At 63.6% G+C, this 56,679-nt stretch carries 55 protein-coding genes and 1 pseudogene (1 of these 56 only partly in view); 29 read left to right on the forward strand and 27 right to left on the reverse strand.

The window, feature by feature from the left end:
- Positions 1-390 (reverse strand): transposase (locus tag ACUVYZ_RS09070; RefSeq protein WP_446033055.1); only part of this gene is annotated, 390 nt, incomplete at its 3' end.
- 53 nt (positions 391-443) lie between these two features.
- Between ACUVYZ_RS09070 and ACUVYZ_RS09075 the strand changes: the two are divergent.
- Positions 444-953, forward strand: a pseudogene (locus ACUVYZ_RS09075) (IS630 family transposase); the annotation flags it as partial.
- Between the two features lie 145 nt (positions 954-1,098).
- On the opposite strand, the gene ACUVYZ_RS09080 reads toward ACUVYZ_RS09075, so the two are convergent.
- Both ACUVYZ_RS09080 and ACUVYZ_RS09085 read right to left on the reverse strand, forming a co-directional pair.
- Entirely contained in the window at positions 1,099-1,758 is a 660-nt protein-coding gene (locus ACUVYZ_RS09080; protein WP_439933968.1) for a flagellar brake protein, read from the reverse strand.
- Positions 1,759-2,024: 266 nt separating this feature from the next.
- Positions 2,025-3,272 carry an EAL and HDOD domain-containing protein gene (locus ACUVYZ_RS09085; RefSeq protein WP_439933969.1) on the reverse strand — a complete coding sequence of 416 codons (1,248 nt, stop codon included), beginning with the start codon at positions 3,270-3,272 and terminating at the stop codon, positions 2,025-2,027.
- Positions 3,273-3,644: 372 nt separating this feature from the next.
- Here ACUVYZ_RS09085 and ACUVYZ_RS09090 point away from each other — a divergent pair, with 372 nt between their 5' ends.
- The 11 genes from ACUVYZ_RS09090 to ACUVYZ_RS09140 all read left to right on the forward strand — a co-directional run bounded on the left by ACUVYZ_RS09090 (position 3,645) and on the right by ACUVYZ_RS09140 (position 16,968).
- A complete protein-coding gene (locus ACUVYZ_RS09090; protein WP_439933970.1) occupies positions 3,645-5,012 on the forward strand; it encodes a PAS domain-containing sensor histidine kinase in 1,368 nt (455 codons plus the stop codon).
- The gene (locus ACUVYZ_RS09095; RefSeq protein ID WP_439933971.1) at positions 5,009-5,647 is read left to right on the forward strand and encodes a response regulator; all 639 of its coding nucleotides are present in this window, start codon (positions 5,009-5,011) and stop codon (positions 5,645-5,647) included. Before ACUVYZ_RS09090 ends, ACUVYZ_RS09095 begins: the two co-directional genes overlap by 4 nt.
- A gap of 121 nt (positions 5,648-5,768) precedes the next feature.
- Positions 5,769-7,511, forward strand: a complete 1,743-nt coding sequence (locus ACUVYZ_RS09100; protein ID WP_446033056.1) for a diguanylate cyclase — start codon at positions 5,769-5,771, stop codon at positions 7,509-7,511.
- Entirely contained in the window at positions 7,508-8,098 is a 591-nt protein-coding gene (locus ACUVYZ_RS09105) for an acyltransferase (RefSeq protein WP_439933973.1), read from the forward strand. The genes ACUVYZ_RS09100 and ACUVYZ_RS09105 overlap by 4 nt, the downstream gene beginning before the upstream one ends.
- Entirely contained in the window at positions 8,095-9,252 is a 1,158-nt protein-coding gene (locus ACUVYZ_RS09110; protein WP_439933974.1) for a DegT/DnrJ/EryC1/StrS family aminotransferase, read from the forward strand. Before ACUVYZ_RS09105 ends, ACUVYZ_RS09110 begins: the two co-directional genes overlap by 4 nt.
- Entirely contained in the window at positions 9,218-12,787 is a 3,570-nt protein-coding gene (locus ACUVYZ_RS09115; RefSeq protein WP_439933975.1) for a glycosyltransferase, read from the forward strand. Before ACUVYZ_RS09110 ends, ACUVYZ_RS09115 begins: the two co-directional genes overlap by 35 nt.
- 102 nt (positions 12,788-12,889) lie before the next feature.
- Entirely contained in the window at positions 12,890-13,744 is an 855-nt protein-coding gene (locus tag ACUVYZ_RS09120) for a flagellin N-terminal helical domain-containing protein (RefSeq protein ID WP_439933976.1), read from the forward strand.
- 59 nt (positions 13,745-13,803) lie between these two features.
- Positions 13,804-14,142, forward strand: coding sequence for a flagellar protein FlaG (locus ACUVYZ_RS09125; RefSeq protein WP_439933977.1), 339 nt, complete (start codon positions 13,804-13,806; stop codon positions 14,140-14,142).
- A gap of 18 nt (positions 14,143-14,160) precedes the next feature.
- Positions 14,161-16,155, forward strand: a complete 1,995-nt coding sequence (fliD, locus tag ACUVYZ_RS09130) for a flagellar filament capping protein FliD (protein WP_439933978.1) — start codon at positions 14,161-14,163, stop codon at positions 16,153-16,155.
- A gap of 10 nt (positions 16,156-16,165) precedes the next feature.
- A complete protein-coding gene (gene fliS, locus ACUVYZ_RS09135; protein WP_439933979.1) occupies positions 16,166-16,612 on the forward strand; it encodes a flagellar export chaperone FliS in 447 nt (148 codons plus the stop codon).
- Between the two features lie 2 nt (positions 16,613-16,614).
- Positions 16,615-16,968 (forward strand): flagellar protein FliT, encoded by a 354-nt coding sequence (locus ACUVYZ_RS09140; RefSeq protein WP_439933980.1) that lies wholly within the window; start codon positions 16,615-16,617, stop codon positions 16,966-16,968.
- A 23-nt stretch (positions 16,969-16,991) separates the two neighbouring features.
- Here ACUVYZ_RS09140 and ACUVYZ_RS09145 read toward each other — a convergent pair whose 3' ends face one another.
- Both ACUVYZ_RS09145 and fliE read right to left on the reverse strand, forming a co-directional pair.
- Positions 16,992-17,717 (reverse strand): flagellar brake protein, encoded by a 726-nt coding sequence (locus ACUVYZ_RS09145; RefSeq protein ID WP_446033057.1) that lies wholly within the window; start codon positions 17,715-17,717, stop codon positions 16,992-16,994.
- A 39-nt stretch (positions 17,718-17,756) separates the two neighbouring features.
- The gene (fliE, locus tag ACUVYZ_RS09150; protein WP_439934117.1) at positions 17,757-18,071 is read right to left on the reverse strand and encodes a flagellar hook-basal body complex protein FliE; all 315 of its coding nucleotides are present in this window, start codon (positions 18,069-18,071) and stop codon (positions 17,757-17,759) included.
- A gap of 227 nt (positions 18,072-18,298) precedes the next feature.
- On the opposite strand from fliE, the gene fliF reads away from it, so the two are divergent.
- From fliF to fliR, 14 genes are all read left to right on the forward strand, one after another.
- Positions 18,299-19,897, forward strand: coding sequence for a flagellar basal-body MS-ring/collar protein FliF (gene fliF, locus ACUVYZ_RS09155; RefSeq protein WP_439933982.1), 1,599 nt, complete (start codon positions 18,299-18,301; stop codon positions 19,895-19,897).
- On the forward strand, positions 19,887-20,882 hold the full coding sequence (gene fliG, locus ACUVYZ_RS09160) for a flagellar motor switch protein FliG (protein ID WP_439933983.1): 996 nt from the start codon (positions 19,887-19,889) through the stop codon (positions 20,880-20,882). The genes fliF and fliG overlap by 11 nt, the downstream gene beginning before the upstream one ends.
- Positions 20,875-21,483, forward strand: coding sequence for a flagellar assembly protein FliH (locus ACUVYZ_RS09165; protein ID WP_439933984.1), 609 nt, complete (start codon positions 20,875-20,877; stop codon positions 21,481-21,483). The genes fliG and ACUVYZ_RS09165 overlap by 8 nt, the downstream gene beginning before the upstream one ends.
- Positions 21,480-22,901, forward strand: coding sequence for a flagellar protein export ATPase FliI (gene fliI, locus ACUVYZ_RS09170; protein WP_439934118.1), 1,422 nt, complete (start codon positions 21,480-21,482; stop codon positions 22,899-22,901). Before ACUVYZ_RS09165 ends, fliI begins: the two co-directional genes overlap by 4 nt.
- Positions 22,898-23,350 (forward strand): flagellar export protein FliJ, encoded by a 453-nt coding sequence (gene fliJ / locus ACUVYZ_RS09175; protein WP_439933985.1) that lies wholly within the window; start codon positions 22,898-22,900, stop codon positions 23,348-23,350. The genes fliI and fliJ overlap by 4 nt, the downstream gene beginning before the upstream one ends.
- 595 nt (positions 23,351-23,945) lie before the next feature.
- On the forward strand, positions 23,946-24,314 hold the full coding sequence (locus tag ACUVYZ_RS09180) for a flagellar hook-length control protein FliK (RefSeq protein WP_439933986.1): 369 nt from the start codon (positions 23,946-23,948) through the stop codon (positions 24,312-24,314).
- Positions 24,315-24,506: 192 nt separating this feature from the next.
- A complete protein-coding gene (locus ACUVYZ_RS09185) occupies positions 24,507-27,497 on the forward strand; it encodes an EAL domain-containing protein (protein ID WP_439933987.1) in 2,991 nt (996 codons plus the stop codon).
- A gap of 626 nt (positions 27,498-28,123) precedes the next feature.
- Positions 28,124-28,618: a flagellar basal body-associated protein FliL gene (fliL, locus tag ACUVYZ_RS09190; protein WP_439933988.1), complete on the forward strand. Its 495-nt coding sequence runs from the start codon at positions 28,124-28,126 to the stop codon at positions 28,616-28,618.
- A 4-nt stretch (positions 28,619-28,622) separates the two neighbouring features.
- Positions 28,623-29,600 carry a flagellar motor switch protein FliM gene (fliM, locus tag ACUVYZ_RS09195; protein WP_439933989.1) on the forward strand — a complete coding sequence of 326 codons (978 nt, stop codon included), beginning with the start codon at positions 28,623-28,625 and terminating at the stop codon, positions 29,598-29,600.
- Complete coding sequence (fliN, locus tag ACUVYZ_RS09200; protein ID WP_439933990.1) at positions 29,525-30,025, forward strand: flagellar motor switch protein FliN; 501 nt, start codon at positions 29,525-29,527, stop codon at positions 30,023-30,025. Before fliM ends, fliN begins: the two co-directional genes overlap by 76 nt.
- A 5-nt stretch (positions 30,026-30,030) precedes the next feature.
- Positions 30,031-30,438, forward strand: coding sequence for a flagellar biosynthetic protein FliO (fliO, locus tag ACUVYZ_RS09205; protein WP_439933991.1), 408 nt, complete (start codon positions 30,031-30,033; stop codon positions 30,436-30,438).
- 43 nt (positions 30,439-30,481) lie between these two features.
- Positions 30,482-31,210, forward strand: a complete 729-nt coding sequence (gene fliP / locus ACUVYZ_RS09210; protein WP_439934119.1) for a flagellar type III secretion system pore protein FliP — start codon at positions 30,482-30,484, stop codon at positions 31,208-31,210.
- A 19-nt stretch (positions 31,211-31,229) separates the two neighbouring features.
- Positions 31,230-31,499, forward strand: a complete 270-nt coding sequence (gene fliQ, locus ACUVYZ_RS09215) for a flagellar biosynthesis protein FliQ (protein WP_439933992.1) — start codon at positions 31,230-31,232, stop codon at positions 31,497-31,499.
- Positions 31,500-31,503: 4 nt separating this feature from the next.
- The gene (fliR, locus tag ACUVYZ_RS09220) at positions 31,504-32,283 is read left to right on the forward strand and encodes a flagellar biosynthetic protein FliR (RefSeq protein WP_439933993.1); all 780 of its coding nucleotides are present in this window, start codon (positions 31,504-31,506) and stop codon (positions 32,281-32,283) included.
- Positions 32,284-32,294: 11 nt separating this feature from the next.
- Here fliR and flgL read toward each other — a convergent pair whose 3' ends face one another.
- From flgL to ACUVYZ_RS09285, 13 genes are all read right to left on the reverse strand, one after another.
- Positions 32,295-33,503 carry a flagellar hook-associated protein FlgL gene (gene flgL, locus ACUVYZ_RS09225; RefSeq protein WP_439933994.1) on the reverse strand — a complete coding sequence of 403 codons (1,209 nt, stop codon included), beginning with the start codon at positions 33,501-33,503 and terminating at the stop codon, positions 32,295-32,297.
- A gap of 16 nt (positions 33,504-33,519) precedes the next feature.
- Positions 33,520-35,424, reverse strand: coding sequence for a flagellar hook-associated protein FlgK (gene flgK / locus ACUVYZ_RS09230; RefSeq protein ID WP_439933995.1), 1,905 nt, complete (start codon positions 35,422-35,424; stop codon positions 33,520-33,522).
- A gap of 39 nt (positions 35,425-35,463) precedes the next feature.
- Positions 35,464-36,327: a flagellar assembly peptidoglycan hydrolase FlgJ gene (gene flgJ, locus ACUVYZ_RS09235; protein WP_439934120.1), complete on the reverse strand. Its 864-nt coding sequence runs from the start codon at positions 36,325-36,327 to the stop codon at positions 35,464-35,466.
- A gap of 19 nt (positions 36,328-36,346) precedes the next feature.
- The gene (locus ACUVYZ_RS09240; protein ID WP_439933996.1) at positions 36,347-37,432 is read right to left on the reverse strand and encodes a flagellar basal body P-ring protein FlgI; all 1,086 of its coding nucleotides are present in this window, start codon (positions 37,430-37,432) and stop codon (positions 36,347-36,349) included.
- Between the two features lie 97 nt (positions 37,433-37,529).
- Entirely contained in the window at positions 37,530-38,210 is a 681-nt protein-coding gene (locus tag ACUVYZ_RS09245) for a flagellar basal body L-ring protein FlgH (protein ID WP_439933997.1), read from the reverse strand.
- Positions 38,211-38,271: 61 nt separating this feature from the next.
- Positions 38,272-39,054: a flagellar basal-body rod protein FlgG gene (gene flgG, locus ACUVYZ_RS09250; protein WP_439933998.1), complete on the reverse strand. Its 783-nt coding sequence runs from the start codon at positions 39,052-39,054 to the stop codon at positions 38,272-38,274.
- A 33-nt stretch (positions 39,055-39,087) separates the two neighbouring features.
- Complete coding sequence (locus tag ACUVYZ_RS09255; protein ID WP_439933999.1) at positions 39,088-39,831, reverse strand: flagellar basal body rod protein FlgF; 744 nt, start codon at positions 39,829-39,831, stop codon at positions 39,088-39,090.
- 70 nt (positions 39,832-39,901) lie between these two features.
- A complete protein-coding gene (gene flgE, locus ACUVYZ_RS09260; RefSeq protein ID WP_439934000.1) occupies positions 39,902-41,119 on the reverse strand; it encodes a flagellar hook protein FlgE in 1,218 nt (405 codons plus the stop codon).
- A gap of 26 nt (positions 41,120-41,145) precedes the next feature.
- Entirely contained in the window at positions 41,146-41,796 is a 651-nt protein-coding gene (locus ACUVYZ_RS09265; RefSeq protein WP_439934001.1) for a flagellar hook assembly protein FlgD, read from the reverse strand.
- Positions 41,797-41,809: 13 nt separating this feature from the next.
- A complete protein-coding gene (gene flgC / locus ACUVYZ_RS09270; protein ID WP_439934002.1) occupies positions 41,810-42,211 on the reverse strand; it encodes a flagellar basal body rod protein FlgC in 402 nt (133 codons plus the stop codon).
- Positions 42,212-42,235: 24 nt separating this feature from the next.
- The gene (gene flgB / locus ACUVYZ_RS09275; protein WP_439934003.1) at positions 42,236-42,631 is read right to left on the reverse strand and encodes a flagellar basal body rod protein FlgB; all 396 of its coding nucleotides are present in this window, start codon (positions 42,629-42,631) and stop codon (positions 42,236-42,238) included.
- A gap of 126 nt (positions 42,632-42,757) precedes the next feature.
- A complete protein-coding gene (locus ACUVYZ_RS09280) occupies positions 42,758-43,795 on the reverse strand; it encodes a protein-glutamate methylesterase/protein-glutamine glutaminase (RefSeq protein WP_439934121.1) in 1,038 nt (345 codons plus the stop codon).
- A gap of 47 nt (positions 43,796-43,842) precedes the next feature.
- On the reverse strand, positions 43,843-44,853 hold the full coding sequence (locus ACUVYZ_RS09285) for a CheR family methyltransferase (protein WP_439934004.1): 1,011 nt from the start codon (positions 44,851-44,853) through the stop codon (positions 43,843-43,845).
- Positions 44,854-45,129: 276 nt separating this feature from the next.
- On the opposite strand from ACUVYZ_RS09285, the gene flgA reads away from it, so the two are divergent.
- Genes flgA through flgN form a run of 3 tightly spaced genes read left to right on the forward strand, consistent with a single transcriptional unit; the run spans position 45,130 to position 46,673 of the window.
- Positions 45,130-45,852 (forward strand): flagellar basal body P-ring formation chaperone FlgA, encoded by a 723-nt coding sequence (gene flgA / locus ACUVYZ_RS09290; protein WP_439934005.1) that lies wholly within the window; start codon positions 45,130-45,132, stop codon positions 45,850-45,852.
- A gap of 55 nt (positions 45,853-45,907) precedes the next feature.
- Entirely contained in the window at positions 45,908-46,216 is a 309-nt protein-coding gene (gene flgM / locus ACUVYZ_RS09295; RefSeq protein ID WP_439934006.1) for a flagellar biosynthesis anti-sigma factor FlgM, read from the forward strand.
- A complete protein-coding gene (flgN, locus tag ACUVYZ_RS09300) occupies positions 46,188-46,673 on the forward strand; it encodes a flagellar export chaperone FlgN (RefSeq protein WP_439934007.1) in 486 nt (161 codons plus the stop codon). The genes flgM and flgN overlap by 29 nt, the downstream gene beginning before the upstream one ends.
- Positions 46,674-47,014: 341 nt before the next feature.
- Here flgN and ACUVYZ_RS09305 read toward each other — a convergent pair whose 3' ends face one another.
- The 9 genes from ACUVYZ_RS09305 to ACUVYZ_RS09345 form a co-directional block, all read right to left on the reverse strand.
- Entirely contained in the window at positions 47,015-47,725 is a 711-nt protein-coding gene (locus ACUVYZ_RS09305) for an RNA polymerase sigma factor FliA (protein WP_439934008.1), read from the reverse strand.
- Between the two features lie 76 nt (positions 47,726-47,801).
- Positions 47,802-48,677: a nucleotide-binding protein gene (locus ACUVYZ_RS09310; RefSeq protein ID WP_439934009.1), complete on the reverse strand. Its 876-nt coding sequence runs from the start codon at positions 48,675-48,677 to the stop codon at positions 47,802-47,804.
- Entirely contained in the window at positions 48,670-49,857 is a 1,188-nt protein-coding gene (gene flhF, locus ACUVYZ_RS09315) for a flagellar biosynthesis protein FlhF (protein ID WP_439934010.1), read from the reverse strand. The genes ACUVYZ_RS09310 and flhF overlap by 8 nt, the downstream gene beginning before the upstream one ends.
- Positions 49,854-51,926, reverse strand: a complete 2,073-nt coding sequence (gene flhA, locus ACUVYZ_RS09320) for a flagellar biosynthesis protein FlhA (RefSeq protein WP_439934011.1) — start codon at positions 51,924-51,926, stop codon at positions 49,854-49,856. Before flhA ends, flhF begins: the two co-directional genes overlap by 4 nt.
- 5 nt (positions 51,927-51,931) lie before the next feature.
- Positions 51,932-53,086: a flagellar biosynthesis protein FlhB gene (gene flhB, locus ACUVYZ_RS09325; protein ID WP_439934012.1), complete on the reverse strand. Its 1,155-nt coding sequence runs from the start codon at positions 53,084-53,086 to the stop codon at positions 51,932-51,934.
- Positions 53,087-53,227: 141 nt separating this feature from the next.
- The gene (locus tag ACUVYZ_RS09330; RefSeq protein WP_439934013.1) at positions 53,228-54,985 is read right to left on the reverse strand and encodes a chemotaxis protein CheA; all 1,758 of its coding nucleotides are present in this window, start codon (positions 54,983-54,985) and stop codon (positions 53,228-53,230) included.
- 46 nt (positions 54,986-55,031) lie between these two features.
- Positions 55,032-55,787 carry a protein phosphatase CheZ gene (cheZ, locus tag ACUVYZ_RS09335; RefSeq protein ID WP_439934014.1) on the reverse strand — a complete coding sequence of 252 codons (756 nt, stop codon included), beginning with the start codon at positions 55,785-55,787 and terminating at the stop codon, positions 55,032-55,034.
- Positions 55,788-55,789: 2 nt separating this feature from the next.
- The gene (gene cheY / locus ACUVYZ_RS09340; RefSeq protein WP_439934015.1) at positions 55,790-56,185 is read right to left on the reverse strand and encodes a chemotaxis response regulator CheY; all 396 of its coding nucleotides are present in this window, start codon (positions 56,183-56,185) and stop codon (positions 55,790-55,792) included.
- Between the two features lie 36 nt (positions 56,186-56,221).
- Positions 56,222-56,679, reverse strand: the 3' end of a protein-coding gene (locus ACUVYZ_RS09345; RefSeq protein WP_439934122.1) for a chemotaxis protein. Its footprint extends 478 nt past the window's final position; the window shows 458 of its 936 coding nt (coding positions 479-936); its start codon lies beyond the right edge, outside the window; it ends in the stop codon at positions 56,222-56,224.

A 56,679-nucleotide genomic window follows, 5' to 3' on the forward strand; every position in this document is an offset into this window, starting at 1 on the left:
AAAGCGGGTGAATGTCGAGAAGAGTTCATCGTGCAGGCCCCGTGCCTTCACGGACTCTCGAAACAGCCAGATCGTCTTCTCATCGGGAATGCGGCTCTCCGGCGTCAACCCCAGAAAGCGCAGAAACGTGAAGCGATCGCGGATCTGGAACTCGGTCTGGGCATCGGCCAGGTTGTAAAGACTTTGCAGGATCAGCACCTTGAACATCAGCAGGGGCGAGAAGCTGACGGGGCGACCGGCCTTGCTCCTCTTCTCCTTCGTCAGCCCCTCCTCAAGGATCGGCACGAACACCGACCAGTCGATCACCTCGTTTAGCGCCTTGAGCGGATCGCCCAGCTGATCGAGCTTGCCGAAGCGATCTTCGAGATCAAAGAAACCGGATTGGAGCATCGTCGTTTCTCGCGTTTTGTTGTTGGGGCGTTAGAATGAGTGAATTATTAGAGGTTCCCTTCATCGACGAGTCGGGGCTGTCGGAGCGGCCTACGCGCGTTCGCACCTGGGCGCCCAAGAGGCAGAGGCCGGTGATTCAGTTCCGCTTCAACTGGAAGCAATGGTCGATGATCGCCGGGGTGCGCTTCACGAACGCCTATTTCCGCCTGCACAAGGGCGCGATCAGGAGTGCGCAGATCGTCGATTTCCTGGAAGCACTGGTCAGGCAGATCGGTCGCAAGCTCCTGATTATCTGGGACAGACTCAAGGCGCACCGCTCCCGTGTTCTGCGGGACTACGTCGACAGCCTGGCAGGGAAGATGGAACTGGCCTTACTTCCGCCTTATGCGCCCGAGCTCAATCCGGTCGAATACCTGTGGGCCTGGCTCAAGCGACATGCCTTGGCGAACTACTGTCCGAATTCCATAAATGAACTCGCCACCACCACGCGCGGCAAGCTCCAATCGGCACAGCGACGCGCTTCGCTCATCGCCGCCTTCTGGAAACAGGCTGAATTGTTCTGATGTCAAGAGATTACGTAATTCTCAATAGTGGGCCGCTCCCGGGAGGAGTACAGAAAAGCCAGCCGGTGCTGTGGACACGAACAATCGATCGCTGTTCAGATAAAAAGGAGTTTGGCGGTGGCGGTCGGTGAGGCTGGCCTCCCTTTCAAACGACACTTGAGGGGTCCTCATACAGCTGCTCCAGCACGTACGCCTTGAGCGCCAGATGCTGCTGATCCTCTAGCCGGTCGAATTGCAGCCCGAGACGAAACCCGCCCGTGGCCGGATCCGAATTGACCGACCGAACGAGCGCTCTGGTCTCGATCGCCACCGCAGCCTCCTCTAGGCGCAAGGTGAAAGACAGCTTCACCCAACCCTCCTTGGCGGCAACCTCTCGGCAAGTCACCACCGCGGCCCCGGTCGTGCTTAAGTTGACGATCAGCGCGGCCGAGGCGGACGCGGACGCCTCGGCATCCTCGGGGCGCAAGCTCGCCACGATGCAAGTCTTGACCCGTGGAGCCTTGCGCACATTCACCGCTTGAACATGCGTCGGAAAAGATAGTTGGAGGCACTCCAATCCCTGTAGACACGCTCGCTCGACAAAGCTCTCGAAGCCGTAAGCCCGCCGTCCAGTGAACAGCCGCACGCGTACCTGCTCGCCTTCCAGCAAAGATACACACCCTCCCTCCTGCAGGGGTGATGTCACGAGTAAGGCCTGCCCTTCCCGATAGCCGATTAGGCGCACCACCACCCGTCGCGCCCCCAGGGGTCGCGGCAACTCGAGTTGCAGCCGGTCTCCGGGACGCAGCCCCATGGCTTGGAACAAGCGACGGACAGCCGCCTGGTCATCCCGAGCGTTGGAGAGCGCCGTTTCAGCTCTCGGCGGCGCAGCCTCCGGGACCAAATCCCGCTTCGCGCGACAGGCAACCAACAGTCGCGCAAGCTCCCGGCTGGCAACCACCTCTCCCCGTTCGAGAATCAATCGTCCGCTCTCATCGTATACGCAAAAAGGCAGTGGCTGCCCCGACTCGAGATCTTGAGGTTCGACCGCCACGAGCCCAGCGACCATGCCATTTCCCACTTTACCACTCCTTAGCCTGTACCCTCGCCGCTGTCTCGACCCAGGTCATGGGCCCATTTGAACGCTTCCAGCTGGTCCTGCATGAGATCGCCTAGGTTGAAGCCGGTAAATTGCTTGAGCGCCGCCATCACCTTGGCGACCTCGCCCGATTCGAGCCACTCCTGCAGCTCAAGCAGGCGGCCGAACATCCCCCTGCGCTTGAGCAGTGCCTCGGCAATTTCCGGGGCGAGATTCAGCTCCTCTACGATCTCGGCCATCGGCATGCCAAGCAAAGTGTCCAGCAGGGACAATAACCCCACCATAAAAGCCTGATCCCTCACCTCCGGTCGTTCGGGCACCTCCCGAGCGGCGAGCAACTCCATCAGCCTGGCGCGGGTGGCCACGAGCTGGATCAAGGGATTGGTCAGGTTGCCCCCCGCCACAGGGGCGGTATAAAGCAGAAGCTGCACCCAGCGCAGCAGCTGGCGCCGTCCCAGAACGAGGATGCCCTGGCGCAAGGAATGGATGCGCCTCGGCAAGCCGCTTGCGGCCGAGTTCACCAGGCGCAGTAGGTTGTAGGAAAGCCCCACGTGGGGTTTGAGCGCCTGCTCGATCTCGGCCGGACTTGCGTCCGCCAAAACCAGGGACAGGAGTCGCAGCAGCGCCATCTTCGTCGGGTCGGCCCGCTTGCTGGAAAGGATTTCTGGACGCGCGAAGAAATAGCCTTGGAACAACCGGAAGCCGAGGGCTCTGCATGTCTCGGCCCGCTCCGGAGTGTCCACTTTTTCCGCCAGCAGCACCACCGACCGCCCCCGCAGCGCTTCGACCGTTGCGCGCATGGAACTCTCTGAAGCAGCCTTGACGTCCACCTTGACCACGTCTGCCACGTCGAGCAGCCGCTCCAGCCGCTCGCCCGGCTCCACCACATCGTCCAGGGCGATGCGATAACCCTGGCGTCTGAGCTCGGCGCAGCGCTTGAGGACTTCCGGCACGGGCTCCACCGTCTCCAGCAACTCCAGCACTGCGCACTCCTTGGGCAGGAGCTCCACCGTGTCGCTCAGCAGGAGATCGCTACCCACGTTGATATGGCCCTTGTACGCTCCCAGCACCTGCTGCAAACCCAGGTCACAGAACGCTCCCACGATGACCTGGGCAGTGGCCAGGGAGTCATCTCGGATCACGGCCGGCCCGGTCGACGCGCTCCGGAACAGAAGCTCGTAGGCCACAGTTTGGCGCTGGGTGTCGAGGATGGGCTGGCGCCCGAGGTAGACGTCTCGCATACACTATTGGGTTGCGTCGATGGGCTGTCCGATGACCTAACGGCGTGCTGCATCGAAACTTGAGCCGCCTATTGCATGAATCGTGCTAGCGGTTCCCGCGCGCCAGTTCGGGTGGCGCTCGCGAAAACTTGACCGATGTCAAGATGCGCGGCAAAAACGATGTTACAATTGCCCGCGCCTGCGGGTAGGAAAAAGCCCAAAAACAGCATGAAAGGACGATTACTGCGCCTGCTCATCGCAGGAGACGCGACGTCGGCGCAGACCTGCCTCATCCCGCGGATGGAGGCCGAGGGATACCAAATCGAGGCAGAGCGCGTCGAAACGCTGACAGCTTTGACAACAGCGCTCTCGCTCCGGCCATGGGATCTCTTGGTGACGGAGCATGCCGTTCCGGGCTTCAATGCCTTGGCCGCCATTGTCTCGGCCAAGGAGATCCGCCCAGACCTTCCCGTGGTAGTGGTCTTGGATCCAATCGGAGAACAAGCCGCGGCGGACATCGTCAAAGCCGGCGCCGATGAATATCTGCTGCGGGACCACTTGTGGCGGCTTGCCCACGCGGTAGAGCGCGCCCTTGCCGTTGCCGCCGAACGGCGGGAGCGGCTCCAGGCCCAACAGGCCCTGCGGGAAAGCGAGGCCAAGTTCCGCAGCCTCGCCTGCCACGTGCCCGGCATGGTATTCGAGCTAGCCCGGGAGCGAAGCGGCGATCGCTTCACCTTCGTCAGCGAGGGCGCCCGGCCGCTTCTGGGGCTCGCCCCGGAAGCGCTCCTTGCGGATGCCGGGCGCTTCATCGAGCAGATCGTGCTCGAGGACCGGGCCAGCTTCCTCGAAGCGCTGTCCCACTCTGAGCGCCGCCTCGATACCTGTAACTGGGAAGGGCGCCTCGTCACCTCCTATAGCAACGGTCCCAAGTGGGTAAACGTGCGTGCTGGGCCTCGTCGCCGGGAAGACGGTACCGTGCTATGGGCGGGCATCGTGACCAACATCACCCGCAACAAGCGCATCGAGCTGGAAGCGAAGCGCTCCAGTGCGCAGCTTTTGGAGCTTTCCTCCCACGTGGAACGGGTCAGGGAGGAGGAGCGCGCCCGGATCGCTCGGGAGATCCACGACGACTTGGGCGGCACGCTCACGGCAGTCAAGCTGGAGCTCGCCTCCCTCATGAATCGCCTGCCGACGCAAAGCATGGACCTGTTGGGTCGAGTGAGCTCGATCCGCATCCTGGTGGATCGGGTCATCGCCGCGACGGAGCGCATCGCCCGCGATTTGCGCCCCCCAATCCTGGATTTCGGCCTGGCGCCAGCCTTCTTCTGGCAGGCGAAGGAGTTCGAAAACCGCCTCGGGATCGTGTGCGATGTGGAAGCAGAGCCGGAAGATCTAGAGCTCCCTGAGGAGCTGGCGACTGCCCTGTTTCGGATTTTCCAGGAGGCCCTGACCAATGTCTCGAAGCATGCGGAGGCATCCGAAGTGCGCGCCGTTTTACGCTATCAAGGAGGGCTGGTGAGCCTGGAGGTGATGGACAACGGGCGTGGGATCGAGGCCGCGGATCTCGCCAAACCGGGTGCGTTCGGCATTCGAGGCATCTTGGAACGTTGCCGTGCCCTGGGCGGCGAGGCGCACATCGAGGCGGGGCTAGCAGGAGGCACCCGGCTTCGAGTCCGCATTCCGGACTTTCAGACGAGCGGCCCGCCACGCCGGAACGAGCCGCACAAGCCTGGCCTGACCTCAGTCGAGGCCCGCCCATGATCCGAGTGCTTATCGTGGACGACCACGCGGTGGTGCGTCACGGGCTCAAGCAGATCCTCAATGATTGCGACGATCTTGACGTAGCAGGCGAAGCCGACAACGGGGTAGAGGCAATCCAGTGGCTGCGCCGCTACGGGCAAGGGTGCCAAGCGGTCTTGCTCGATATCGCCATGCCCAAACGGAGCGGTCTCGACACCTTGACCCAGATCCGGAACGAGTTTCCCCGCCTTCCGGTCCTGGTCCTGTCTATGTATCCGGAAGACGTGGTCGGGCTGCGCGTTCTCAAGGCAGGCGCAGCAGGTTACGTTTCCAAGCAGAGTGCTCCCGAGCTGCTGGTGGAGGCCATTCGCCAGGTGGCCTCAGGCCGCAAGTACGTGAGCCCCACCTTAGCGGAGCAGCTCGCCGACTCCATCGCCGGCAACGCTCAAGAGGCGCCCCACGAGCGCCTGTCGAACCGGGAATACCAGATTTTGTGCCTGATTGCTTCGGGGAAAGGCCTCACGCAGATCGCCGAGGAGCTCAATATTAGCGTCAAGACCGTGAGCGTCTACCGAGCCCGGCTGCTGGAAAAAATGCGGCTTAAAAACAACGCCGAGCTCATCCGCTACGCCATCTCTAAGGGCCTGGTGGAGTAGGCTGGGGCACTTCTCCTGTCCTGCGAGCGGGGAAATAACCCCTTTCCCCGCCTTTTTTCTGACCCTTGCGGCACGAATCGGCCACCCATAATGCTCGTGCATTCAGTGACCGGTTTGCCTTATGTCCACGAGCGCCGCAGATCCAGCCGCTATCGCTCGATCCACCTTGCACCGCCTGGCCCAGCAGCGGCTCGTGCCGACACCCGACAACTACGCCCGGGTGTACCGGGAGATTGCCGGTTTGCCGCTGGAGATCGATGGTTGGGAGCTGCTCGCAGACTGGTGCACCAGGCTGGGTCGAGAGGCGCCCGCTGCGGCCTCCCAGACTGATGCCGTGCAGAAAGCCATCGTCACCCGCAGCGAGCCTCTCGTGCGCACCGCGCTACAGGACCTGTCCGCGTTCATCGCCTCCCACCTCAACCTGGATTGGGCCGCTCTGGTGCGACATTTGCTGCGCCAATGGGACATTCCCCGCAAAGGCCTCACGCCGACCCGCAAGCGGGAAAGGTTGGAAAACGTGCTTGCTGCCCACGGCGGCCATGCGCAGGAATTGTTTCGACGGATAAAGGAGCTGGCTGACGCCTGGGCCCGGGCGCCCCAGGGCCTGGAGCCGGCGCCCGCACCCGCACCGCCTTCCGACGCTGACGGCGGGGAACTTCGCCATCTCCTTGCCGACACTCTGGAGCGTTTCGCTGCTTTTCTTGAAACAAGCAGCGCCGCCTCGGCAACGCAGGCCAAGCGTCTGGCGGAAGCCGTTCGGCAAGCTGATCGACCGCTTTCCGCCGACCGCTTGAGGGAACAGTTGCGCCACTTGTGGCTAAATGTGGAAATGCGCCTTGCCGAACAGGCGCAGCGCGATGAGTTGGCGCGCCGTCTGTTGAAACTGATGGCCGACAGCTTGGCCGAAAGCGTTCAGGAGACTCCGGGGCTTCACCAGCAAATGCGTGCGCTGTCCCAAGCCTTGGAAGCGCCTTTCGATCTGCCTGCGCTGGCACAGGCAGAGCGCGCCCTGCGGGATACCATCATCCGCCAAGGCGCGGTGCGCCGGTCGGTGCACGAATCACACCAGGCCCTCAAAAGTATGATCGCGTTGTTCATCGACCGGCTGGGAAGTCTTGCGGACGAGACCGGTCAATTTCACGGCCAAATCGAGCGTTACGCAAAGCGCATCAGCGGCGCCGCTGATCTGGACGAGCTGGGCACGATTCTGGCGGAAGTGCTGCAAGACACCCGGGCCATGGAAGCAAGCGCGCGCCGCTCCCACAAGGAGTTACAAGAAGCTCGCCGGCGGGCCGAGGAAGCGGAAGAAAAAATCCGCCATCTGGAAGCCCAACTTGCCCTGGCTGCGGAGAACGCTCGCGAGGACTCCTTGACCGGTGCGCTCAATCGCGTGGGCCTGGCCGAAGCGTGGCACCGGGAGGCGGCCCGCGCCGACCGGCATGGCGCACCCCTCGCCGTGGCCATGCTGGACGTGGATAACTTCAAGCAACTCAACGACGCTTGGGGCCATCAGGTGGGAGACGAGGCGTTGCGCGCCCTAGCTCAAACCATGCGCCATAGCCTGCGGCCGACCGACGTGGTGGCCCGCTATGGCGGCGAGGAGTTCGTCTTGCTCTTTCCCGAGACCGAGTTGGAAGAGGCGGCCAAAGTGCTCGTGCGCCTGCAGCGGGAGCTCACTAAGAATATCTATCTCCACGATCAACGCAGACCCATCGTGACCTTCAGCGCCGGAGTGACCCTGCGTCGCGCTGGAGAGGACGACAATGTGGTGCTGGGACGCGCAGACAAGGCCCTTTATCAAGCCAAGCGGGCGGGCAAGAACCGGGTCGCAGTGCTGCCACCGCCGCAGGGGGACGGACCGTGACCGAGCACCGCTTCTGCTCGGTCGGCTTGGGGGTACGAATCTATCCTTCGGCCCGCATTGTCGGTGCCGAATACCTCCATATCGGCGATCACGTCATCATCGATGACTTCGTTTTCATCCAGGCCACCAGCCCCAGTGTTATCGGCAACTACGTGCATATCGCCGCTTTTGCCTCCATCACCGGAGGCGGTCCGTTCGTGCTGGAAGATTTTGCCGGTCTCTCCTCGGGGGTGCGGCTTCTTACTGGAAGCGAGGATTTCCTAGGAGGCGGGCTGACTAATCCCACCATCCCCCCGTCTTACCGAGCCGTGCGACGCTCCCGCGCCTGGGTCCAAGCGCACGCCATCATCGGGGCGAATAGCGTCATTCTCCCCGGCGTAACCGTCGGTACAGGCGCCGCGGTTGGCGCTTTGTCCTTGGTGCGGCGCGACGTCGAACCATGGAGCGTGGTGGCAGGCAGCCCAGCGCGCCGCATCGGCCGGCGCCCCGCCGATACCTTGCTTGCCATGGAGCAATCGCTATATGCCCAGCACGGTAAGCCCGGACGGCTATTCCAAAACCTTTGTCCTGGCCAGGTAGTCCAGTGATCCGCTTCATCAAACCCGACCTTCCGCCACCGGAGCGCTGGCTGGCGTATCTGCGCCCGGCCTACCAGAACCATTGGTTTAGCAACTTTGGCCCCGTCCACGAGCTTTTTGCCCGGCGGCTCAGTGAGTGCTTCGGCATGGGTAGTCGCGTGGCAGTGCCGGTCGCCAACGCCACAGCAGGATTGGAGGCGGTATTGCGCGCCCTAGAGATCCGCGGTCGGGTCGTGGTGCCCTCCTTCACTTTTGCAGCCACCGCTCAAGCAGTCCTGGCCGCAGGGGCGACGCCGCTCTTTTGCGACGTGGATCCCGTGAGCTGGGAGCTCTGCCCAACGGCCTTGGAAGAGCTGCTCTCGTCCCGGAGCGCAAACGCCGTGGTCACCGTGCGGGCGTTCGGCCTCTGCCGTGACCTGGCGCCGCTGGAATCCGTCTGCGCTCGCCACGGCGTGCCCCTGATCGTGGATAGTGCCGCCGCCCTAGGCGGGGCGGGCCCTGGCATTCCCGTGGGCCATGCCGGCGTGGCCGAAATTTTCTCGCTACATGCCACCAAGGTGTTCGCCATCGGCGAGGGTGGAATCGTTCTGTGCCCTCCGCAGCTCGCAACCGCCGTGCGCCGGGCTATCAACTTCGGTTTTCAAGACGGAGACGTCATCGCCCGCGGCGTGAACGGCAAACTCTCCGAGTTTGCCGCGGCTATCGGTTTAGCGGCCCTTGATGAGCTGCAGCGCCACATTGCCGCACGGCGCGCCACCGTGGGCCGCTACCTCCAGCAGCTCTCGCCGTGGCTTGAAAGGGGGATCATCACCGCACCCCATGCCCCAGGCGAACCCCCTTGGCAAACGCTGCCCCTGCTGCTCGCCCCGGGCACGGACGCTGAAGCGCTGCGCCGATGTTGCATCCGCGCTGGCCTTGAGCTTCGCCGCTACTATCATCCGGCGCTGCATCGCACCCGGCTATTCCGCCACTACGGCCTGAAGCGCGCTTTGCCGGTTACCGAACGCCTTTGCTCCTCGATGATCTGCATGCCGGTGCACGCGACCATGAAGCCCTCGCTGATCGATGCGGCGAGCGCCCTCTTTAGCCAAGTCCTTACCGATACCTTCCGAGCACGAGAGCCGATCCATGAGCCTACCCGAGCCAGCGCCCACTGCACCTGATGCCCATTACCGATTCGCGCTGCAGTTCTTCGAAGCAATCGGGCGCGTAGAGAAGGCCAAACGCCGCCGCGATGACCGTGAGCGCCTGGCAAGGCTCCGCGCCCACTCCCAATACGCTGCCGCCTTCGACGCACCCGCGCCCCTGATATCAGTGATCATCCCCACCTATAATCGCGCCCGGATCATTCTTGAGCGTACCCTGCCTTCGGTGCTGCGCCAGGAATATCCCCATTGGGAATTGATCATCGTCGGCGATGGCGCCGATCCTGACAGCGCGCGGCTGCTGGCAGGAATCGAAGACCCGCGCGTGCGCTTCGTCAATCTGCGCCGCCGCGGGCGCTATCCGGAACTGGCCGGGCCACGCTGGTACGTGGCCGGTTGCAAACCCGCTAACGTAGGCCTGGCGCTTGCCCGGGGGCAATGGATCGCCCATTTGGACGATGACGACGAATTTTTTCCCCAGCACTTGGGAGATCTCTTGGAGCTCGCAAGGCAACGCCGCGTCGAATGGGTCCACTCAGAAGTCGAATTCATCCGTGGCAACGGCCGCCCGAACGTGAGAGTGGGGGGAGAAATCCCGGCACTGGGGCACATCGCCCGCATCTCATCCTTGTACCACGCCGGATTGAAGTCCTTCCACTACAACGGGGCCAGCTGGAAGTATTTTTACCCTGCCGATTGGGATCTTTGGGAGCGTTTCCTGGAAATGGGGGTCACCCATGCCCACCTGCCGCGGGTAACGGCAGTCCACCATGGCCCCCTTTCCCGTTTTGCGGAAGAGGGCCTAACAAGCACCCCGTCCGAGCCTACCAAAGTCCGCGACGACGCGCATGCTTACGCCCGCTGGTGCGCCCACAAGCGCCTGCGCCTAATTCACGGCCAAGTGTATGCCGAACGGATGATGCTGCGCTGGCGCTCGCGCCCGACGCTACACGTTGTGGTGTACGCGAGGCACGGGGAGGAAGAACTACTCGCAGACACCCTGGATTCCCTCTCTACCCAGCTCTATCGCCAACTCGAACTTACGGTGATGGCCGAATTCCCAGCGCCAGCAGCCGAGGGTCCTGTGGCTGCAGGTGTCCGCTGGATTTCGCCTGATGCACCCCTATTCGCCGTAGCGCCACCTCCCGAGGATTGGATCGTGTGCCTGCCGGCCGGCGCTCGGCTTGCCCCCCATGCCTTGTTTTCTATCGCCGACTACGCCGATGCCCATCCTCGCTGGCGCTTGATCTATTGGGATGACGACCGCATCGATCCTGGCGGAAACCGTTTGAATCCCCGCTTCAAACCCGACTTTAACCTAGATCTGGCTCGCTCCATGCCTTATGCCGGCCCCGGGATTGCTGTGCGGGCAGACGCTTTCGCCGAGGTATCGCCAGCGCATGATTACGATCTTCTCCTCCAAATCCTGGACCGCTACGAGGAGGAAGCCATCGGGCACATCGCGGATGTGCTACTGAGCCTTCCCAGCAAGCTGGAAGCCGGGCTGCACACGCCTTCTACCCGAGCGGCCCTGACGCGCCACCTGCACCGCCGTGGCATCCAGGCCGAGCTGGCCGATGGGTTTATCCCTGGCACCGTGCGGGTCATCTACCACCACCCGGACAGACCCCTTGTTTCCATCATCATACCGACAAAAGACAAACTGGAATTCCTTCAACCCTGTGTCGAAAGCCTTTTCGCCAAGACCACCTATCCCCACTACGAAGTAATCCTGTGTGACAACGGCAGCAGCGATCCAGACGTCTTGGCGTACTACGAAACGCTCGAGGAAAAACATGGCGAATGGGTGCGGCTGCTATCCTATCCCTATCCTTTTAACTTCGCCGCCATGTGCAACGCCGCAGCCAAAGAGGCCCGCGGGGAATATCTGCTGTTTCTGAACAACGACACACAGATCGTACAGCCGGAATGGCTGGAACGCATGATGCTCCACGGCATGCGCCCCGACGTTGGAGTCGTAGGCTGCCGGTTGGTGTACCCGGAGTCCGCGGCCCTTCAACATGCTGGCATAGTGCTTGGCCTTACAGATATCGCCCACCATGCGTTCAGTGACGGCAAGACCAGCCTGAGCGATTCCGGTTACATGAACCGCGCCCAGGTGGACCAAAACTATTCGGCGGTGACTGCAGCATGCATGCTGGTGCGGCGCAATGTCTATTTGAATGCCGGAGGCATGGATCAAGAGAATCTTGCCGTGCTGTTTAACGACGTGGACTTCTGTCTGCGCCTCGCCAAACAAGGATACCGGGTAGTTTGGACGCCGTTTGCCACTGTAGTTCATCATGGCTCCACTTCCATCCACGATGAGCGCAGGGACTTGAAGAAACTCGCCTTAGCTGCAGAGCGCGCGGAGAAAGAGCGCCTCTGGATGCTCTCCCGCTGGCTCCCCCGACTTGCCCGGGATCCTGCGTACAACCGTAACCTCGCCCTCACCGCCCTGGACTTCCGGGTGGAGGCCGGTGCTGTGCCGGAATGGGATCCCGAGTTTCACGACCGTCCACGGGTGCTGGGTCTTCCCTTGGCAGGGGGCTCCGGCGAGTATCGCATCCGTGGCCCTTTCCGAGCCTTGTCCGACGCGGGCCTTGCCCAGTGCACCGCCATCGATCCTCCTGGCCTCATGCAGGCAAGGGTGCTGAGCCTCATCGAGATGGAGCGTTTGGCTCCCGACACGCTAGTATTGCACGCGGCGATCAACGACGCCTACCTGCAGGCACTCGAACTCTATAGCCGTTTCCTTCCGCGAATGCTGCGCGTCATGAGCCTGGATGATCTTATTACCCAGCTTCCGCCTAAGAACGCTTTTTACCGCTTCGCCTTCAAAGACGCCAAACCGCGTCTACGCCGTGCAGCGGCCTTGTGTCAGCGCCTAATCGTCTCCACCGAGCCTTTACGGGAACTTACCCGCAGCATGTGCGATGACGTGCGGGTGGTGCCTAACCGGCTGGAGAGCGATCGCTGGCTCGGATTGCACTCGGCGCGCCGGGCAGGCCGTAAGCCACGGGTGGGTTGGGCCGGCGCCCAGCAACACCAAGGGGACCTGGAACTCATCTACGACGTGGTGCGCGCTACCGCCCAGGAGGCCGAATGGGTGTTTTTCGGCATGTGCCCGGAAGCGCTGCGCCCCTACGTGCACGAATTCCACGAATTCGTCTCCTTCGACGAATATCCCGCCAAGCTCGCGAGCCTCAACCTGGACCTGGCCATAGCGCCTCTAGAGCTCAATGCCTTCAACGAGGCCAAAAGCAACCTGCGGCTGCTGGAGTACGGCGTGCTGGGTTGGCCGGTGGTGTGCACTGACATTTATCCCTACCATGGGGCCCCGGTCACCCGTCTGCCAAACGAACCCCGCGTATGGATCGAGGCGATCCGGGAACGGATCCACAATCTGGATGCAGCAGCACAAGAAGGCGACAGGCTACGCGAGTGGGTACTCGCGAGCTACCTTTTGGAAAATTCCTTGGAGGAATGGCTAGACGCGCTTACTGACCGGGCCCCGGTCCAGGCCCGGCCGTGCGCCCCGGCTTTACCCTAAAGTTTTCCCGTCAGCCATCCGATAACCGGCACAAGGCGGTTGTGCGACGCGAATCGAGCGGTCGGATCGCCCCAGTTACATCGAATTGAAAGGAGATCGGAAATGGCACTTGTAGTCAACACCAACATCGCGTCGCTGAACGCTCAGCGCAATCTGTCTGCATCCCAATCCCAATTGCAGACCGCCATTCAACGCCTGTCCTCTGGGCTGCGGGTCAATAGCGCCAAGGACGACGCTGCGGGTCTGGCGGTGGCAGAAAGCTTCACTTCCCAAATCCGGGGCACCAATCAAGCGGTGCGTAACGCCAACGACGGCATCTCCCTTGGCCAAACGGCCGAGGGCGCCTTAGCCCAGATAGCCAACAACCTGCAACGCATCCGCGAGATCGCGGTGCAGGCCGCTAATGGCACTATCAGCGACACCGACCGTGGCCAGTTGCAAAAGGAGGTGGATCAGCTCACTCAGGAAATTTCCCGCATCGTCCAGACAACCACCTTCAACGGCACCTCGCTGCTGTCAGGTTCCTCGACGCTGACCTTCCAGGTGGGTGCAAGCGGAGTAGCGTCTAACCAGGTTTCCGTGACCACCACCGATCTCGCGACCAACGGATCTGCAGGTCTTTACTCTTACAGTGGCACCCTCACTGCGACAGGCGTGGTCAACGTATCCACCTCAGCCAACGCTTCAGCGGCGATCGCCAACCTGGACGCCGACATTTCTAAGGTAAGCACGGTGCGCGCCACTTTCGGTGCCGTGCAAAACCGGTTCGAGGCCGTGATCGCCAACCTGCAGAACTATGCCGAGAACCTCACCGCTTCCCGCAGCCGGATCATGGACGCGGACTTCGCCGCCGAGACGGCAGCCCTCACCCGCGGTCAAATCCTGCAACAGGCCGGCGTTGCGATGCTGGCGCAAGCAAACGCTCTGCCCAATACCGTGCTCTCCTTACTACGGTAAGCTCCGTGCCGCCCGCGCCGCTTCTCCGGCGCGGGCTCAAAAAAAAGGGAGCCTAACCCATGATCGCCAACTCCATCGGCCCTGCTACGGACACCAGAGCAGCGCAGTCTCTCGATCTCGCACCCCGCGAGCACGAACTGCCACGTACCGAGGCCGCTCGGACATCAGCCGTGGAGGAAGCACAAGTGCGCGAGGCGTCCGGGCAGATCAACGCCGCCTTGCGCCATCTGTCGGTAGAACTTCGCTATGGTATGGATGAGGCGACCCGCAAGCTCGTGGTGCAAATAGTGGACCGGACCACTGGCGAGGTCTTGCGGCAGATTCCCCCAGAGGAAGTATTGGCCATCGCTCGGGGTCTCGACCGGATGCAGGGGGTGCTGCTGGACCACAAGGGGTAATTGGGACGGAGGCGCTACATGTCTTTATCATCGCCCGGCATCGGCTCCAACCTGGATGTGAACACTCTGGTGGCCCAGCTTATGGCCCTAGAGCGGCGGCCCCTCTCCCTGCTGCAACGCCGGGAGTCTGATTTTCAGACGCGGCTGTCAGCCCTAGGTTCCCTCAAAGGGTCTCTTTCTCAGTTCCAGTCAGCCGTATCCGGCCTCGCCTCCGCTTCCCGCTTCAGCGCCTACGCCGCCACCTTGGGCGATGCCCAGGTCGCCACCGCCACCGCCAGCGCAGGGGCGGTAGCCGGCTTCCACAGCCTGGAGGTCACTCAACTGGCTCAGGCTCAAAAGCTGGCCACGACACTCCAGGACTCTGCGACCGCATCGATTGGTACCGGAACCCTCACTGTCGAGTTCGGTAGCATTGACGGCGGAAGCTTCGATGCAGCGACGGGCAAGTACAGCGGCGCCACCTTTACCCCGAGTGGCACCGCATCCAAAACGGTAACCATCGATGCCGCTCACGCCAGTCTCGCCGGCATTCGCGACGCCATCAACGAGGCGGGCATCGGAGTGAGCGCCAGCATCGTGTACGATGGCAGCGGCCATCGCCTGGTGCTGTCCTCAGGTACTTCGGGCGCTCAGGGGAGCATGCGCATTTCGGTCTCGGGAGATGCGGCGCTCGCCAACCTCCTAGCCCACGACCCGGCCGGAACCCAAAACCTCGCGGAAACGGTCACCGCCCGAGACGCCCACTTTACCCTGGACGGTATCGCCATGCGCTCCGCCTCCAACACCGTGACCGGTGCGCTGGAAGGAGTAACCCTTACCCTAGCCAAGACGAATGCGGGTGCGCCGACAAACCTTACCATCGCCCCTGACGTCGCCGGGATTCGTCAAGCGGTGGAATCGTTTGTAGAGGCATATAACCGGCTGGCGAAATCCCTCAAGGAGCTAGGCAGCTACGATTCCACCACGAAAACCGCCGGGGTACTCCAGAGCGACGGGCTCCCCCGGCTCATCGAATCGCGTCTGCGCTCGACTCTTTCGGCGGAGCTGGTCGGGCTCCAGGGGAGCTATAGCGCCTTATACCAGCTCGGCATCACCTTTGCCCCCGATGGCACCCTGAAACTGGACGCTACCAAGCTGGAGGCGGCGCTCCAGGCTGATGCCGCGTCCGTGGCGGGTGTATTTGCCACCACAGGGAAAACCTCCGACAGCCTGATGCGGTTCGCCTCCGCAGCCTCTACTGCCAAGCCGGGCATCTACCAGGTCTCCGTGACCCGACTCGCCACCCAGGGATCCGTGACCGGGTCGGCAGCAGCCAATACCACCATCACCGCGGGGGTCAACGACACCCTCAGCCTGAGCGTGGACGGGGTCACAGCTACCATCACCCTGCAGGCCGGAACCTACACGGCAGACGGCCTCGCGGCAGAACTCCAGTCCAAGATCAACGGCGCTCCAGCCTTCTCCACCACCGGCGTGAGCGTTACCGTCTCAGAGGCGGGCGGCGCCCTTACCGTGACCTCGAACCGTTACGGTTCGGCCTCCGCGGTGCTTCTGGGCGGTGGCAACGCCCAGGAGAGTCTGTTCGGCGCAAGTCCCAGTGCAGCGGCGGGCGTAGATGCGGCAGGCAGCATTGGTGGCGTAGCCGCTATCGGCTCGGGCCGCACCCTGACCGCCGCCTCGGGTACCGACGCTGAAGGCATCACCATCGAGGTATGGGGTGGTGCACTCGGCGAACGCGGCAGCGTTTCTTACTCCCAAGGCTATGCCTACCGGCTGCGAACCCTCGCCGACACCCTGCTCGCCGCCGATGGGCTCGTCGCGGGACGCAGCGATACGCTGGAGGCCGCCATCGACGCCCTGCAACGCCGCCAGCAAGAGATGCAGCGGCGGCTGGAGGCGGTGGAAAAGCGGCTGCGCGCCCAATTCACGGCCTTAGACGCCATGGTCGCCAGTATGCTCAAGACTTCGAGCTTCTTGGAGCGGCAGCTCGCTGCCTTTTCATCTTCTTCTTGAGGACACTTTCATGCAATCGCTCATCGACCGTGCCGTCAGCGCCTATACCCAGGCGAGCGTGGACGCCGATGTCATGACGGCGCATCCGCACCGGCTGATTGTCATGCTGTTTGAAGCGGCGCGGGTGGCCATCGCCCGCGCCCGCCGTCACATGGCGGACAGCCAAACCGCTGCCAAGGGAGAAGCCATCTCCAAGGCGATTCAGATCATCGACCAGGGGCTGAAGGCCAGCCTAGACATGAAAGCCGGCGGTGAGCTGGCAGAACGCCTAGCCTCGCTTTACGATTACCTTGCCCACCGCTTGGTGGTAGCTAACCGGCACAACGACGCTGGCGCCCTGGCAGAGGTAGCTTGGCTCCTTGGCGAATTGCAGGAGGCCTGGGAAAGCATCACTCCTGGCGCGGCGCAAAAAACGCTAACGCTCCAACCTCAGAGACCGTCAGCCCCGGGGCGGTGACGATGACGAACCCTTCCTCGCCCCGCCCTTGTCTCGCCGCGTTCGAGGCGCTCTCGGCCCTCACCGAGCGCATGCTGCAGAGTGCCCGCGCCGGGGACTGGGACCGGCTGGTGGAGTTGGAACAGGAATGCCGCCATCTGGCCGAGACGCTCCAGACCGCCCCCCGGATCCCCCTCACGCACGAAGAGCAACAGCGCAAAGCGGCCCTCATCCGCAAGGTGCTCGCCGATGACGCCGAGATCCGCAGCCTCGCCGTGGATTGGATGGCAAAGCTGGAACGACTGCTCGACACCCATCGGCGGGAGCAAGCGCTCAGGCGCGTCTACGCAAGCGGCGAGGGCCACGGGGAAAGTTGATCTCGCGAATGCCGGACGAGAGCTTACCTCAAGCCGCTTAACCGGGAATTGCGGCAACGCTCAAGTTCTATGATGTAGCGCTGCACGCGCTTGCGCTCGCCTTCGCCCATGCCCACGAATGCGCAGCCGCAGCGTCGGCCCGCAACTCCGGCCGTGAAGCTCGGCTCTCCCACGCGTACTACCCGGATGTCGATTTCAACCGTGCCAAAGTGGGGCAGCCGAAGCCGGCAGCCGCGGAGTATCGTGCCGCGCTCCAAGGCGAGCACATCCTGGGAGATCCATAGGGCGAGGCCGCCACAGCTGATATCCAGCACGGGCGCTTCGATCGGGGCTGCAACAGCGGGAATCATACATGTGACCGGAGCCTCTGCCGGCGTCACTACCCGGAAGTACTCGCGGCGCTGGAGCCGCAGGAGCCTTACAGGTAACGCCGAGCGCAGAGCGGCAACCCCCTGAAAGAGGACGGGTTCCACACTCTCCACGACAAAGCGGATCTCCACCCCGTTGTGGGTCCCTGTGCATTGAATGCCGTGGCTCGCCAGCAGCCTCGGGGCATGCTCTTCGTGCACCTGATCCAGAATCAGCTCATCACGGCCGGCATCGGCCTCGAGCACTGCGGTGAGAGCGAAAGCGCTACCTCCACCGTACCAGGCGGTAACCAAGGAACGGCTGTGGGCCATCGCCTGCAGGATGGCCGCCACCTCTATGGCGCAGTCCACGCGGTAGCGATCCTGGTCTTCCGCGTCCATCGCTCCCGTGCAATCAGACGATACCCGCCCCGCCTAGGGCTAAACCGGCATGTTCATGATGTCGTGATAAGCCGAAACGATGCGGTTTCTCACTTGGATGGTGACTTGCAAGGCGATATTGGCTTTCTGCATTGCCACCATCACCTGGTGTAACTCCGTGCCTGGCTCGCCACGCTCGAAGTTCGCCGACAGCCGTGCCGCTTCCTGCTGGCGGGCGTTGACTGCTTCCAGGGCAGCCTTGAGAGCTTGCCCAAAATCCACACCCTGCCCGGACGCCACCCTCCCGCCTGGGTGCGGCCCAGCGGCGTCTACCTCCAAGGGAGCGAGCAGTTTGTCGATGCCTCTTGCGTCCATATCGGCCACCTCTTTTCAAGCCTTGAGCGTAACGTCGCTACGGTAGCAACCCCGGAGCCTTCCGAACCGGGGAAAATGGCGGTGAATTTCCCTCTTTTCTGCTTATCACCCTGGCCGAGATGGCCTCGATAATGCCAGCGTCGAGAATAGGAGCCGGACAAGCACCGGAGCCACCTGCGCGACCGAGGAGAGAGACGCCGTCTATGGCTGTTGTGGAGAGTTCCCGCATGCCCGTGCGCTGGCTAGCCCTCACCCGGCTATCCGCTTCCCAGAAAATCGCGTTGATCGTCACGGTGGCGCTCGCCGCGGCCCTTTTGGCAGGAGCCTGGATCTGGGCTCGCGCCCCCGATTACCGCATCCTCTTCACCCAACTGAGCGACCGGGACGGGGGAGCTGTGCTGGCAGCGCTACAGCAAATGAACGTGCCCTACAAACTGGGGGAGGGCGGGGCGATCATGGTGCCTGCCGCCCAGGTCCACGAGGTGCGGCTCAAATTGGCCAGCCAGGGGCTGCCCAAGGGGGGCGTCTTGGGCTTCGAGCTGCTGGAAAACCCGAAGCTCGGCGCATCCCAGTTCCAGGAACAGGTCAATTACCAGCGCGCGCTGGAAGGAGAGCTTGCACGTACGGTGCAGTCCATCGCCTCGGTGGAATCCGCCCGGGTCCATCTTGCCATGCCGCGCCCCAGCGTGTTCCTGCGAGAGCGGCAAAAGCCCAGCGCTTCGGTCCTGGTGCACCTGTACCCGGGCCGCACCCTGGACGAAGCCCAGGTCAACGCCATAGTCCACCTCGTCTCGAGCAGCGTCCCTGAACTCGCGCCGCGCAACGTCACGGTGATCGATCAGAGAGGCAACCTGCTTTCCGCCAACGCTGAGCCGCTTTCGGCCTCGGGTCTGGATTCGGTCCAGATCAAGTACCGCAACCACCTGGAGAGCCTCTACGCCCGGCGCATCGAGGCGATTCTGACGCCCATTGTCGGCGCGCCCAACCTGCGGGCCCAAGTATCCGCAGAGGTGGATTTCTCCCACGTGGAACAAACCGCTGAAACCTACCGGCCAAACGCCATGCCGGGACAGGCCGCTGTGCGCAGTCAGCACATGACCGAGTCAACGGGCGATGGCCTGGTTCCGACTGGCGGCATACCAGGAGCGCTGTCCAACCAGCCGCCTCCCCCGGTCACCGCACCCCTCGAGCCCCAGTCCGGGAAAAAAGAGTCGGCCGGACCATCACCAGCGTCTGCTGCTGCACCTAGCCGCAAGGAATCCACTACCAATTATGAAGTGGACAAGACCGTCACTTATACACGGCAGGCGAGCGGGAGCGTGCGCAGGCTCTCAGCAGCGGTGGTGGTCAACTACCGCGCGGTCGTCGGGGCGAACGGCAGGATGGAAATGAAACCCCTCTCCCCCGAGGAGCTCGCCCAGATCACCAACCTGGTGAAGGAGGCCATCGGTTTCGATGAGAAGCGCGGCGACACAGTGAACGTGGTGAACAGTCCCTTCACCGTGCCTGAGGAGGCGCCGGCGCCGCAGCTTCCGTTCTGGAAACAGCCAGAGATCCTGTCCTTGGCCAAAGACCTGGGCAAGCACTTGCTGCTCGCTCTCCTCGCCGCCTATCTGTTGTTCGGCGTGCTGCGGCCGTTGCTGCAAAACCTCCTGGCGGCGGGCACTACCGGCAGGCCGCTCGCGGTGGAGGATTCCGTGCCGGAACTGGCGGCACCACCCTCCCCCCAGGCGAGCAGCCTGGAAGCTGCCCGCCAGCTCGCCCGCCAGGACCCCAAAGTCGTGGCCAACGTAGTCAAGTCGTGGGTTGGCGGCGATGAAGGATGAGGGTCTGGAAAAAAGCGCAATCCTTCTGATGTCCTTGGGGGAGGAAGAAGCGGCCCAAGTGCTGAAGTACTTGTCTCCGAGGGAGGTGCAGAAGCTGGGCGCGACCATGGCCCGGCTCAAAGCGGTGCCAAAAGAACGGGTTGATGCGGTCCTCGACGAATTTAAAAAGAAGGCTGAGGATCGCTCGACGCTCGCCCTCGCCTCTGACGAGTACATCCGTGCCGTGCTCACCAAGGCCCTGGGAGACGAGAAAGCGGCCCACGTCATCGACCGTATCCTCCAAGGCGGCGACACGAGCGGCATCGAAAGCCTGAAATGGATGGACTCGGCTTCGGTCGCGGAGCTCATCCGCAACGAACATCCCCAGGTTATTGCCACCATCCTGGTACATCTGGATCGGGACCAGGCTGGAGAGGTGATCGGTAATCTCCCTGAACGGCTGCGCAGCGACGTAATCCTGCGTATAGCTACCCTGGACGGGGTACAGCCAGCGGCCATCAAAGAGCTCAACGAAGTGCTGGCCAAGCTCCTCACCGGTAACGCCAGCTTGCGCAAAACCGCCATGGGCGGTGTGCGCGCAGCGGCCGAGATTCTCAACTTCATGCCCACAATCTACGAAAACGCAGTCATCGAAAGCGTGCGCGAACACGACGCCGAGCTTGCCCAGAGGATCCTGGACGAGATGTTTGTATTCGAGGACTTGCTGGAGCTGGAAGACCGGGCCATCCAGCTCCTGCTGCGGGAGGTCCAGTCCGAATCCCTCATCGTCGCGCTGAAGGGCTCTTCCGACGCACTCAAGGAAAAGATCTTCAAGAACATGTCCCAGCGGGCGGCAGAGCTTCTGCGGGAGGATCTGGAAGCAAAGGGTCCGGTGCGGGTTTCCGAAGTAGAAGCCGAGCAGAAGGAAATCCTCAAGATCGTGCGCCGCCTAGCCGATGCCGGCCAAATCGTCCTTGGGGGAGCCGGGGAAGATACCTATGTCTAGCGTAATTCCCAAGGAACGCCTGTCTGCCTACCAGCGCTGGGAATTGGGTTCCTTCGATCCCGCGCCTCCCGAGGCGCCGGTGACCAAGTTGCCCACGGCGGAAGAGCTGGAGCAGTGGCACCAAAGCGCCCGCGACGAAGGCTACGCAGCGGGCTACGCCGAAGGGCTTGCGCAAGCCCGTCTGGAGACCGAACGGCTCAAAGCGATCGGAGAGGCCTGGTCTTCAGCTCTCGCCAGCCTGGAGGAAGAGGTGTCACAGGCGCTCGTGCAGCTTGCCCTCGCTATTGCTGCTCACGTGCTGCGGGAGGCCCTGGCGGTTCGCCCCGAGCTGGTCATCGCTGTAGTGAAGGAAGCCATGGCGGCCGTACCCCATTCAGGCGCCCATCCGCGACTCGTGCTCCACCCCGACGATGCGCTCTTGGTGCGCCGGCTCCTCGCCCACGAGCTGGAACAGGGCGGCTGGAAACTGGTGGAGGACCCCGTCCTCGAGCGCGGCGGCTGCCGGGTGGAGAGCGCTGCCACGACGGTGGATGCAACCCTCGCCGGGCGTTGGGAACGTATCACGGCTGCTCTCCAGGATGAGCAGGCATGGACGCCATGAGCCCCCATGCAGCGCGCTGGCGGGCTCGGCTGGAAGACTGCGCCGAGCGCCTAATCCAGCGCTCGCCTCTACTCGTCAGCGGGCGTCTCACCCGGGTGGCAGGACTGGTGATGGAGGCGGTGGGCCTCAAGCTCGCTCTGGGTAGCGGCTGCCGTGTGCTTTTGCCCCACGGTGCCAGCGTAGAAGCGGAAGTAGTGGGCTTCAACGGGGAAAAGCTCTACCTCATGCCGACGGGGGAGGTTCTCGGGCTCACACCAGGGGCACCAGTGGTACCGATGGAAATGCCTCTGGCATTGCGCCAGCCGGGCGGAGGCCGCCAACCCCTGCGCCGGGCTACCGACCGGACGCGGCTGGTGCCTGTGGGCGAGGGGCTGCTAGGACGGGTGTTGGACGGAGTGGGCCGCCCCCTAGACGGCCTGGGACCCCTCGCCAACGTGCATCTTGCGCCGCTCCAGGCCCGGCCCTACAACCCCCTTGACCGGGCGCCCATTCGGGAAGTGCTGGACGTGGGCGTGCGGGCGATCAACGGCCTCCTCACCCTCGGACGCGGGCAACGCATGGGACTATTTGCCGGCAGCGGCGTGGGCAAGAGCGTGCTCCTCGGCATGATGGCCCGCTACACCAGCGCCGACGTGACGGTGGTAGGCCTGATCGGGGAGCGTGGCCGGGAGGTTAAAGAATTCATCGAGTCGATCTTGGGAGCGGAGGGGCTCGCGCGTTCGGTGGTGGTTGCCGCCCCTGCCGACAACCCGCCGCTCATGCGGTTGCAGGGCGCGGCCTACGCTACCGCCATCGCCGAGTATTTCCGAGACCGGGGGCGCTCGGTGCTGCTTATCATGGATTCCCTCACCCGCTATGCCATGGCGGCCCGAGAAATCGCCCTGGCTATCGGCGAGCCGCCCGCCACCAAAGGCTACCCGCCCTCGGTATTCGCCCGGCTGCCCCAACTCGTGGAGCGGGCGGGTAACGGCCCTCCCGGCGGTGGTTCCATTACCGCCTTCTACACCGTGCTTACAGAGGGCGACGACCCCCAGGATCCTGTCGCCGACGCCGCCCGGGCAATCCTGGACGGGCACGTGGTGCTGTCCCGCCCCCTGGCGGAGGCCGGCCACTATCCAGCCATCGATATCGAGGCTTCGGTAAGCCGCGCCATGGCAAGCCTCATGCCCGCGGAGCGCTTCGAGCAGGTGCGCTGCTTCAAGGCTCTATACGCCCGTTACCAGCGCTCCCGCGATCTGATCAGCGTGGGCGCCTACCAGAGAGGCGCCGATCCTGTGCTCGACCGGGCCATCGCCCTCTATCCCAGAATGGAGGCGTACCTGCAACAGGGCATGAACGAACGGGTAAACTATGCAGAAAGCATAGAAGCTATGGCGCAATTGCTCAACATGGAAGCCGACTCGGAGCACATCCCATGACCCGCGACACCCTGAGTATCTTGATCCGTCTTGCGAAGAATCGGGCTGAAGCCGCCGCCCGTCAGCTCGGGCACTTACTCCACCACGAGCGGGAAACGGAGGAGCGGCTCAAGCTCCTAACTGCCTATCAGGCCGAGTACCAAGCCCGCCTGTTCGCCTCGGTGCGCTCGGGCCTGCCCCGCGTAGCGCTGCAAAACTACCAGGCATTCCTGGGAACCCTGGACCGGACCATTGCCCAATGCCGGGAACAGCTGGCTGCGGCTCGCATCCGGCGTCAGAGCGGTCAGGTGACATGGCAGACGGAGCAACGCACCCTCCAGTCGTTTCAACGGCTGGAAGAGCGTCGCCGCCACGCCGAGCGGGCGAGAAACGCCCGCGTGGAGCAACGCCAGTCGGATGAGCACGGAGCCCGAGGCGTCGCGGCGCCCTGGGACAAACCCACGGAATGAAGCCGGCCGCAAAGGTGAGAGAGATTCCGTCATGGAAACCCCGCCCCCGATTTCCGCTCCCCTCGTCACCGCCTCGTCTGCCCACGCCCTTTTACCCGCGGCGCCCGGTGCTACCGCCCTAGGCGCGGAAGACACGTTCGCTGCCGTGCTTGCCAGCGAACTCGCCCTAGGATCCTTCCTTCCACAGGGGATCAGCCGCGAGGACCGGGAGGCCGACTCCACAGAACCGCAGGCATCGGATTCATGGTCTAGGATTGAAAGCGCCGTCTCAGATGAAGGCAACATCGTTGCGGCACCGCTGCACTGGACGATCCCCCTAGAATCGATTTCGAGCAATGGTCGCCCCATCAGCACCCCCGAGATCGCTGTGGAGCCCCCCGAGGTTTCGGCGCGCGTCCGGGATGAACAGCAGTCGTCAGCCCGCGGCTCGCTGGGGGTCACACCGGGGGAATCGTTGCCTCAAGCAGTGAGTGCGCGCGACGCTCCCATGGCTCCCCCAGCCCCTCCCCCTCCGGGGACCGAGCCTCGCATCGCCTCCTTGCCGGTCACAGCGCCAGTGAGTTCTCCCCGCTTCAATGAGGAGTTCTCCCGGCAAGTGGTATGGATCGCGACCCACGAACTCCAACAGGCGGAGCTGCGCCTCGACCCGCCTGAGCTCGGCCCGGTGCGGATAGTCATCCACCTGCGGGAAGGCGAAGCCAGCGCGGCGTTCTCAGCCCTGCACCCCCAAACTCGGGAAGCCATCGAGGCGGCTTTGCCCCGCCTGAAGGACATGCTGGCGGAGGCGGGCATCGCCTTGGGCGGTGCCACGGTGAGCGCCGAAGGCTTCGAGGGTTGGCGCAGATTCGACGGCGACCGTCCCTCTCTCCCCTCCCTTATCCACAACGGCCCTGATACCAAAACCGCAGCAGTGGCCGAGATTTCCTCCCGGCGCAGGCGCGGTCTGGTGGATCTCTTCGCCTGATACGCGAAGCGCTGTGCCACACCCCTCTCGCCGCCGCCCAAAAATTGTCTCTCGTGAAATTCTTATAAGGTCATGATTTTTAGGAGGGAATCGCGTGCGTGAACATCAGCGGTCGGATTTGGAGTGGATAGAAGAAATCTTGCGCAAGCAAGCTTCATCTCCCGCTCCTGGGTTCAGGCGAGGGCCGCGGGCATGAAGCAGGGGCACGAGATCGCCGAAGCGGTAATGCGGGCTTTGCAGCTCGACGAGGCCGCGATAGAGCGGCGTAAGGCTTTTCTGGAGTTCACCGACGAAGACATCGCCCGGCTCAAGCGGCTCCATGTCGCCCTGCGGGATCTCGGCCCGGAATTCACCCGGGCTTTCTACGATCATCTGCTGCGTTTCGAAGAAATCCGGCGCCTCATCCCCGACACCGCCGCGCTCGAGCGCCTGAAGCAGGCCCAGGCCCACTACTTCGATAGCCTCACCGCAGGCGACTACGGCCTGGAATACACCCACCACCGCCTGCGCGTGGGGGTCGCTCACCAGCGCGCCGGCCTGGCGCCGGCATGGTATCTGGGCGCCTATGGCAAGTATCTCTCGGGATTGCTCCCTGAACTCTGGCAGCGGCTCGGGAAAAACCCCGAGACGTTCATTGCCAGCGTGCGCTCGCTCGTCAAGATCGTGCTGCTGGACATGGGGCTCGCCATCGACACCTATATCGAGGCCGACCGGCGAGCCATCCTGGCGCTGAAAGAGTACGCAGAGAAGGTGTTCGCGAGCCTGCCCGACGGTCTGCTGGTGCTCTCCCAGGAGCTTACGATTTTGTCTGCCAACCGCTCGTTCCTGCAGCAGTTCGGGCTGGAACCGGAGGCGGTGCGCAACCGCAGGCTCACGGAGGTGGTCGCGGCCGAGGGGCTGGAAGCGCGCGTCCGGGAAGTGCTGGAAAGCGGAATCGCCCAGCATGATGTGCCCTTCAGCATGGGCGCGGCGGGAACAAGGGCGCGCAAGCCGGTGCGCGTGACGCTGACTGGAATCCGCTTCGCGGAAGAAGAAGCCCGTCTCCTCATGATTGTGGAAGACGCGACCGAAAAGGCCAGGATGCAGCAAGCGCTTAGGGAAAGCGAGAAAACCTTTATCAGCGCCTTCGAATATGCCGCTATCGGCATGGCTCTGGTGTCGCCAGAAGGTCGCTGGTTAAAAGTTAACCGGTCGCTCTGCGAAGTGGTCGGCTATAGCGAGGCGGAATTATTGACTCGCACGTTCCAGGACATTACCCATCCCGATGACCTCGAGACCGATTTACAGTACGTGCGCCAGATGCTGGCCGGAGAAATTCAGACCTACCAAATGGAGAAACGCTACCTCCACAAACAAGGCCACGTGATTTGGGTGTTGTTGAGCGTTTCCTTGGTTCGCAACGAGGTCGGCGAGCCCTTGTATTTCATCTCCCAGATGCAGAACATCACCCAAAGAAAGAAAACTGAGGCAGAGTTGACGCGTCTTGCTGCCATCTTGGAACAGACTCCTGATTTCGTCGCCACGGCCGCACCCGATGGCCGGGTGTTGTACTTCAACCGGGCTGCCCGGCGCTTGCTCGGGGTCGGTGAGCAAGAAGATGTTTCGAAGATCAGAATCCAAGATACCCACCCTGAATGGGCAAGCAAGATCGTGCTGGAAGAAGGCATTCCCACGGCTAGCGTTGAGGGCACCTGGGAGGGAGAGACGGCTTTCTTGAGCCGGGATGGGCGAGAGATTCTGGTCTCACAGGTGATCCTGGCACATAAGGGGATGGAGGGGAAAATCGAATATCTTTCCACGATCGCCCGCGACATCAGCGAGCAGAAAGCCCAGGCGGCGAAGATCGAGCAGCTTGCCTTCTACGATCCTCTGACGGGGCTGCCCAACCGCGCGTTGTTCCTCGATCGACTCCAGCAGGCGCTGGCGAGCGGGAAGCGCCACAGGCAGCGCCTGGCGCTTCTGTTTTTGGATCTGGACCGCTTCAAGGAAATCAACGACACGCAGGGGCACGCCATCGGCGATCGGGTGCTCGTCGAGGCTGCCCGGCGCTTTCAGGCCACCGTGCGAGGGGGGGAAACCCTGGCGCGCCTGGGGGGTGATGAGTTTGTCGTGATCGCCATAGGGGCCGACCAGTCGGCCGCGGCGCTCATCGCCGAACGGCTCCAGAAGGCGCTCAGTGAGCCTCTCGCCATCAATGGACGGAGGTTTACCCTCAAGGTAAGCATCGGCATCGCCGTCTTTCCCGAAGATGGCCGCACGCCCGAGGAGCTGCGCAAGAACGCCGACATTGCCATGTACCGCGCCAAGACCTCCGGCGGCGGCTATTACTTCTATCGCCCGCAGATGAGCGCCGAGCTGGCGAGGAAGCTGGAAATCGCCCGCCGGCTGGAAGCGGCGCTTGCCGAGGGAGAGCTGCAACTTCACTATCAGCCCCAGGTGCATCTGGCAAGCGGCAGGCTCGCGGGGGCCGAGGCGCTGGCGCGCTGGCACGATCCCGAGTGGGGGGCAGTCTCCCCCGCCGAATTCATCCCTATCGCCGAGGAACGGGGGATAATCGGCACCTTGGGCGAATGGGTCCTTACCGAAGCCTGCCGCCAGGTGCGGCGCTGGCAGGAGCGCCAATGCCCGCTGTCCGGAAAAATCGCAGTGAATGTGTCCGCCAGGCAGTTCGAGGACGACAGCTTCATCGACCGGTGTCTTCGGATCGCTCGCGAAACCGGTACAGCACCTTCTGCAATCGAGCTCGAGCTGACCGAATCCGGCGTAATGCGCGACCCGGAGCGGGCCGTGGAGGTCACGCGCGCCCTGGCCTCGGCCGGCTTTGCCCTTGCCATCGATGACTTCGGCACCGGCTATTCTTCGCTTGCCTACCTCAAGCGCTTTCCGGTACACAAGCTCAAGATCGACATCTCGTTCGTGCGTGACATGTTGAACGATCGCAGCAATTATTCCATCGTGAGCACCATCGTCGCGATGGGGAAAAGCCTTCAGCTCAAAATACTCGCCGAGGGCGTGGAACAGGCCGCCCAGGTGTACGCACTGCAGGCATTGGGTTGCGACGAAGCACAGGGGTATTACTTCGACCAGCCACAGCCGGCCGGGGTCTTCGCGCGCAGGTGGTTGCAGGCTCCGAGTCTCGATCCCCGCCGGGGCGGGGATCGCCAAGAGATGGCGAGTTGTTGATAAAGGCAGCGTAACGCAGGTTTTCGTGCTGTCGGGAAAACCCCTGACCCTCGAAGTGGGCCAGGCTTTGGCAGGGGTGTTTATGCACGGTTGCTGAACCTGTGGCCTTCAAAGTTGAAACCCTACTTGTGAGCTCCCTTGCACGAAATATCAGCTTGACAACCTGGTTTACTTCTCCGTAAAAGCTCTTGCCTGGTGCAGTGTGCAGCTTTTGGGTCCGGAAAATCAGTGCCAGCGTAGCGGCGTCAGACCATTTTGGCAGTTGCCCTTTCTGGCCCTTTCTTATTCATTAGACGCGCCTTGCCCTTTGCTGTTAAGACAGTCATCTCTCGCTCCATTCTGACCAGAAACGCCGCGCGGCGCATGGGCTTTGTCTACGCTTTGAAAGTGCCCTCGGCAAAGCTTTGTTTCCGCATTCGGTTTCCTGCCGGCCGCGTTCACGATTAGGCGCATCACTCTGGTAGCAGATGACTGTTACACAGGCTGCCTAAAGATTTCCGCCGGGAATCCGATGAAGCACAGGGGGGCCTTCCAATCGAGAAATGACGCCTGAAGGGCACGCTTTTCCGGAAATGATGCTGTTTTCTTACTGCCCATAATTTACAGCGAAAGATGGAAAGAAAGCGATGGCTCGATCAACTCCTACCGGCACTCCAGTATCGGGGGCCCCCAAGAGCACGAAGCCCAAAAGAAAAAAACTTTGGCTGATCCTGCTCGGCACGCTGGGACTCGCTGGCGCGGGTGGCGCCGGGGCCTGGTATTTCACTTTCCAGCAGGAAGCCTCCGCTGCTCAAGCATCCAAGCCCAAGCCGGCTGTTTTCATCGCGCTCGAGCCCTTCACGGTGAATCTCCAGCCTGGCGGCGATGCCCAGTATTTGCAGACCACCGTGGTACTCAGGACCACCGAGCCGGATACGGAAGCCGCCATCAAGGCCCATATGCCGGTAGTGCGGGACCGTATCCTGCGGGTGCTCTCGAGCCAACGGGGTGAAGCCCTGCTTAGCACCGAGGGCAAGGAAAAACTGGCGTCAGAAATCGCCGCGGCGGTGACCGCCCCTTTTGACGGCGAGCGACCTCAGGCGGTGGACGCTGTATTGTTCACCTCCTTCGTCATCCAGTGAGGCCATGGCCAAGGATTTCCTGTCCCAGGAAGAGGTCGATGCCCTGCTCAAAGGGGTAAGCGGGGAGGTCGAGGACGAAGCGCTACCTTCCGAGGTTTCGGCGGTGCGCCCTTACAACCTGGCGAAACAGGAGCGCATCGTCCGCGGCCGCATGCCGACACTGGAGATCATCAACGAACGCCTGGCGCGGCAGTTACGGCTGGTGATCTTCAACTTTATCCGTCGCACGGCGGAGATTACCGCCGGTCCGGTGCGAGTGGTCAAGTACAGCGAATTCACCCGCAACCTGGCGGTGCCTACCAATCTCAACGTGGTCCAGGTGAAACCGCTGCGGGGAATGGCCCTCTTCGTGCTCGACCCGAATCTGGTGTTCTTGGTGATCGACAACCTGTTCGGCGGCGATGGCCGCTTTCACACCCGGGTCGAGGGTCGCGATTTCACCCCGACCGAGCAGCGCATCATCCAGCGGCTGCTCTCCTTGGTGTTTGCCGAGTATGAAAAGGCCTGGCAGCCCGTGCATCCCCTGAGCTTCGAGTGCGTGCGTTCTGAAATGCATACCCAGTTCGCCAATATCGCCACCCCCAACGAAGTAGTCGTCGCCACTGCATTCCGTATCGAAGTGGGCGCGAGCGCGGGGGAGCTCCACATCTGCTTGCCGTACTCTATGCTGGAGCCGATCCGAGAAAAAGTCTACAGCACCACCCACGGCGAGCAGCTCGACGTGGACCGGCGCTGGGTGCAGCTGCTTTCCCAGCAGGTGAAGCTGGCCGAAGTGGAGATCGTCGCCAACCTGGCTCAGACCACCATGACGCTGAAGCAGATCCTGACCATGCGGGAAGGCGATGTTATTCCGATCGAGATTCCGCTCCGCATCCTGGCCACTGTGGACGGTGTTCCGGTCATGGAATGCCGCTACGGTATTTCCAACGGTCAATATGCCCTGCGAGTGGAGCGGCTGGTCTCGCCCGCAGACGCCCTCTGACGGAGGAAGCCATGTCCAACCTGAAAGACGCCCAGGGTAGCGCGAGCAACGAGGACTGGGCTGCCGCCATGGCGGAACAGCAGGCGGCAACCGGCTCCCAGCCGGTTGCCGCCAGTGCCCAGATCTTCGAGCGCTTCTCGGACGGTGCTCCGCCTTCCGCCCGCAACGACCTGGACCTGATCCTGGACATCCCAGTCCAGCTCACGGTGGAGCTGGGCCGCACCAAGCTACCCATCAAGAACCTGCTCCAGCTCGCCCAGGGCTCAGTGGTAGAGCTGGACGGGTTGGCCGGCGAGCCCATGGACGTGCTGGTAAACGGTTGCCTGATCGCCCAGGGCGAAGTGGTAGTGGTAAACGACAAGTTCGGCATCCGGCTGACCGACATCGTCACTCCGAGCGAACGCATCCGGCGCCTGAACCGGTGATTTCTATGGCAAGCAGAGCATGGTCCTGTGCTTGTGCGGTGCTCCTGCCGGCCAACGCCCTGGCCCAGGGCCAAGGCGCACCGGTGGCGGAACTGCTCCAGGGAGTCTTAGGGTTGGCTCTCGTCCTGCTCGTCGTGCTGGGGGGCGCCTGGCTTCTGCGCCGCTCTTCCCGGTCATCGGGCAGTGGTGCGGCAGGGCTGCGGGTCGTGGCCGCAGTGGGTGTGGGCGCGCGGGAGCGGGTGGTGGTGGTGGAAGTGGGCGGTGCCTGGCTGGTGTTGGGGGTCGCGCCGGGCCGGGTCTATGCCCTGCACGCAATGCCGGCCCAGGCCACGCCCACTTCCCCCCCTGTAACGAATAACGGCTCCTTTGCCGCTTGGCTTAAGCAATTTATGGAGCGCGACCGTGCCGGTTGAGGGAAGGTCGAGGGCTCTGCGGGCGCGCCGCACTTTGTTCACCATGGCAGCGGCCGTCTTTGCCCTGCTTGCCCTGCCCACCGCAGCCCAACAAGCGGGGCTGCCCGCCCTCACCGCTACCCCCGCTCCTGGCGGGGGGCAGACCTACAGCCTGCCGCTGCAAACCCTGCTGCTCCTCACCAGCCTTTCCTTTCTACCAGCGGCATTGCTCATGCTCACCGGCTTTACCCGCATCATCATCGTGCTGTCCCTGCTGCGCCACGCCCTCGGCACTCAGACTTCGCCGCCCAACCAGGTGCTGATCGGCCTGGCGCTGTTCCTCACCTTGTTCGTGATGTCGCCAGTACTGGAAAAAATTCACGCGCAAGCCTACGTCCCTTACGCGCAGGGCCGCATGAGCCTCGAGGATGCGGTCACCCGTGCGAGCGAACCCCTCAAGCAGTTCATGCTGAAGCAGACCCGGGAGCCGGATCTCGCCCTCTTTGCTCGTATCTCCGGAACGCAGACCATGAACGGGCCGGAGGATGTCCCGATGAAAGTGCTGATTCCGGCCTACGTGACGAGCGAATTGAAGACCGCTTTCCAGATCGGTTTCGTGGTGTTCATTCCTTTTCTCATCATCGATCTGGTGGTAGCAAGCGTGCTCATGTCCATGGGCATGATGATGGTCTCGCCAGTGATCGTTGCGCTGCCATTCAAGCTCATGCTGTTCGTGTTGGTAGACGGCTGGCACCTGTTGATCGGCTCGCTGGTGCAGAGTTTCGGCATATGAGAATTTAAGGAGAACCTTGATGACGCCAGAATCGGTCATGACCATCGCTCGTCAAGCGATCGAGCTGACGGCCATCGTGTCGGCTCCACTGCTTCTCTCGGCTCTCGTCACCGGCCTCGTGATCAGCATCTTCCAAGCGGCGACACAGATCAACGAAATGACCTTGTCTTTCATCCCAAAACTGCTGGCGATTCTGGTGGCCCTGGCACTGGCCGGTCCATGGATGCTCACCCTACTCACAGACTACACGCGCAGACTGCTGGAGTCGATTCCCGCGGTGATCGGCTAGAACAATGATTTCGGTCACCGATGCCCAGTTGAACGCCTGGTTGGCCACTTTCCTCTGGCCCCTCGCCCGGGTATTGGGGCTGATCATGACGGCGCCACTTTTGCACTCTCGTAATGTGCCGGTGCGGGTGCGCATCGGTCTGGGCGCCGCAATGGCTTTTGCCGTCGCTCCCATGGCAGGCACCATGCCTGAAGTGCAGGTGGGCTCGGCGGCTGGGCTTGCGATCTTGGCAGAGCAAGTGCTCGTCGGCGCGCTCATGGGTTTGAGCGCACGCCTTGCCTTTGCGGCCCTTTCCCTGGCGGGCGACTTGATCGGGCTGCAGATGGGCCTGGGCTTCGCTATCTTTTATGACCCCCAGAGTGCTGGCCAGACGCCGGTTGTCGCCCAGTTTCTGGAGCTCGCCGGATTTCTGCTCTTTCTCGCCCTCAACGGCCATTTGATGATGCTGGCAACGCTCGCCCAAAGCTTCGAGGTGTTGCCTGTCGGCGCTGCTCTGGCGCCAGACCATTGGAAAGACCTGGCGGAAATGGGCGCGAGGGTGTTCTCCCTCGGTACCCTGTTCGCGCTGCCGGTCGTGGGACCGCTACTGGTGGTGAACGCGATACTCGCCGTCCTGTCCCGTACCGCCCCCCAGCTCAACCTGTTTGCAGTGGGCTTTCCGGTGACCCTGCTCACGGGCTTTGTGGCTCTGGCCCTGGCGCTGCCGGCCCTCGCACCTGCGCTAGAGCGGACGCTCACCGAAGCCGTCGGCCATATGCTCCTCGCCATAGCACCGGCCCGTTGAGGGGCCGGCCGCTAGAGGTAGTCGAACAGGGACAGCCCGGCAACCCGGCTAAACGAGGCTCGAGCCGCTTCAAGCGACTGCTGCCCACGCAAAAAGTCGCTGATCGCCTGGGCATAATCCACGTCGATCAGCCGCGAAAGGGACGTTTGGTACTGCACCGCCAAGCCTTCGCCCCCCGCTTGCAGTGTATCCAGCTCCGCCAGGCGCACACCGAAGGAAGCGCGAGCCGCCAACACGTGATCGAGGGCGAGATCCAGGTCGGCGAGGGCCGCATTAAGCCCGTTGGCCACACGGGCAGCGCCAGCGACCGTGGTGGTGGAAGTCTGCAGGGTGGAAATGGCTTTTTGCAGGGTGGTAAACAGGCTCTGGGTGCCGCTCGGCTCCACGGTGAAGCGATCCGCATCCGCTGGCGCTCCGGTGATAGTGAGCTGCAGGCCATCGAATTCGATGGCAGCTTCACTAGTGTAAGGGTTGCCAGACGACAGGGTCGTGCCGGTGGTCTCGTCCAGGACGCTGTAGGTAGTCGTAGCACCAGAGACAGTAAAAACGATCGCGTAGCGGTGGCCAGTGAGGGCCGATGGATCGATGAGGCGGCCGGGGTCCACCACGCCACCGCCTGTGTTGCCGCTATCGGCAGTGACGACAAACACGCCGTTGCCGTTTCGAATGCGCTGGAAGATGGCATCGCCCGAGTCGGTGACGGGCATGAACCGCGATGCTTCCACCTGGACTTCGCGCCGCCCCTGGTCGCCTTGATAGACGATTCCTGCGGGGCTTGCCACGAAAGGCTGCACCGTACCGCGATAGCCAGAGAACAAGTATTCGCCGGCTCCGTTTGTGGCGTTGGCGTAGGCAAGCAACTGTTGCAATCGGCCCTCCAACTCCACTGCGATGGATCGCCGGTCGGCGTCGCTCAGCGTGCCGTTACCAGCCCGGACCAAGGCCGTACGAGCTTCGATAATAAGCTCGCCCACCCGCGCCAACGTGGACTCGGCCAGGGAAAGGGCGTCGCGGGCGTAACCCCGGTTGACGGCGTACTGGTCGTTAAGGGCTTGGGCCTGGCTTAGTTCTACCGCCCGCGCCGCAGCGATGGGGTCGTCGGAGGGCGTCACCACCCGCCGACCGGTGGAGAGCTGCTGCTGCACTTCCAACAGTGCTTGCTGTTGGCGCAAGAGTGCCAACAGCCCCCGTTCGTAGACCATGCCCGTGGTGATTCGCATCCCTTCCTCCAGAGAATCAACGTCCCAGCTCGAGGAGTGTGTCGAACAGGCGGCTTGCGATCTGCATCACCTTTCCGGCGGCCAAGTATGCCTGCTGGTAGCGCAGGAGCGCCGCCGCCTCTTCGTCCAGGTTCACGCCAGTGACCGCCGCGAGGGCTTCCCCTGCCTGGCGAGCGAGGTTCGCCTGGGCGGTACTGATGACTTCCAACTCGCGGGTGGCGCTGCCGATGCGTCCTACCAGGGCTCCGTATGCCCCTTGATAGCTCGCCGTGCCGCCCACCAAGGTGCCCGCTTGCGCGAGTGCCGCCAGCTTCAACGCGTTACGCCCGTCGGAGACCCCGCCCGTGTTGGGGCCGACGGTGAAGCGGTCCCCCGCCGCGGGCGTGCCGGTGATGGTAATCATCCAGCCGTTGTAGGCAATCGGGCCGCCGGGCGTATAGGGGACGCCTACTGGGTCACCGGTCCCCGGACCCGTCACGTTGAACGAAGTAGGCGGATCGTTGAACTCGATGGTTACCTGCGCCTGCAGGTTGGGATCAGTGGGCGGCGGCCCCACCACCTCTGCGGCACTGATGAGCCCGTTGCCAGTGTTGCCGCTTGCGGCAGCGGTGGTGATGGGGGCGGCTGCAGCAAGCTTGGCCGGATCAGCCACGGCGAGGACCAGGTCACGGGCCCCGTCCACCGTAGGTTGGATGAGGAAGCTGTCGCCCGCTGCCGCGACGCCAGAAGACAACGTCAGGGTAAACCCGTCCACGGTCTGGGGGAAGGTGCTGAAAGTGGTCACGCTGCCGTCGCTCAGACGCGTGAGGGTATAGCCCGCACCGTCGTAGCTCAGGCGGTAGTCGCTCGCCGTGAGGGCTGAGGCATCGGCGATGACGGCCGTGAGCTGCGCGCTTCCGCTGTTCGCCCCGTGGTCCGTGACCCGGGGGCTTGCCACGGCGAAGAGATCACCGCCCAGGTTTCCCTGCAGATCCTGGCCCAGCCGGTGCTGGTCGTTCATGGTGGCAGCGAGCACGACGGCGATGCGCCCTAGTCCATTGCGGGCAGGCTCCAGCGTCTCCCGGCGGAACGCGAGCTCGCCCCCCAGGCGCCCGCCGGTGAGAAGCTCCTCCTTCAGCACCACGATGCCGGCGCCGCTTTCCAGGGCCACGGTGATGCGGGTCGGGTCCTGGGGATCCGGCACAGGCGAGAGCCGACCCGCTACCGTGCCCGTCACCAGGGGCTGACCGTTGCCGATGAACACGTTGTAGGCGCTGTCCTGGCGCACCACTGTCACCCGAATCTCCCGGTTGAGCTGGGCAAGCAGAGCATCGCGCTGGTCCAAGAGGTCGTTGGGCGGCACCGCCCCGTTGCCGCTCTCGGCAAGGGCGATGCGCTCGTTCAGCACCGCGATCTGGCGCGCATACCCGTTGATGGCGGCCACGCTCGCCTCCACTTGTCGGCTCGATGCGGCACGCATCTCCTCTAGCCGGGCGTCCAACATGCGGAAGCGGGCAACCAGCGCCTGCCCAGAAGACAGCACCGTCTGGCGCGCCACCGCGGAGGCAGGATGGGTAGCAAGATCGTGCAGAGCCCTGAAATAATCCGACAATGCCGGAGCAAGCCCACCCACCGTGTCCGCGAGCAGGTTGTCCACCTGCTGGATGCGTTCGTAATGGGTCGCCCCCTCTGCAGCTGCGCTTTCCGCAGATAGGACTTGCTGAGCCAAAAACTGGTTGTACAACCGCTCGATGCGGGCCACGTGGGTGCCTTGTCCCAGATAGCCCGCTCCTGCCCGCAGCGCTGGGTTGGTAGCCTGGATCACCTGCTGGCGGCTGTAACCGGGCGTGTTCACGTTGGCGATATTGTGCCCCGCCGTGGTAAGCCCCGTCTGGGCAGCGGTCAGTGCAGTCACGCCGATGTTGAGGATGCTGTTGCCCATGCTTTTTAGTTATCGGTCGCGCAGAAAAAGACTTGAGCTTCACCCCGCCGCAGGCGCGGACAGTACCGGGCTCCTCAGCACCGCCGAGAGCTTGCGGGCGTAGAGGGGATCGGTGGCATACCCCGCCTGCGCGAGCGCCCGAGCAAAAGCGTCCGCGTCACCCCCATGGGCGAGTACCGGCGCATAGCGAGGGCTTGCGGCGAGCAGCCGAGCGTAATCGGCAAAGGCTTCAGCGTAGGAGCTGTAGGCGCGGAAGCGCTCGCGGCGCCTTTCGGCACGACCGTCCACATATTCGGTGGTCACCACTTCCACGGTCTCGCCCTTCCAACCGGCTCCCGCCTTGATACCGAACAGGTTGTGGCTCGGGCGCCCGTCCGGATGGCGGATTTCGTACCGGCCCCAACCGCTCTCCAGCGCCGCATGGCCGAGCACGAAGCGCGGCGGCAGTCCCAAGGCGCGAGCTGCGGCTTCGGCGTGGGGCCACAACTGCTCAACGAAGCTTGCCGGCGCCGACGTAGGGGCGTCCTGGACCGACACGGTCGAAGCCGAAGTCGTGGAGGAGAGGGGCGTTCTTTCGACTCTCGGAGGCTGGCTGCGGGAAAGCTGCTCCACCAGTCGCTGTGCCAGTCCCAATCCCCGGGAGGCAGCGTCCCGGGCGAGTTGCTGGTCCAGCATCCCCTGGTAGGTTCGCACCTCACTGCCTCCGAAGCCGTGCTCTTCAAGGCTCGCTTGCGCAACCGCCGCCTGCCGCATGCTCTTCAGCACCATCTCCATGAATACCGCCTCGAATTCTCTGGCCGCTGCTTTGAGCGCCCCGTCGGGATCGCGGCGCGCCTTGGTCCGCAACCCATCCAGGCTTCGGCCGTCGATCGCCAGAGCGCTCAACGCTTCGAGGCTGTGCATCACCGGAGACTTTCCGCGCTCAGATGATTTCCAGCTCGGCCCTTAGAGCGCCCGCCGCCTTCATGGCCTGGAGGATAGCCACCAGGTCCTGGGGCGTGGCACCCAGGGCGTTCAAGGCTTTCACCACCTCAGCCAGGGATGCGCCGGCGGACACCATCATCAGCCGCCCGCCTTCCTGGCGGAGCTCAATGTCGCTGCGCTCAGCCCGCACCGTGTCCCCGCGGCGGGCAAAGGGGGCCGGCTGGCTGATCACCGGCTCGGTGGATACCAGCACCGCCAGATTGCCGTGGGCCACCGCGCAAGTGCCCACTGTGACCGCCTGGTTCATGACCACCGAGCCTGTCCGCGCGTTGACGATGACCTTCGCCGCGGTCTGGGCGGGCGTCACCTCTAGCGACTCGATTTGGGCAAGGAAAGCCACCCGTTCCTCGGGGGCTGTGGGAGCCTGGACCCGAATCACGCGCCCGTCCAAGGCCACCGCGCTGCCTGGCATCAAGGCATTGATGGCGTCCGACACCCGCTTGGCGGTGCCGAAATCGGTGACGTGGAGCTCGAGCTGAAAGTAGCCCTCCTGGCCCACCGGCATAGGCACCGCGCGCTCCACCGTGGCGCCGCTGGGCACACGCCCGACGCTCAGATGGTTGACCTGCACCTTGCTTCCGGCGCTCTCTGCTCCCGCGCCCCCCACCACCACATTTCCCTGGGCAATGGCGTACACCTGGCCGTCGGCCCCCTTCAGGGGAGTGAGCAGGAGCGTTCCACCCCGTAGACTCTTAGCGTTGCCCAGGGAGGAGACGGTTACGTCGATCGCCTGCCCCGGCTTGGCAAAGGGCGGCAGGCTCGCTGTGACCATGACCGCCGCCACGTTCTTTAGCTGCGGGTTTGTTCCGGGAGGCAGATTGATGCCCAACCGCGACAACATGTTGGCAAGGCTTTGCACGGTGAAGGGCGTCTGAGTGGTCTGGTCGCCCGTTCCATCCAGTCCCACCACCAGACCGTAGCCGATGAGGGGGTTGTCCCGCACGCCCTGCAGGGAAGCCAGGTCCTTGATGCGCTCAGCTTCGCCGGGGGCGGAAAAGAGCAAACACAGGACGCAAGCGAGCACGGGCGTCCCACGCCGTTTCGCGCGTCCGAGGCCGGATCGGTCCTTGCAGCGCACGGTCTTTTCGTCCCTGCCTCCCTTCATGTCCTTCGGCCTCCGGCTAGAACGGCAGGACGGTGAGGAAAAAGCGGCCGAGCCAACCCATGACTTGGGCCTCGTCGATCGTGCCGCGGCCGCGGTATTCGATGCGAGCATCCGCCACTTGGGTGGAAGACACCGTATTGGCGGGAGTGATGGTGCTCGGATTGACCACCCCCGAGAAGCGAACATACTCCTCACCTTGGGACAAGGCGAGCTGTTTCTCCCCTGACACCAGCAGGTTGCCGTTGGGAAGCACTTCAATCACGGTGACGGTGAGGGTGCCACTTACCATGTTGTCAGCGCTCGCGGCACCTTTGCCCTGGAAAGTGTTAGCCGAGTCGGCCTGCAAGCCGGCGCCTTGAAGACTCTTGAACGGCAGCCCCTGCACCAAAGGAACGCTAAAATCCACCGAGCCACTCTTAGAGGCGGAAGTCGCCCGATTCTTGGCGGCGATGGTCTTTTCGTTGAGCACGATGGTAAGGGTGTCGCCCACGGCGCTGGCCACCCTATCCTCGAACAGGAGCCCTCCCGGGCCGAACCCGGGACCGGAATGAGCGGCCCGGTAGATGGCGCCATTCTCCGGCGGCGGCGCAACCTGTGGAAGGGGCCGGGCGCTCATGGGTTGATGCACGATGGGCGCGGGCGCGGCACAACCCCACAACACCAGCGCCACCCCGACGATACCCGGGCGAACCTTCAACGTCCAACCTCGTTACGCCGGGTTCCCTTCATTGCTTACCTCTCCCTCCTCTGCCCCGCTTTTACAACTGCCCGAGGCGCTGCAGCATCTGGTCGGAAACCTGGATTGCCTTGGAGTTGATCTCGTAGGCCCGTTGGGTCTGAATCATGCTCACCAGCTCTTCCACCACGTTTACGTTGGAGGTCTCCACATAGCCCTGGTTGAGCAGCCCGGCACCGTTGGTCCCCGGCATGCTCACATTGGGGGTGCCGGAGGCAGCGGTCTCCAGATACAGGTTCTCTCCATAGCTTTGCAGCCCTGCCGGATTGACGAAAGTGGCCAGTTGCAGGGAACCCACCTGTGTCGGGAGGGTGGAGCCGGGCAGCACCACCGACACCGTCCCATCCTTGCCGATGGTGACGCTCAGCGCATTGGCGGGCAAGGTGATTCCCGGTTGGACCGGATAGCCGCTTGCTGTCACCAGCTGGCCATCGGCGTCTGTCTGGAACGCGCCGTCCCGGGTATACGCGAGGGTGCCGTCGGGCAGCAGCACCTGGAAGAAGCCTGGCCCCTGCACTGCCACATCCAGGGCGTTGCCGGTTTGTTGCAGGTTGCCCTGGGTGTGGACCCGTTCGGTAGCAACCGGCCGCACGCCGGTGCCGATCTGAAGCCCCGAGGGAATCTGGGTCTGTTGGGACGACTGGGCTCCCGGCTGGCGCAGCGTTTGATAGAGCAAGTCTTCAAATACCGCGCGCGAGCGCTTGAAGCCATTGGTGCTGACGTTCGCCAGGTTGTGGGCGATCACGTCCATCTGGGTCTGCTGAGCGTCGAGCCCGGTCTTGGAAATCCAAAGCGATCGAATCATGACGTTTTCCTTTCAGTTGCCATGGAGTCCGAATCAGCGCGCCGGGCCGAGGAGCTGGTCCGCCTGACGTTCGTTTGCCTCGGCGTTACCGAGCAAGCGCATGTGCAAATCGAACTGACGCGCGAGCCCGATCATGGTGATCATGGCTTCTACCACGTTCACGTTGCTGCCTTCCAGCGCACCGGGGGCAAGCCGCACCGCCGCGTCCGCCGCCGCGGCGCCCCCACCCCTCATCCGAAACAGACCGTCCTCGCCCCGCAAGAGCTCGGCCCCGGGAGGATTTACCAGCTTGATACGTCCGAGGGGCATCACGTTGGCGCCGCTTTGGCCGTCGAGCAGAGCGGATACGCTACCGTCAGGAGCAATGGTGATCCGAGCATCCAGAGGTGCGGTGATGGGCCCGCTGTCGCCCATCACTGGATGGCCTGCGCCGGTGATAAGGACCCCATTGGGATTGACCTGCAAACGCCCGTTGCGAGTGTAGGCTTCTTCGCCATCGGATGCTTGTACCGCGATCCACCCGGCGCCGAGCACAGCCACGTCCAGCGCCCGTCCCGTCTGCTCCATCGGGCCGGGGGCGAGGCTTACTGCAGGCGTTGTCTCCACCACGTAAGCCCGAGTGGGCAAGCCCGCCCCCTCCACGGGGACTGCGCGGAAAGCCGACATTTGGGCCCGAAAGCCCGTGGTACCGGCGTTGGCCAGATTATGAGCCACCACCTCTTGGCGTACCAGGATCTGCTTGGCGCCGCCCATAGCGAGATAGATCACGCGGTCCATAGAAGATTTCCTCCGACTACCTCCTGCAGGCTCCGGGGGCCTACGTCGGCAGGCACGGCTTCCATCGTCCTTACCTCAGGTTCACCAGGGTCTGCATGACGGCATCCTGGGTTTTGATGGTCTGGGCGTTGGCCTGATAGACTCGTTGAGCGGTGATCATATTGACCAGCTCCTGGGTCAAATCTACGTTGGAGTCCTCCACCGCCGCCGATTGCAGCAGGCCTAGGTTGCTCGAGCCGGGCGCTCCGACCAGGGGCTGCCCCGAATCGGCGGTCTCCGCCCAGGCGTTGTCCCCCAAGGGTTGCAGGCCCGTCGGATTGGCGAAATTCGCGAGCACCACCTGCCCCAGCACGCTGGACTGGCCGTTGGTGTAGCGTGCCAGGATCACGCCGTCGCCCCCCACGCTGAAGCCGGCGAGCCGGCCGGGTCCGTAGCCGTCCTGACTGAGGGCATTCACTCCGAAGGGCGATCCGAACTGGGTGCTGCCGGCGAAATCTAGGTCGAACGTCAGGGGGCTTATCGCGCCGGTGGCAACGGGCGCGGAGACGCTGAAAGGCAAAGAGGTAGTGGTCGTGTCAATGGTGCCGCTGGAGGTGAAATTCAGGCTTCCCAAGGGACCGGTTCCGATCTGGGCACCGTCCAGGGCCCCGTAAACTCTCCACTGATTGGCCCCCGTCTTTACGAAGTAGGTGGACAAAGTATGGGGGTTCCCCAAGCTGTCGTAGACCGTAGCCGCTGTGGAACTAGTGTAGGTCGCCGGATCGTTCACGTCGAAAGCGGCGCTGATCACGCTGCTACGGGAATCCAGGTTGACTCGCGCCGCCACGGATCCGGTCGCCTGGGGCACGAGGTCAGCGGTATCGATGCGCAGCTCGACCGGAGCGGCGGTGTTGAGTAAGCCGTTCACCGCCCCATATCCGGTCAGGCGCTTGCCGCTCGCGTTGACAATGTAGCCATCCCGGTCGGTATGGAACTGGCCGTTGCGGCTATAGGTGACGGCACCGTTGTCGCTTAAGCGGAAGAAGCCGTTGCCGTTGATAGCCACGTCTAGAGGATTGCTGGTCACCGTCACGTTGCCCTGGGTGAACTGCTGGACCACCGCCGCAAGGCGCGTGCCGATGCCGATCTGGCCGGCGCCGGCCCCTGCAAGGGAATTGGCGTAGACGTCCGCGAATTGGGCTACGGACGCCTTGAATCCCACCGTGCTGGCGTTGGCCACGTTGTTGCCGATGACATCCAGGTTTTTGGAGGCGGCGTTCAGACCGCTCAATCCCTGTTGAAAGCTCATGAATCGCTCCTTTTTGCGGCCGATCTTTAGAACACTTGTTTCACGTCGGCGAGCACCGCGCTGCGTCCTCCGGACAGTACCAGGGAGACCGAATCCCCAGAGCGGGCAACTGCGTCTACTCGTCCGAAGGAAAGCGCCATCGCCGCAACGCTCTCTTCGCCCCGTACGGCGCTCACCTCAAAGGAGTAGCGACCGTCTGCGGCTACAACGCCGGATTCGGTGACACCATCCCAATGAAGCCCGTGGATGCCTTCCCTATGGGGGCCTAACTCCGCCCGATGGACAAGGCCTCCCGTGGCATCGCGGATCTCCACCGTGAGCTGGTCCACCGGCTCCTTCAACTCCACGCCGAACAAGGTATGACCGTCTTCCAGAACCAGTTCCCCACCCGGCACCAGGACACCCCGCCCCACCAGGCTTGCAGCAGCCAACTGATGCGTCGCATTCGCTTGGCCAAGCAGAGCGTTCAAGGTGGTGTTCAGCCGTTCGAGCCCCTGTACTGTGCTGATCTGAGCCATTTGGCTGGTGATCTGGGCATTATCCAGGGGATTAAGTGGGTCCTGGTTTTTGAGTTGAGTGACCAGCAGTCGCAGGAAACGGTCTTCCTGCTCCTTCATGACCGAGCGGGGCGGCGTAGCAGAGGTGGCGGCGGCAGTGACGGATTCGACGGCATTCACGGCCATGTTCCTTTCATTCCCCGATGGCCAGGGTTTTTAACATCAGATGGCGGGCAGTCGCCATGACCTCAGCGTTGTTTTGATACGAGCGGGAGGCGGAAATCATGTTCACCATTTCCTCCACCACGTCCACGTTGGGATAGGTAACGTAGCCGTCCGCGTCGGCGAGGGGATGCCCCGGGTCATGCACCTTGCGCTGAGGAGAGAGGTCTTCCACCACGCCCGCCACCCGTACCGCGGAAGCCCCTGCGTCGATCGGCACGGGGCTAAACACCACCTGCCTGGCCCGATAAGGTGTGCCGCTCGCGCTAGTGGCGCTCTGCGCGTTCGCCAGGTTGCTGGCAATCACGTTGAGCCGCTGGGACTGGGCCGCCATGGCGGAGGCGGCGATACCGAAGATCTTGCCGAGAGCCATGGAATTCCTCCGTTAGGAACCGCGCTAGCCGGTGATCGCGGCGAGCAAGGACTTGAGCCGGGACGCGATGAAGCGTATGCTCGCCTCGGCTCGGATCGCGTTGTCGGCGAAGTGGGCACGCTCCACATCCATGTCCACCGTGTTGCCGTCCAGGCCGGGTTGCAGGGGCACCCGGTACAGAGCCGCAGGCGTGCCAGCAGCGAAGCTGGAAGCGGGCAGGTGGGCTGACTGGGTACGTACCATGAAAACACCGGCGCCACCGTTCGCCTCTGCCACGGCGCGCCCAAAATCAAGGTCCCTGGCCTTGTAATGGGGCGTATCGGCATTGGCGATGTTGGAGGCAATGAGCTGCTGGCGCCTCAGGCGCAAGGCGAGCGCCTGTTCGTGTAACGAAAGCGATGCGTCCAGCCGATCCATCATCGAGCATACTCCTTGAGCTAAAGGCTGCGCGCTGTCTGCGCGGGGTCCCACGTAGACCATGCTAGCCGCGATGTAGGGAAAGCCAAAGGAGGATAAGCGGACGGAAAGCCCGCTAATTCCGCGCGCTCAGGCCCGCGCGAGATGAGCCAGCACTTGGGCTGCCAGCCGTTGGATCGGCAGCACTTCGTCCACTGCGCCCAAGGCGATCGCCTCCCGGGGCATGCCGAATACCACGCAAGTCGCCTCGTCTTGAGCGAAGTTGTAAGCTCCGGCGCGTTTCATCTCCAGCATGCCTACTGCCCCATCCTTGCCCATGCCGGTCAGAATCACGCCCACGGCGTTACCGCCTACCCACTGGGCGGCTGAGCGAAACAGCACTTCCACCGACGGTCGGTGGCGGTTTACCGGCGGCTCCTGGCTAAGCTCCACGGTATAGTGGGCTCCGCTGCGGCGCACCTTGAGGTGGGAATGACCCGGGGCGATGTAGGCATGCCCGGGTAACACCCGCTCGCCATGTTCGGCCTCTTTCACGGCGATGCGGCACAGGCCGTCGAGCCGCCTGGCGAAGGAGCGGGTGAAACCTTCTGGCATGTGCTGGGTGACGAGCACCGCGGGAGCCTGCGGGGGAAAATTGATGAGAAATTCCTTGATCGCTTCCGTGCCCCCAGTGGAAGCTCCCACCAAGACCAGCTTGTCGCTCGCGCAAAATCGTGACGGCACTGCGGCAGGCTGCGGGTAGGGGTTAGGCGGAGGCCGCAGGTGGGCAATGGCCGCGGTGCGGATCTTTTCTGCGAGCTCTTCGGCGTAAGCGCCCATGGCTCCGAGCGGATCCTTTTTTGGCTTGGCGATGAAATCCACTGCACCCAGCTCCAGCGCCTTCAGGGTAGTTTCAGAGCCGTACTCGGTGAGGCTCGACACCATCACCACCGGCGTGGGACGCAGCCGCATGAGCCGGGCGAGGAACGTGAGCCCATCCATCCTGGGCATTTCCACGTCCAGGGTAATCACATCCGGGTTGAGCGTCCGAATGAGCTCCTCGGCCGCGAGGGGGTCTCGGGCCGCACCCACCGCTTCCAGATCCGGCGTTGCGTTGACGATCTCGGTCAGGATCCTACGCATGAGCGCGGAATCGTCGACGATCAACACCCGCAGCCGACCCCCCAGTCTTCTCTTTGCCGAAGGCATGGATGCCGGATGATGATGCCCGGCGCTCATGGCAAGCGTTTCCCTCCTCGGAACGGTGCAGTCGCCTCCACACCTGGTGTGCCGACCCTCCCATGCAGCCCGACAGAGGAAACCTGCCCGTTCGCCCCGGCCACGGGACGGCCCTCCGCCAAGCCAAAGCCTTCCTCACCCATTCTTCTTTCCTTCTCATGGACTTGCCGCGGGTTGCACAGCGGTGCGTAGACGGTGCGCCCGCAGGGACGGAACAGGTCCGCCGCATGGGTCAGGCTTTCCGAGTGCCCAGCAAACAGCAACCCATGAGGGGCGAGCAGCGGCGCGAGTTTCTCCAGTATCCGATACTGGGTGGGCTTGTCGAAATAGATCATCACGTTGCGGCAGAAAACGGCATCGAAGGGCCCGCGCACGCTCCAGACGGGATCCAGGAGATTAAGGGGCGCGAAGGTGATGATCGCCTTGAGCTCATCGCGCACCCGTACGCAGCCCGCCGGAGTGCCGGCGTCCCTCAGAAAAAAGCGCCGCAAGCGTTCCCGGGAAAGCTTCGCCACCCGCTCCTCTGGATATACCCCGCTTCGGGCCCAGGCCAGGGCCTGGGTATCGATGTCGGTGGCGAGAATTGTCACCGGCGGCGTATAGCTCGCAAAGACCTCCATCATGGTGATTGCCAGGGAGTACGCCTCCTCGCCGGTGGAAGTGGCCGCGCTCCACAAGCGCACAGGACGACCGCCGCGATGCTCCGCCACGTGGCGCGCCAGCAAGTCGAAGTGGTGGGCTTCCCGGAAAAAGGCTGTCAAGTTGGTGGTCAAGGCATTGGTGAAGGCTTCCCACTCCGCTTCGTCGCCTTGTTCCAGCCGAGCCAGATAATCGCCGAAAGATCTCAGGCCCAAGGAGCGCAACCGGCGGGCCAGGCGGCTGTAGACCATATCCTTCTTGGCAGGCGAAAGGCATATACCTGCCCGCTGTTGAATGAGGGTGCGCACCCGCTCGAAGTCGCGGTCCTGGTAGACGAACTCTCTTTCTTCCCCTCGAAGCGATCCCACTGTGGATGACCTATCGACGTGCCCGTCTTAAGCCAGGGCCTCCCGGAGCCGAAGGGTCCCCGTAAACCACCCGGGCCGGAGGCTGCCTTCTCTCCGCGAAACCGACGATCCCATTAACGGCGCTCGTGTCTCGGAGCTTAAACGCTTCGCTGCACTGCGACCGGCGATCTCGCGCATCTTCGCCCGGTATCGGCAGGGCAAAACGCAAGAAAAAGCCGGAAAAACCGTTCCTTTTTCCGTCTGTGGGCCGCTCTTCCCGGTGGCACCATGGCGCCCATGGAGCGTGCCAGCATCTTCCAACGCCCTGCGGTCCGACACAGGATAGCGGGCCTCGCCCTCGCCCTCGCCCTCGGGCCGGTGAGTGCTGAGGTTCTACGCCAAGCACCGGGAGCGATCGCCCAGGCAGCCCAGGAATTCGTGCTGCAGGAAACGCGGTCCCTATCCGGCCGGGTAAGCGTGCAGGTGGGCGGGCTCGACGAGCGGCTCGTCCTGCCGGCTTGTGGGGTTCTCGAGCCCTTTCTGCCGCCCGGCCAGCGGTTGTGGGGCAACGCTTCGGTAGGTGTGCGCTGCGTGGCGCCCACCGCCTGGACCGTCTATCTGCCGGTCACTGTGCGCGTCGAGGGCGAGGTATTGGCCGCCGCTCGTCCCCTCGCTCCCGGAATGCGATTAAGCGATGCGGACCTCGTCCCTGTTGCCGCCGACCTGACCCAATTGCCGGCCGCCGTGGTGAGCGACCCCCGGGACGCCTTGGGCAAGACGGTGACCTCCCCCATCGCCGCCGGGCAACTGTTGCGCTCAGATCAGCTGAAGGCAACGCCCGTTGTGATGCAGGGCCAGACAGTAAAGGTAATCGCCCGAGGACGGGGGTTTTCCGTCAGCGCCGAGGGCCGGTCTCTGTCCTCCGCCGCCGAGGGTCAGCTCGTCCAGGTGCGCTTGGGGAGCGGGCAGCTGGTCTCGGGGATCGCCCGCCCGGGAGCCATGGTGGAGGTGACGCATTAAAGTTTCCGGAACCGAAGCCGTAATCCAGTTGCCCCCAGGAGACGGAAGGACACCCATGAAAATCGACCATTCGGTGAAGCAGCTCCCCGGCATCGGCCCCGTGGGCGAGGGACAAGCCCGGCCAACAAATGGCCCAGCACCCGCTCCCCGAACCTCCGAGGCAGATAGTGTCGAACTTTCCCCCCTTTCTGCCCGACTTCAGCGCCTGGCGCAAGGAATTGCCGACACCGAGGGGATTGACGCCACCAAGGTAGCCGAGCTCAGGGTTGCTATCGCCGAAGGGCGCTTGCGCATCGATCCACAGGCCATTGCCGACAAGTTAATCGAGGAGGCCCGTGAGCTGCTCGCCCGCCCCCGGAGCTGAAGAAAACCCCGCGCAGGACTTCACTGCCGAGCGTCGCGCCCTCGCTGCCCTGGCTGCCCTTCTCACCCGGGAGCGGGAGACGCTGGTGGCCGGAGACTTGGAGACCCTGGCTTGCCTCGCGGCGGAAAAAGAGGCGTCCGTCGAGGCTCTGGAGCGGCTCTTGGCTGAGCGCTTCGCCGCACTTGGCGGGGAAGGCGCCCCCCCGGATATGCGCACCCGACACAACGCCTGGCTTGCGCGGCAGCCGGATACGGTGCACGCCGCCTGGGGATCCTTGCTTGCCGAGGCGGCCCGGCTTCGGGATCTGAACCGCCTCAACGGGCGGCTCATCGACCAGCGCCTAGCCCTCTGCCGCCAGGGTCTCGCCCTTTTGGCCCGCTCCAGCGAGGCAAACCTCTACGATCAGACCGGACGCCTCCTTCCCGCAAGCCGCCCCTGCGAGGCCGTTCGGGCCTGAGCTCCACGCCCGCGACCGGTTCCCTCCAGGCGGTCAGCCTTTGGCCCTGTTGCCCGAGTTGGGAAGCCTCGAGCCATGGAATGGCTGCGGAACCCGGGGCTTTGCCTCGACGTGCCCGGAAGGAGCCCGCTCTGCTTCCCCCACGCTTTCGGCCAGGGTCATCACCGTCACGCGGCGGCTGTGGCGCTCGGCTCTCTGGCGTTTCGTCACCAGCAACGGGGCAGTAGGAAACCTTTGGCTCCTCCGCGATCCGGAACCAGGTTCAGCAACCGCCTCTAGGAGCGCAACAAGTAGGAAAGCAGGCCCGTGAAGGTTAAAAAAAATCCACCGCTAGGGCGTCGCTATCGGTCTCTGAGTCTGGCGCGCAATCGCGCCACAGCCTGGCTATGAATTTGGCACACCCGGGACTCGGTAACCCCGAGCACTGCGCCGATTTCCTTGAGGTTAAGCTCCTGCTCGTAGTAGAGCGCCATGACCAGCTTCTCCCGCTCCGGCAGCTCATCGATCGCCGCCGCAAGCCGCCTGCGGAAGTCCTCGTCGATGATGCGCTCGAGAGCAGACGGATGGGGGTCGGCCGCGTGGCGGTCGAGGAAGTGTTCCTCCTCGCTTTCGTGAAAATCGTCGTAGTGGACGATTTGCACGCCGCGCGCCTCGGACAGCATTGCCTGATACTCCTCCAGGGAAACCCCCAGCGCCCGCGCCAGTTCCTGCTCGCTGGGTGGCCGTTGTAGGCGCTGTTCCAAGCTCGCTATCGCTTGCTCGATGCGCCTCAGACTGCGGCGCACGCTGCGTGGCATCCAATCTGCGGCCCGCAACTCATCGAGGATCGCGCCTCGGATACGCTGGGTAGCATAGGTCTCAAACTGAGCACCCTGTCCTTCCTGGAAGCGCTGGATCGCGTCCAGCAAACCGAGCATCCCTGCCTGTATCAAATCCTCCACCTGCACGCTCGCGGGCAGCCGCGCCATCATGTGATAGGCGATGCGCTTGACCAGGGGCATGTAGCGCTCGACCCAGTACTCCCGATCGCTCAACCCTGTTGCGGTGTACATCCCACCTTCCTCCTTCCTTGATCCTCATGGCCGCTCAGGATGATTGCCACAGCCGTTCCGGGCTAGTCTGTAGGGATCAGCATGCAACCGTTGTCACCCGGGCCCGACGGCCCGCCGCTGCTGGCACCACCCCTTGCGGGCGGTTGTCTCCCTCTGCCACCGGCTCAAGCAGCGTCTCGGCCAGCCGCTCCACCGCATGGAGGAAGGCACCCCCGCGCAAAGCCCCTGTCGCCGAGCCATGGCGGGCAACGGCATGACTCACCGTCGAATCGGTGGGCATCCAGCCGGCCAGGGGCAGCCTCACCCCCAGATGACGGCGCGCCACATCGGCGACATTGCCGTGGATCGCCTGCGCCTGGGCAGCATCAGCGACCTGGCACACCAGGAGCCGGCACGGCGGCGGAGTGCCGCGCCACACGAGGCGTTTGATCAACCCATAGCCCTGGGTGATGGAGCCGGCCTCCGGAGAGATCGTCAGGAGTAATTCCTGGCAGATCGCATCCACCGGCAGCAGCAGGCCGCTCGCGCGAGCGGCCGCATCCACCAGAACGAAATCCGCCCCGACATTCAGGTCCATCAGCCGCTTGAGCAGCCCGTCCCCACCCCAGCAGCCCGGCTTGGATAATTGGGCGAGACCCCGCGCCGCCGGCAGCACGATGCACCCGTGGGGGCTGCGCACTAGTACCTGCCGCAAGGAACGCTCGCCGCAGAGGGCATGAGCCAGATCGAAGCGGGCCTTGGCCTGCAGAAGATCATTCAGGTTGCCAGCGTTTGAGTTGCCGTCGAGTACCACCACCCGCCGTCCCAGCCGAGAAAGGGTCATGGCCAAGTGGGCCACGGTGGTGCTCCGGCCGACCCCGTCGACTCCTGCAGCCACGGCCACGACCCGCGGCCCTTGGGAAGCCAGTAGTTTCCGCAGGCCTGCGGCTTGGTCCCCATAGCACTCAGCCATAGGCCGCTTCCACCGCCGCCCGGCGTGCCGCTCCACAGGCCATGAACGCCGCCAGATCGTCCTCTGCCGGCGCATGGGGGGAACGCAAGGAGAGATCGTCGAACGCATGCTGGATGAGTGCCCGGGCATCGGGCAGATGCAGGTCCTCTGGAACCCGCTGGCCCGTGGCCACGTAGAACACCTTGAGCTTGTGGCGGATCGCCACGTCCAGCCCGGCGCCAGCGGTAATGGCTTCGTCAAGCTTGGTAAGCACGCAGCCTGCGAGCCCATCCCTGTAAGCCAGATAGACGTCCTCCAGGGTGTCCCCGTGGCAGGTCGCGTTGAGCAGCAGCAGCCGGCGCACCGATTGTCCTTGCGAGCGCAGCATGGCCACCTGCTCCGATACCAGGCGATCGCGCTGGCTCATGCCCACCGTGTCGATCAGGATAAGATGCTTGTGCTGCAGGCGTTCGAGCACCGCTGCCAGTTCTTCGGCATCCCGGGCACAGTGCACCTGCACTCCAAGAATCTGCCCGTAGAGCTTGAGCTGGTCGTGGCCGCCGATGCGATAGCTGTCGGTGGTCACGAGCCCGAGGCGCTGGGCACCGTGGCGCACCACGTAGCGAGCCGCCAGCTTTGCGGTGGTAGTGGTCTTGCCCACGCCCGTGGGGCCCATGAGCGCGTACACGCCTCCCCTCTCCAGCACCTCCCCCTCGTCCTTTAGTACGGAGAGGTTGTGCACCAGGGCTGCCCGTACCCATTCCAGCGCCTGGTCGGGCGAGCGCCCGCGGGGTAGCCGCTCCAGGATTTTTTTCCCGAGGCACGGACTGAAGCCGGCGGCGAGCAGCTTGCGCAGCACAGCACCCCGTGTCGGATCCTGCTGGGCAACGCCGCCCCAGGCAAGCCCCGCCAACTGCTCCTCCACCATGCCGCGCAACGTCTTGATCTCCGCCACGAGTGTCTGGATCCATGGGAGCGCAGAAGCCGGAGCCGGCGGCTCGCTCGCTTCGCCGGTATCGCCCCCAATCGCCGGCTTGGACGGCGTCACCAGGGGGGCGATCTCCTCGGAACGCATCGCTACGATCTCGACCCCGCCTTCCACCGTGCGGTTGGACAGGACCACTGCGTCCGGGCCAAGGGTCTCCTTTACTTGGCGCAAGGCCTCGCGCGATGTTTTTGCAACGAAACGGGAAACGTTCATGCTCTACCTCCGATGACGGCCGTGACGCGGATAGACCGCGAGTCGGGAATTTCGGCATGGGATAGCACCTGGAGTTGGGGCAGCGTCTGCCGTAGGAAGCGGGCGAGCAGCGGCCGCAGCGGCGGGGGCGTGAGCAGAACCGGCGGGTGTCCGTTCCGCTCCTGCTGGGCCAGGGCTGCCTTCGCCCCGGCGAGGAGCCGATCGGCGAGGCCCGGCTCGAAGCCGTCTGCGGGCGCCGCACCCTGCACTGCCTGCAGCAACAGACTTTCCAGTTCGGGCTCGAGGGCGATTACCGGCAGCTCAGCCACCGTCCCGAACAAGCCCTGGACGATGGAACGGCCGAGGGAGATCCGCACGAGGGCGGTGAGCTCGGCGCTGTCCTGGGTTCGGGATGCATGCTCGGCCAGCGTCTCCACGATGGTGCGTGCATCCCGGATGTGGAGGCCCTCCTCCAGCAGGTTTTGCAGCACCTTCTGCAACGTGGTGAGGGAAAGCGTCTTCGGCACCAAGTCTTCCACCAGCTTGGGGCTCACGCGGCCCAGGTAATCGAGGAGCTGTTGCACTTCCTGGCGCCCCAGCAATTCTCGCGCGTGGGTGCGCATCACCTGATTGAAGTGGGTGGCGATCACGCTGGCCGCATCCACCACCGTGTAGCCCTGGGCCAGAGCTTGCTCGCGCAAGCTCGCCTCGATCCACGTGGCCGGCAGCCCGAAGGCCGGATCCCGGGCCGCCGTGCCCGGCAACGCCGGCGCGCCCCGGCCCGGGTCGATCGCGAGGTATTGCTCCGGATGGGCTTCGCCCCGCCCCATTTCCACCCCCTTGAGTAAAATGCGGTAGCCCCCCGGCTTTAGCTCCAGGTTGTCACGGATGTGCACCGCCGGCGGCAGAAAACCCACTTCCTGGGCGAATTTCTTGCGCAACGCTTTGATCCGTCGTAGCAGCTCCCCTTGCTGGCCCTGATCCACCAGGGGAATCAGGCGATAGCCCACTTCCAGCCCTAGCGTATCGACCGGGGTGACATCGTCCCAGCTCGCCTCCTGGGTCTCGGGCCCAGGCTCAGAAGGAGCCGAGGCAGCAGGCGACGGACGGGGTCGAGCCAAAGCGTAGGCGAGCGTACCCAGCGCTGCAGCGAGCAGCAGGAATGCCGCATGGGGCATACCGGGCGTGAGCCCCAACACCCCCAGGATCGCGGCGGTGAGAGCGAGAGGTTGGGGGTTGTGGAAAAGCTGACCCTTGACCTGCTGGGTGACGTCCTCGCCAGTGCCAACCCGGGAGACCACCACGCCAGCGGCCGTAGAGATCACCAGTGCCGGGACCTGGGCCACCAGGCCATCACCGATGGTAAGCAGGGTGTAGTTCTGCGCCGCCTGGCTGAAATCCATACCGTGCTGGAAGATCCCCACCACCAGGCCACCCACGACGTTGATCAGCAGGATCAGGATCCCGGCCACTGCATCGCCGCGCACGAACTTGCTGGCCCCATCCATAGCCCCGTAGAAGTCCGCCTCCTGGGCTACGGCGGCCCGCCTGCGGCGCGCCTCCTCCTCGCCGATCAACCCCGCGTTCAGGTCGGCGTCGATCGCCATCTGCTTGCCGGGCATGGCGTCTAAAGTGAAACGCGCCGAAACTTCCGCGATACGCCCAGCGCCCTTGGTGATCACCACGAAATTGATAACCACTAGGATCACGAACACCACGAAGCCCACGGCATAGTTGCTCCCCACGATGAAGTGACCGAAAGCCTCGATCACCCGGCCCGCAGCATCCGGTCCGGTGTGGCCCTCTAGAAGCACCACCCGGGTGGACGCCACGTTGAGCGACAACCGCAGCAGCGTGGTGAGGAGCAACACCGTGGGGAAGACCGCAAAATCGAGGGGTTTGACGGTATTCAGGGCGACCAGCAGCACCATGATGGCGCAGGCGATGTTGAACGTGAACAGCATGTCCAGGACCAGGGGCGGCAGGGGCAAGACCATCATCGCCAGGATGAGGATGATGACCACGGGCGCGGCAACGGTGCTGGAAGCCCGTGCCAACTGGAGGAAAGAAGGCTGTGCGGCAGTGGTCACGGCTTTTACCCGCTCTTCCGCTCAGGATCCTCGGCGTGAGGGTCCATTCCCGGGGGGATCGGCACTTCTCCGAAAGGTGGCAACGCCCGACCGTAGACGCGGGCATGCCGCAGCTGATACACGTAGGCCAGTACCTCAGCTACGGCGGTATAGAGGGCCTCGGGAATCTCCTCGCCCAGCTCCGCATGATAGTACAGGGCACGGGCGAGCGCCGGAGCCGAAAGCACTGGCACTTGATGCGCCTGCGCCACCTCACGGATGCGCGCGGCGAGCAGCCCCGCGCCCTTGGCCACCACCCGCGGCGCCCGCATGCGACCTTCCTGGTAGGCAAGCGCCGCGGCGTAATGGGTGGGGTTCACCACCACCACATCCGCCTTCGGGACTTCCGCCATCATCCGACGGCGCGCCGCCTCCCGCTGGCGAGCGCGCACCTGCGCTTTGATCTGGGGATCCCCTTCGGTCTCCTTGTGCTCGCGCTTTACCTCCTCGCGGCTCATCCGCAACCGGCGACCGTAGTTCCAAAGCTGAAAGGGCACGTCCACCAGGGCCACCAGGGCAATCGCTCCTACCAGGCAGAAAAAGCTGAGAGCGAGCACCGCGGCAAGGCTCGAAAAAGCAGCGCCCGGCCTCTGGAAAGCAAGGCCGACCAGGGTATCGCGCTGGCTCCACAGGGCCCAAGCGCCAGCCCCACCCACCAGCAGCGCTTTGGCCACCGACATCGCGAGCTCCACGAGGCTGCTCAGGGAAAACATGCGGCTCAGACCCTTAACGGGATCCAAGCGGTTCCAATCCGGAGTAAGGGCCTTGGCGCTCAGGATCCAGCCGCGCAGCGCGATGGGCGCCACCAGAGCGCAGACAAGCGCTGCCCCTGCAATGGGCAGCAGTGCCACCAGCGCCTCGACCGTCAAACGGGCAAGGCGCGGCAGCAGCAGGTGTGCGTCGAAGGCGAGCTCCCGTTCCACGGTAAGACCGTGGGCCAGGGTGGCGCCGACGCGAGAGACCAATGAGGCGCCCGCGAGCCACAGCAGTGCGCCTACGCCACCCACCATCGCCAGGCTGGCCAGTTCCCGCGACTGGGGCACCTGCCCTTGGTTGCGGGCCTCCTCGCGGCGCCTTGGCGAGGCCGGTTCTGTACGTTCGAGATCGTTCTCGTCGGCCATGATGTATGCAGTGACGGGGCGAAGCTCGAACGCCCCTGGTGCCGACGATTATGGCGAGAAGGCAAAAACCTCCATACGCAGAATAGGCCTGGGATCGGGCGTCAATTCGGCGATGCGCGGCGCCGGGTAGGACCGCCGTCTTCAGGCGGCGAGGGACATCGGCACGGGGGCGCGGCTGGCAACCAGCCCTTCTCGACCGGCAAGGAGCTGAGACAGATCCAGGATCAGCACCACCTCCCCTTCGCTGGACAGAGTGGCGCCGGCGACCCCTTTGGGCCGGAACGAATCGAGCGACTTGATTACCACGTCATCGCGTCCGGCAAAGCCATTCACCGTAAGCACGAACTGCCGTCCTCCCAAGTGAATGACCACGCCCACCTCGCCCGCGCGGCCTTCTGGCCACTGGAGGAGGTCAGCGAGCGACAGCACCGGCAATACCTCTCCACGTATGACCATGGTGGGGCGGCCCCCCACCCGTTGTACGTCCCCTGGAGCTACCGTCAGGATCTCCTGCACCAGGGATAGGGGCAGGGCAAACGGCTGTCCGCCGAGGCGCACCACCAGTACGGGCAGAATCGCGAGCGTGAGGGGAAGGCGGATGGTAAAGCAGGAGCCCTTGCCGGGCTCGGACTCGATGCTGATTGCACCATTGAGCTTCTCGATGTTGGTCTTCACCACATCCATGCCCACGCCGCGACCCGAGACGTCCGAGGCCTGATCCTTGGTAGAGAAGCCGGGAAGAAAGATCAGGTTCAAGGCCTGGCGTTCATCCAGCGCGTCCGCCTCCTCCGCAGAAATCAGGCCCTTTGCCACTGCCTTGGTGCGGATCACCTCTGGACGCATGCCCCGGCCGTCATCGGAAACGGCAATAAGGATGTGGTCGCCCTCCTGTCGTGCCTCTAACCGGATTTCGCTCTTCGCCGGCTTGCCAAGTCGCACCCGCTCCTCGGGTGGCTCCACCCCGTGGTCCACGGCGTTACGCACTAAGTGTACCAGCGGATCGTTCAGATCCTCGATCATGGTCTTGTCGATCTCTGTATCCTCGCCGCAAAGAATGAGCTCGCACTGTTTGCCGAGCTGGCGCGCCAGGTCCCGGGCAACACGGGGATATTTGCGGAACAGCCGGCCGATGGGCTGCATGCGGGTCTTCATCACCGCGTTCTGCAAATTGCCCACCATCAGATCCAACTGGTTCACCGCCTCGTCGAGCGCCTTCAGGGTGTGCGCATCGACGCGCCCCTTGAGGAGATCATTGCGCAGCGCCGTCAAGCGGTTCTTGGTGAGCCCGATCTCCCCAGACAGGGTAAGCACGTAGTCGAGCCGGTCGGTATCGACCCGGATGCTCGTGTCCTTGGCGGACGGCATCCGTTCGGCGTCGTTGCGCGCTGCTCGGCCGGGCGCCTGCCCATCTGCCGCCTGATCGGGCGCCGCGCCTGTGGGAACTGCGTCCTCGGCCACCGCCTTGTGCAACGCCGCCCAGTCGATGTCTTCACGAGGGCCGGGCAACGGCTCGCGAGGGCGTGAATCGCCTTCGGCAGCGCTCTCCAGTGCCGAGAGCAGTGCCGCCTCCGGCTCGGCCGGCGGCCGGCCCTGGGTCAGCTCGTCGAACATGGCGCGCACCGACGCCGTGGCCCAGAGAATCGCATCCAGCATTTCCGGAGTGAGGGCGAGGGTACCACTGCGCAGCTTATCGAATAGATTTTCAGTGCGGTGGCACAACTCCACCAGCGCCGTCAGGTTCAAAAAACCCGCTCCGCCCTTGATGGTGTGAAAACCGCGGAAGATTTCGTTGAGCAGCCCCCGGTCGTCGGGTCGCCGCTCCAAATCCACCAGCTTCAGATCAACCTCATTGAGGAGTTCGGTTGCCTCCTGCAGGAACTCCTGCAGCATGTCCTCCATGCCAGAGAATCCGCTCATCGCCTCTCTCCCGTTCGTCGTGGTAGACTCAGAATCCCAGGCTCTCCAACAGCTCGTCCACCTGGTCTTGGCTGGTCATCACGTCATCGCGCCCGCCGGGATTGACGACCGGCCCATTGAGCAGGCGATCGGCTCCAAGCGGCGCGGCCGGCTTGATCTCTCCTTGGGAAATATCCAGCAGCAGTTGCACGAGCTGGCTCTCCAGGTTACGCGCCAACTCCACGATGCGTTTGATCACCTGGCCAGTAAGGTCCTGGAAGTCCTGGGCCATCATGATCTCCAACAGTTTTTCCCCCGTGGCGTACGCGTCCACAGTGGCCTCTTTCAGGTACGCGCGGGTCTCGGCCGCGAGCCGCTTGAAGCCCTCCACGTCAAGCCGTCCCTCGTACAGGGCGTCCCAGCGCGTGGCCAAGTCCTCGGCCTGTCTGCCCAGCCGCTCCTGGATAGGTTTGGCCGCTTCGATGGCGTTCAGCACTCTTTCCGCCGCCTGTTCGGTCATGGCAGCAACGTAGTTCAGCCGGTCCCGCGCGTCTGGGATGGTCTGGGCAGCCTGCTCCAGCAGACGGTCGTAGCCCAACTGTCGCAGCGCATCGTGAAACGCCCGCGTGAGCTGCCCCAACCGGCTCATCACCTCCCCCGCCGGACAGGATTGGGCATCATGGGCCGCCGGCTCCTTGCCTTGGGCTACCGGGGCAGAAGCATTGTGCCTGCGCTGCTCGGCCACAGCGTCAAACAGCGCCTCCAGATCCTCGGCGCCCGTGGCGCCTGCGTCGATAGCATTCATGATCAAGCCGCCTGTTCCATTTTCTTAAAAATCTTCTCCAGCTTCTCTCCCAGAGTGGCGGCAGTGAAAGGTTTGACCACGTAGCCACTCGCGCCTGCCTGGGCTGCAGCGATGATATTGTCTTTGGTCGCCTCGGCGGTTACCATGAGGACGGGCAGATCCTTTAGCCGGCTGTCGGCACGCACCTCCTTGAGCAGGGTCAGGCCGTCCATGTTGGGCATATTCCAGTCGGAGATGACGAAACCGAAGCCGCCAGCGCGCAATTTGGCGAGAGCTTCGGCACCGTCTTCGGCCTCCTCCACGTTGTTGAACCCAAGCTCCTTGAGCAGGTTCTTGACGATGCGGCGCATGGTGGAAAAGTCGTCCACCACCAGGAATTTTGTGTTCGGGTCGCTCATCGCCTTTGCTCCAGTTAATGATCGGTCGAGCAGCTCTCAACGGGAGAGATATGGTCGCAAGGTGTCCGCCAACACCGTGGGGTCGAATTTGCTTACGTAAGCGTCTACACCCACGCTTTGCCCCAGGGCCCGGTTGGCCGATGAAGACAGTGACGAGTGCATGATCACCGGGACACCGTCGAAACGCGTGTCGGCCCGCAACTGGCGGGTGAGGGCGTAGCCATCCATTTCTGGCATTTCGGCATCGGTAAGCACGAGCTTTAACTCGCGCTTGAGTGGCACCCCCTGCCGCTCGGCTTGGTCGGCCATGGCTTTCAGGCGGGCATAGGCTTCCGCTCCGTTCCTGGCCTGTTGATAGCGCGCGCCGAGACGTTCGAGCACTTGTACGATCATCCGCCGGGCAGTGCCAGAATCGTCGGCAAAGAAGAGCATCCCTTCCATGGGTGCGGCAAGCGGCGCAAGCTCTGGCACCGTAGGCTCGCCGAGGGCGACTG

This window comes from Pelomicrobium sp. P1 (assembly GCF_052805615.1).

Excerpts from the sequence above, each read along its gene's own strand:
- ACUVYZ_RS09085 (WP_439933969.1), bottom strand. The coding sequence starts at position 3,272 with ATGCGAGACGTCTACCTCGGGCGCCAGCCCATCCTCGACACCCAGCGC.
- ACUVYZ_RS09095 (WP_439933971.1), top strand. The coding sequence starts at position 5,009 with ATGATCCGAGTGCTTATCGTGGACGACCACGCGGTGGTGCGTCACGGG.
- ACUVYZ_RS09100 (WP_446033056.1), top strand. The coding sequence starts at position 5,769 with ATGTCCACGAGCGCCGCAGATCCAGCCGCTATCGCTCGATCCACCTTG.
- ACUVYZ_RS09115 (WP_439933975.1), top strand. The coding sequence starts at position 9,218 with ATGAGCCTACCCGAGCCAGCGCCCACTGCACCTGATGCCCATTACCGA.
- ACUVYZ_RS09120 (WP_439933976.1), top strand. The coding sequence starts at position 12,890 with ATGGCACTTGTAGTCAACACCAACATCGCGTCGCTGAACGCTCAGCGC.
- ACUVYZ_RS09125 (WP_439933977.1), top strand. The coding sequence starts at position 13,804 with ATGATCGCCAACTCCATCGGCCCTGCTACGGACACCAGAGCAGCGCAG.
- fliD (WP_439933978.1), top strand. The coding sequence starts at position 14,161 with ATGTCTTTATCATCGCCCGGCATCGGCTCCAACCTGGATGTGAACACT.
- fliS (WP_439933979.1), top strand. The coding sequence starts at position 16,166 with ATGCAATCGCTCATCGACCGTGCCGTCAGCGCCTATACCCAGGCGAGC.
- ACUVYZ_RS09140 (WP_439933980.1), top strand. The coding sequence starts at position 16,615 with ATGACGAACCCTTCCTCGCCCCGCCCTTGTCTCGCCGCGTTCGAGGCG.
- ACUVYZ_RS09145 (WP_446033057.1), bottom strand. The coding sequence starts at position 17,717 with ATGGACGCGGAAGACCAGGATCGCTACCGCGTGGACTGCGCCATAGAG.
- fliE (WP_439934117.1), bottom strand. The coding sequence starts at position 18,071 with ATGGACGCAAGAGGCATCGACAAACTGCTCGCTCCCTTGGAGGTAGAC.
- fliF (WP_439933982.1), top strand. The coding sequence starts at position 18,299 with ATGCCCGTGCGCTGGCTAGCCCTCACCCGGCTATCCGCTTCCCAGAAA.
- fliG (WP_439933983.1), top strand. The coding sequence starts at position 19,887 with ATGAAGGATGAGGGTCTGGAAAAAAGCGCAATCCTTCTGATGTCCTTG.
- ACUVYZ_RS09165 (WP_439933984.1), top strand. The coding sequence starts at position 20,875 with ATGTCTAGCGTAATTCCCAAGGAACGCCTGTCTGCCTACCAGCGCTGG.
- fliI (WP_439934118.1), top strand. The coding sequence starts at position 21,480 with ATGAGCCCCCATGCAGCGCGCTGGCGGGCTCGGCTGGAAGACTGCGCC.
- fliJ (WP_439933985.1), top strand. The coding sequence starts at position 22,898 with ATGACCCGCGACACCCTGAGTATCTTGATCCGTCTTGCGAAGAATCGG.
- ACUVYZ_RS09185 (WP_439933987.1), top strand. The coding sequence starts at position 24,507 with ATGAAGCAGGGGCACGAGATCGCCGAAGCGGTAATGCGGGCTTTGCAG.
- fliL (WP_439933988.1), top strand. The coding sequence starts at position 28,124 with ATGGCTCGATCAACTCCTACCGGCACTCCAGTATCGGGGGCCCCCAAG.
- fliM (WP_439933989.1), top strand. The coding sequence starts at position 28,623 with ATGGCCAAGGATTTCCTGTCCCAGGAAGAGGTCGATGCCCTGCTCAAA.
- fliN (WP_439933990.1), top strand. The coding sequence starts at position 29,525 with ATGCCGCTACGGTATTTCCAACGGTCAATATGCCCTGCGAGTGGAGCG.
- fliO (WP_439933991.1), top strand. The coding sequence starts at position 30,031 with ATGGCAAGCAGAGCATGGTCCTGTGCTTGTGCGGTGCTCCTGCCGGCC.
- fliP (WP_439934119.1), top strand. The coding sequence starts at position 30,482 with ATGGCAGCGGCCGTCTTTGCCCTGCTTGCCCTGCCCACCGCAGCCCAA.
- fliQ (WP_439933992.1), top strand. The coding sequence starts at position 31,230 with ATGACGCCAGAATCGGTCATGACCATCGCTCGTCAAGCGATCGAGCTG.
- fliR (WP_439933993.1), top strand. The coding sequence starts at position 31,504 with ATGATTTCGGTCACCGATGCCCAGTTGAACGCCTGGTTGGCCACTTTC.
- flgL (WP_439933994.1), bottom strand. The coding sequence starts at position 33,503 with ATGCGAATCACCACGGGCATGGTCTACGAACGGGGGCTGTTGGCACTC.
- flgK (WP_439933995.1), bottom strand. The coding sequence starts at position 35,424 with ATGGGCAACAGCATCCTCAACATCGGCGTGACTGCACTGACCGCTGCC.
- flgJ (WP_439934120.1), bottom strand. The coding sequence starts at position 36,327 with ATGCACAGCCTCGAAGCGTTGAGCGCTCTGGCGATCGACGGCCGAAGC.
- flgG (WP_439933998.1), bottom strand. The coding sequence starts at position 39,054 with ATGATTCGATCGCTTTGGATTTCCAAGACCGGGCTCGACGCTCAGCAG.
- ACUVYZ_RS09255 (WP_439933999.1), bottom strand. The coding sequence starts at position 39,831 with ATGGACCGCGTGATCTATCTCGCTATGGGCGGCGCCAAGCAGATCCTG.
- flgE (WP_439934000.1), bottom strand. The coding sequence starts at position 41,119 with ATGAGCTTTCAACAGGGATTGAGCGGTCTGAACGCCGCCTCCAAAAAC.
- flgC (WP_439934002.1), bottom strand. The coding sequence starts at position 42,211 with ATGGCTCTCGGCAAGATCTTCGGTATCGCCGCCTCCGCCATGGCGGCC.
- flgB (WP_439934003.1), bottom strand. The coding sequence starts at position 42,631 with ATGATGGATCGGCTGGACGCATCGCTTTCGTTACACGAACAGGCGCTC.
- flgA (WP_439934005.1), top strand. The coding sequence starts at position 45,130 with ATGGAGCGTGCCAGCATCTTCCAACGCCCTGCGGTCCGACACAGGATA.
- flgM (WP_439934006.1), top strand. The coding sequence starts at position 45,908 with ATGAAAATCGACCATTCGGTGAAGCAGCTCCCCGGCATCGGCCCCGTG.
- ACUVYZ_RS09305 (WP_439934008.1), bottom strand. The coding sequence starts at position 47,725 with ATGTACACCGCAACAGGGTTGAGCGATCGGGAGTACTGGGTCGAGCGC.
- ACUVYZ_RS09310 (WP_439934009.1), bottom strand. The coding sequence starts at position 48,677 with ATGGCTGAGTGCTATGGGGACCAAGCCGCAGGCCTGCGGAAACTACTG.
- flhF (WP_439934010.1), bottom strand. The coding sequence starts at position 49,857 with ATGAACGTTTCCCGTTTCGTTGCAAAAACATCGCGCGAGGCCTTGCGC.
- flhB (WP_439934012.1), bottom strand. The coding sequence starts at position 53,086 with ATGGCCGACGAGAACGATCTCGAACGTACAGAACCGGCCTCGCCAAGG.
- ACUVYZ_RS09330 (WP_439934013.1), bottom strand. The coding sequence starts at position 54,985 with ATGGAGGACATGCTGCAGGAGTTCCTGCAGGAGGCAACCGAACTCCTC.
- cheZ (WP_439934014.1), bottom strand. The coding sequence starts at position 55,787 with ATGAATGCTATCGACGCAGGCGCCACGGGCGCCGAGGATCTGGAGGCG.
- cheY (WP_439934015.1), bottom strand. The coding sequence starts at position 56,185 with ATGAGCGACCCGAACACAAAATTCCTGGTGGTGGACGACTTTTCCACC.